This is a genomic window from Streptomyces sp. NPDC014995 (genome assembly GCF_043080745.1).
Classification (GTDB): Bacteria; Actinomycetota; Actinomycetes; order Streptomycetales; family Streptomycetaceae; genus Streptomyces.
In genome coordinates this window covers 223,085-280,031 of the sequence record NZ_JBIBVX010000004.1, presented here as the reverse complement: position 1 = coordinate 280,031, position 56,947 = coordinate 223,085, and the positions used below count along the sequence as shown (strand labels likewise).

Genomic DNA, 56,947 nt, shown 5'->3' with positions numbered 1-56,947 from the left:
CGGGGAGGTGGGCGAGGGCGGCGCAGGGGCCGAGGGCGACGCCGGGGCGCAGGCCGCCGGCCATCGCGGCGAGACGGGCCAGGCGGGCCGGTTCGGCGGCGTCGGTGTGCAGGTCGACGGGGCAGCCGTGCTCGGAGGCGACCTCCAGGACGGTCTCCACGTAGCCCGTCGGATCGGGGTCCATGTCCGGGCAGCCGCCCACCACCGAGGCGCCCATCTTCACCGCGTCCCGCAGCATCGCGAGCCCGTCCGCGCCGGCCACCCCGGTCAGCACCCGGGGCATCGCCACCGCCGTCAGTTCGGCGAGTCCGCGCAGCGAACGCCGGGCCCGCAGGACGGCGGCCAGCGCGCCGAGCCCCTGGACGTCGCCCACGCGGACGTGGGCGCGCAGGGCGGTCGCGCCGTGGCCGAGTTGCAGCAGCGCGGCCTCCGTGGCGCGGCGCTGGACGTCCTCGGGGGCGTTCGGGACGGGGCCTTCGGTGTCGGCGGACAGGGCCGTGTCGGAGTGGGCGTGGGGTTCGGCGGGGGCGGGGAGGAGGAGGTAGCCGCCGAGGTCCACCCGGGTGCCGGCGCCGTGGCCGGGACCGGGTGCCAGGCTGCCGGCCGTACCGACCGCCTCGATGCGCCCGCGGCCCAGCCGTACGTCCACGGTCCGGCCGTCCGTGAGACGCGCGCCGCACAGCAGGAGGGCGGCCGGGTCGGGCTGCCCGTCCGGCGACGACGAGGACGACGACGAGGACGACGACGAGTGGGGAGGCTGCGGCTGGCTGTCGGGCATCGTGTTCCAGTGGCTCGGCGGTGAGGGGGCTCGGGCCCGGGCTCGGGGCTCGGGCATGATCACGCAGAGTGAGTCGAGCCTAGGGCGGCCGTCCGGCGCTGTCGGGGAGGAGCGCAATAGTCGTACCGGGGTGTGGTCCGGTGGGCGTGACGGGCTCCCGGGTCCGGCGGGACGGGAGGAAACGGCCGGGGCAGGCAGGGACAAAGGGTCCCGGCCGGGGCGGGGGTGGGCCCCCGGAAACGGATTTGGGTGAACGGCGGCGGACCGTGTAATGTCTTCATCGCTCGCCCCAATAGCTCAGTCGGCAGAGCGTCTCCATGGTAAGGAGAAGGTCTACGGTTCGATTCCGTATTGGGGCTCTGGTGTGAGAGGTTCCCGCCGCGAGGCGGGGCCCGATCGCATCACAGCGGTGTAGCTCAGTCGGTAGAGCAAGCGGCTCATAATCGCTGTGTCACCGGTTCAAGTCCGGTCACCGCTACTGACAGTAGCCGATTGTGGGGTCGGTCCTTCGATCGGCTACTCTTTCTTGCGTTGAATTGTCCCATCCGTTCGTCAAGGAGCACTCACGTGGCTGCCACCGACGTCCGCCCGAAGATCACGCTGGCCTGCGTGGAGTGCAAGGAGCGGAACTACATCACCAAGAAGAACCGGCGTAACAACCCGGACCGACTGGAGATGAAGAAGCACTGCCCGCGTTGCAACGCGCACACCGCGCACCGCGAAACGCGATAAATCAGGCTCGTATGCGAGGCCGTCCCCGAGTGATCGGGGGCGGCCTCGCGTCGTTGAGCGACCAGTACCGGTCAGTAGAGCAATCCAGGAGGTGCCGAGCCCATGGCGCTCGACCAGTCCTTCGTGGGGCGGACCTACCCGCCCACCGACCCCTACGAGGTGGGCCGGGAGAAGATCCGCGAGTTCGCGGAGGCCGTGGGGGACACCAACCCGGCGTACACCGACCCGGAGGCCGCCAAGGCGCTCGGGCACCCCGATGTGATCGCCCCGCCGACCTTCGTGTTCTCCATCACCTTCAAGGCCGCGGGACAGGTCGTCCAGGACCCGCAGCTCGGCCTGGACTACAGCCGGGTGGTGCACGGCGACCAGAAGTTCGCCTACAAGCGTCCGGTGCGCGCCGGTGACCGGCTCACGGTGACCTCGACCATCGAGGGCATCAAGTCCATGGCCGGCAACGACATCCTGGACATCCGCGGCGAGGTCCACGACGAGGCCGGCGAGCACGTCGTGACCGCCTGGACGAAGCTGGTCGCCCGCGCGGCCGAGGAGGGCTGACATGACGGCGAAGATCGCTTACGACGACGTCGAGGTCGGCACCGAGCTGCCCGCGCAGTCGTTCCCCGTGACCCGCGCCACGCTCGTGCAGTACGCGGGCGCCTCCGGGGACTTCAACCCGATCCACTGGAACGAGAGGTTCGCCAAGGAGGTGGGCCTGCCGGACGTCATCGCGCACGGCATGTTCACCATGGCTGAGGCGATCCGCGTCGTCACCGACTGGACCGGCGACCCGGGCACGGTCGTCGACTACGGCGTCCGCTTCACCAAGCCCGTCGTCGTGCCGAACGACGACCAGGGTGCCGTGATCGAGGTCAGCGGCAAGGTCGCGGCCAAGCTCGACGACAACACCGTGCGGGTCGACCTGACGGTGACCAGCGGCGGGCAGAAGGTGCTCGGGATGTCGCGGGCGGTCGTACGGCTGGCCTGAGGCCAGGAGCGTCGGTAACCGGCCCGAGGCCACGAGTCCGTGTAAGGGGCGTTCTCCACTGGGGGGCGCCCCTTACGTGTGCGTGAGCGCGTGGGCGGGGCTGTCGGTGCCGTCTCGTAGGCTTAGGCGCGTGCTGGAACTCCACGACGCCCCGCTCGCCCCGCTGACCACCTTCCGGCTGGGCGGCCCCGCCACCCGGCTGGTGACCGCGACGACCGATGCCGAGGTGGTCGCCGCCGTGCGCGAGGCCGACGCCGACGGCACGCCGCTGCTCGTCGTCGGCGGCGGCTCCAACCTCGTCATCGGCGACAAGGGTTTCGCGGGCACCGCCCTGCGCATCGCCACCACCGGCTTCGAGCTCGGCGGTACGACGCTGGAGCTGGCGGCCGGCGAGGTGTGGACCGACGCCGTCGCCCGCACCGTGGAGGCCGGACTCGCCGGCATCGAGTGCCTGGCCGGCATCCCCGGCTCGGCCGGCGCCACCCCCATCCAGAACGTGGGCGCGTACGGCCAGGAGGTCTCCTCCACGATCACCGAGGTCATCGCGTACGACCGCCACGCGGGCGAGACGGTCACCCTCGGTAACGAAGAGTGCGTCTTCTCCTACCGGCACAGCCGCTTCAAGGCCCACCCCGACCGGTACGTCGTCCTGCGCGTCCGCTTCGGGCTGGAGGACGCGGGCGGGCTGTCGGCGCCCCTCAAGTACGCCGAGACAGCGCGGGCGCTGGGTGTGGAGCCCGGCGACCGTGTGCCGCTCGCAGAGGCCCGGGAGACCGTGCTGAAGCTGCGCGCCGGCAAGGGCATGGTCCTGGACCCCGAGGACCACGACACCTGGTCGGCCGGGTCGTTCTTCACCAACCCGATCCTCACCGACACCGACTTCGCCGTGTTCCACGCACGCGTGAAGGAACGGCTCGGCGACGGTGTGGAGCCGCCCGCCTATCCGGCCGGGGACGGCCACACCAAGACCTCCGCCGCCTGGCTCATCGACAAGGCGGGCTTCACCAAGGGCTACGGCAGCGGACCCGCCCGCATCTCCACCAAGCACACCCTCGCCCTCACCAACCGGGGCGGGGCGACGACCGAGGACCTGCTCACGCTGGCGCGCGAGGTGGTGGCCGGGGTGCGGGAGGCGTTCGGGATCACGCTGGTCAACGAGCCGGTGATGGTGGGCGTCGGCCTGTAGGGCCCCGACGCCCCGGCTGCCGGCCGATCGCGGCTGCCGGGTCGGCCAGTCGCGGCTCCCGGCCAGTCCCCGTCCCCGGCCAACCCCGGCTTGGCCCCGACGCCCCGGCCCCCGGCCAATCCCGGCCCTGGCTGAACCGGGCCCTCGGTCCATCCCTGTTTCCGGCCCGGGCCCGCACCCGGCCAACCCCGCCTTGGCCCGGCCTTGGCTTGGCCCGGCTCGGAACTGGCTCGGCACTGGGTGGGGGCGGCCGCGGGTTCAGGGCCTCCCCCGATCCGTAGCCCCGGCAGCCGCGGGCGCCCCCCTCACGAGGGTGGCCGCTCCCCGTCACTCCTGGCTCTACCACAGTCCGGTTGTTTCCCGGTCGGGGCGGCTGAAATACGGCCGAAGGCACCGCGCGGGCCGTCCCCCGGCGCCAGTATGTGGGCGAACGGGATCCGACGGAGGCGCGCGTGACGGTGAGCGGGACGCAGGGGACGGCCGGGGAGAGTCGCGGGGAGGCATGGCCGGACCTGCTCCGCCGGGCGGCCGCACTCAGCCGGGCGTGGGAAACCGCGGGTGGCACGGGCGCACGGCCGGACGGCGCCGCGACCGACCAGGTGCTGCGGGAGCTGGCGGACGCGGAAGGGGCCGCGGACGAGGCGCAGCGGCGGGCGTTACGGACGGCGCGCGGCGTGCTGCTGGCGGTGCGGCATCTGGCCGGCGGTGCGGAGGGGAGTCACGCCGGTACGGATGACGGGGCCGAGGAGAGCCACGCCGGTGCGAGGGCCGACGGGGGTGCGGGTGGTGCGGGCGGTGCGGGTGGTGACCGGGGCGGGAGGCCCGGCGGTGGGGCGGGCGACCGGGCCGAGGCGCTGGTTCTGCTGCGGGAGGCCCGTGAGGTCGTCGCCGTCACCGAGGAGCAGACGCGGGGCCGGACCGCCGTCACCAAGTTGCTCATCAGGCTGCTGGTGCCGCGGTCGCCGAACCTCGCGTTCCGGGGCCGGCAGGACGTGATCGACGTGCTGACCGTCGGAGCCACCTTCGCGGCGGCCGACAGTTCCGCGCTGCGTGAGGACCTCGCCGAGGTCGCCGTACTGCTGGAGGAACTGGCGGAGACGGCCGACCCCGCGGCCCACGCGGAGCTGGAACGCTGGACGTCGTTGCTCCGGCTGATGCAGACCGCCCGCGACCGCGACTCCCTGCTGGAGCTGGGTGCCCACGCCGCCGCGTTCGGGGGGATGCCGCCGCAGATCATGACGTTCATGACCGCGGCCATGGAAATGCTCAAGGGCCTGCCCGACTCCGCGCCGGTCACCATGGAGGTGCCCGCGCAGGACGTCCGGCAGCAGGTGGAGCTGGCCGCGGACGGACTGCTGCCGATGATGGAGCTGTTCGCGCCCGGCATCCTGCGGCCGGAGGAACTGGCGCAGGCGGTCGAGGAACTGCCGCAGGGCTCCTGGCAGGAGCGGACGACCGCCGGTGTGGCCCGCCTGGGCATGGCCATGCGCACGGGCGACCCGGAGGGCCTGGTCGCGGCGGCGCGGCCACTGCTGCGGGCGGAGGAGGACCAGGACGTCCCCGCCGGCCTGGCGGCCATCCTGCAGGCCGCGCTGCTGACGGGCGCCTCCATGAGCGGCGGCAACCTCGCGGACGCGGCGGCGGCGCGACGGCTGCTCACCGAGACCCTCGAGCCGGCGGACGTCACCGACGGCATGACGTCGAGTCCGGCCGGGCGCGATCTCGTCGGCGCGGGCCGCGCGCTTCTCGAGTACCAGCGCATCTGCGAGACGCCCGAGGACGACCTCGACGCGCTCGACGACATCGGCGAGCGCCTGCTGGACATGCGTCAGGAGTTGACCGAGGGCACCGCGACGAGCATCGTCCTCTTCGTCCTCGGGGTGTTGCAGCTGCGGCGGGCCCAGGCGATCGGCCGGGCGGGCCGGGCGGTGGGCCCGCCGGTGCGGCGGGCGCTGATGTACCTGCGCGAGTCCCAGGAGCATCCCGACCTGCCGGTGGCGCTGCGGGGGATGGTGGCGCCCGTCGGGGCCATGTGCAAGGCACTGGAGCAGATCATCGATCCCTCCGGCGGGAGCCTCCTGGAGGAGGTCGAACAGGTCCGCGCCTCGCTCGGCGGCCCGTCCGTCGTCGCCGACCAGGACATCCGCTCACGGCTCGGCATGGCCCTGGTCCTCGACATCGAGTACGACCGGCGGGGCGACCCGGCCGTCCTCGCCGCGGCGCTGCGTGAGCTGGAGACGGCCCGGGCGGAGATCGGCGAGAACACCGCCTGCGCCACCGCCCAGGACGTGTACCGCAGGCTCGCCGACCACTACCGGCGCCGCGCCGCCGACGGCGACACCGAGCGCGCGCTGGAGGCGACCGAGCGGCTGCTGGAGAAGGTCACCGAGGACGTGCTGCTCCAGATCGGCGCCGAGCACGGCCTGGAAGCCGCCCGCGCGGCCGCCGACCGCGGCGTCGCGGCCGCCGGGTGGGCAGCCGGGACCGGCGACGCCGCCACCGCGCTGCGCGTCCTGGAGGCGGGCCGCGCCCTCGTCCTGCGCGCGGTCGCCGCCTCGGCGAGCGTCCCCGAGCAACTGGAGGCGCACGGCGAGCACGAACTCGCCGCACAGTGGCGGAACGCGGCCCGCGCGGGCGCCGACGCGGACACCGACACCGGCGTGGCCCGCACGGGCGTCGGCCCGGGCGCCGGCGAGGGCGCCGCCGTGGTTCGCACGGACGCCGACGCCGAGGCCGAAGCCGACGCTGCCGTGGCCCGCATGGGCGCCGACACCGACGCCGACACCGACACCGGTGTGGTCCGAGCGGACGCCGACTCGCTCATCCCGAGCACCCTGCGGCGTCGGGCGCTCAGGGCCCTGGGGACGGCCGGGATCTCCATCGGGCCGGCCTGGCAGGAGGTGGCCGACGCGGCACAGGCCGCCGGGGTGGACGCCGTGGTGCACCTGCTCGTCGGCCAGGGCGACGGGCCGGGGTGGGCCCTGGTCGTACGGCCCGGCTCGGCGCCACTGCCGCTGGAGCTGCCCGGGCTCGCCCGGCAGGAACGCGCCCCCCTGGAGCGGTACCTGGACGCCGCCCGCGACCGTTCCGTCGTCACCGCGCCCGGCGTGCCGCGGTCGGCGCCGGCATACGCGGATGCGGTGGCGGCGTGGAAGACGGCCCTGCGGGAGCTGTGCGACTGGGCGGGGCCGGCCGTGATGGGCCCGGTCCTCGACGTGGTCCGGCCCGGCCGCCCGGCCCGGCCCGAGGACCCCGTACGGCTGGTGCTGCTGCCCGCGGGCAACCTCGGCTCCGTGCCCTGGCACGCGGCCCGGCTCGACGCGCGGGTGGGGGAACGGCCCGCCCACGTCGTCGACCACGCCGTGGTCAGTTACGCGGCGTCGGGGGCGGAGTTCGTACGGTCCGCCGCCCGGACCCGGCTGCCCGTGGCCGCCGCCCCGGTCCTCGTCGCCGACCCCCGCTCCACGCTGGCGTACGCCGAACACGAGGTCGAGGCACTGCGCAACGCCTTCTACCGGGACGCTCGCTGCTACGGCTATCTGAGCCGCAACGGCTTCCACCGGGACGGCACCCCCGACGAACTGCTGCCGCTGCTGCCGGGCGGGACGGCCGAACGGCCCGCCACCCTCGTGGAGTTCAGCGTGCACGGCCTCGCCGGGGGCCGGCCCACCGTCTCGGGGCTGCTGCTGCACCGGCCGCGCGAGGGCGGCGACGACGCGGGAGTGCTCACCGTACGGCGGCTGCTCGGGGCGCCCTCGGTGGGCGGCGGCGGGGCCGGGCCGCTGGTGGTGCTCAGCGCCTGCGAGACCGACCTCAGCACCCGTGACCACGACGAGACACTCACCCTCACCACCGCCTTCGTCGCCCGCGGAGCCGCGGACGTGATCGGCTCCAAGTGGTCCATCGACGACACGAGTTCGGCCGTACTGATGTACGTCCTGCACCACTTCCTCGCCGAGGGAGCCGACCCCGCGCTGGCGCTGCGCCGCGCCCAGCTGTGGGCGCTGGACGCCGACCGGCCGTCCGTTCCCGGCCTTCCCGGGCCGCTGGCCATGCGGATCGAGGGCAAGCCCGCCCTGTCCGTGGACGCCTGGGCCCCCTTCATCCACCAGGGCAACCCCGCACCCGTCCGACCCGGAGGGACCACCGTTGGACACGAATGAGCTACTGGCCCTGCTCGTCCGGCACCGGGAGGAGCTCGGGCAGTGGCTGGACGACCAGCAGTACCAGCACTTCCTCGGCGCGCTGAGGATGCTGCGCGAGGCCGGCTCCGATCCCGAGCGGGTCGCCATGGCCACCATGGCGGTCGTCCGCTCGCTGTGGCCCGTGCCCGACGAGGCGGGGGAGCTGGCCCGGCTGCTCCACTCCGATGTGCGCGCGGTCGCGCAGGCGGCCACCGTTCCTCCCGAGGAGGCGGTGCTGGCGGCGCTGGAGGCGTTGTACGCGGCGCCGGCGGCGGAGGTCGAGGAGCGGGGCGGACCACCACCGGAACCCGGACCAGGACCCGACGGCCCGGCCGACGAGGTCTCCCCGGCCGACGAGGTCTTCCCGGTCGCCGGGGCCTCCCCGGTGTCCGGGGTCCCGGCCCAGCCCGGTGCCCGGGCCGGGACCGCCGATCCCGTCGCCGCCGTCATCGCCGCCGCCCGGCGGCGGCTGCTCGCCGCGCCCTCGCGGGCCGCCGCTCCCGCCGGGAGCCCGGCGGCCGGCGAGGGGCCCGCCGACGTCATCGTGCTCGCCGACCCCGAGGACGGGCCGCGCAGCCCCGAGTTCCAGTTCGACCCCGAGACCGGGCGACCCCACGGGATCGTCGTACGGATCAACCGCATCCTGCTCGCCGACCGCGACCCCTGGGGTGCCGCCGACTGGTGGCTGGGCGGCAACTCCTGGCTGGGCGGGGCGCCGGCCGCGCTGCTCGGCAGGGTCCCGGACGACCGGCTGGCGGACGCCGCCCTGGCCCTCGTCGAGGAGGACCGATGACGCGGCAGATCCCCCCGGCGGTCACCATGGTCCCCCGGGTCACGATGCTCCCGGCCGGCACCGCGCTCTGGCGCTGCCACCGCACCCGTTACCCGGCGACCGGCTTCAAGGCGGTCGAGGCGCACCCCCTGTTCGACGGCAGCCGCTTCGACTGCACGGCCGAGGACCCGTACCCGTACCTCTACGCCACCCTCGAACCCACGACCGCGCTCGCCGAGGTGCTGCTGCGGTCGATGGACTTCGACCCGGAGCTGGGCACCCGGCTGGTGCCACGGGCAGTGGCCGGCAAGTACACGCTCGCCCGGATCGTCACGACCGTCGACCTGACCCTCATCTCGCTGCGCACCGAGGAGGACCTGGCGGCCGTCTGCCAGACCACCTGGCTGCTGGACTCCGAGCCCGACGACTATCCGCGCACCCGGTACTGGGCGCAGGAACTGCGCCGGCAGGCCAAGGAGGCGCAGGGCCTGCTGTGGCAGTCCCGGCGGCACCGGCCGCGGGAGGCGCTGGTGCTGTTCGGGGACCGGTGCGGTGCCGCGCCCTTCGTCAGCGAGCCGCAGGTCAGCCATGACCTCGCCACCACCGCCGGTACGGACGTGGCGAACCGGCTGCTGGCTCCGCTGCGGGCCGCGATCATGCCGGAGTCCGTGGACTGACCGGCGCACGGCCCGGGGCGCGAGCCCCGGGCTACGCGGGCGGCTCCACCAGCAGCACCCGGAACGCGCAGTGCCGTCCCAGGCCCACGGTGTCCCCGTCGGCCAGCGGGACGCGGGCACCGGGCGGAATCCGTTCGTCGTTGACGAAGGTGCCGTTCGTGGTGCCGCTCGGGTGCTCGGTCAGCCACACCGCGCCGTCCGGGGTGATCTCGACGCTCGCGTGGCGGCGCGACACCCCCGGCGCGCCGTCCAGGGCCGCGGCCGCGGCGGGCGCCGCCCAGGACGGGTGGCGGCCCAGGTTCAGCGGGCCGCCCACGCCGTGCCGCAGGTCGGCCGGCGGCCGGGTGCTGATCAGCCGCAGGTGCCGGGCCGACTCCTGGCACTCCGGGCACGCCGGTGAGCCGGCCGGCACGGTCGCGGGGCAGGACCAGCAGGGGTGAGCGGGGGGTGGCGCGGGTGGCGGCGACGGTGGGCGCGGTGGGGGTGGTGGGGGTGGTGCGGTGGGTGCCTCGGGGTCGTGCCCGGGGTCTCCGGGCGGGGGCCAAGGGTCTTCGGACGCAGGCCAGGGGTCTTCGGGCGGGGGCCAGGGGGGCAGGGCCGGTCCGGTCTCGTCCTCGTCCTCCCGTTCGTCGTCGATCTCGAAGCCCTCCGCGAGGGACTTGTCGATGTAACGGGGGGTGCGGTCGGCCCTGTCGTGCGGGGCGACCTGGTCGTTCCGGGTGTGCCGGTCGGCCTCGTCGGCCCGGTCGGCCCGGTCGGCCTCGTCGACCCGGTCGTCCCAGTCGGCCCGGTCGGCCTCGTCGACCCGGTCGGTCTGATCGGCCCGGTCGTCCCAGTCGGTCTGATCGTCCCGGTCGTCCCAGTCGGTCTGATCGGCCTGGCCGTCCCGGTCCGCATCATCGTCCCGGTCGTCTCCGAGCGTCTCGCCCTCGTTGTCGCCGTTGTCGTCCGTCACCACGCCGGCTGCCGGTCCGGCGTCCGCTCGCCCGGCGTGGCGTGGAGGGCCAGTTCGACGTTGCCGTCCGGGTGGACCGTGACCCGCGAAACCGTGACGACGGTCCCCGGCGTCAGGTCGACGTCGAGGGCGAAGACGCCGCGGGCCAGCGGGTTGATCAGGTGGGTCTCCAGCTTCATGCCGATGCCCCGGCCGCCGTTGTGCCGGTCGCGGGTGCACTCGTCGGCGAGGACCTTCTCGGCCTCGGGCAGCACCCGCAGGCGCAGACCGCCCTGCCGCTCCATGTGTCCGACGATGTTGTCCAGCTGCCCCTTGAAGATCTGGTGCGCGGTGGTCTCGTCGATGTACTGGAAGACGACGATGTTCCCGCCGAGCCGGTTCAGCAGCTCGGGCCGTTTCAGGGTGTGCGCGAAGTGGTGGCGGACGTTCTCCAGGATCTCCCGTTCGAACTCCGCCCGTTCCTCCGGCGTCTCCGGCAGCCGCTCGCGCCCGAGCGGGGAGGACAGGGGCCGCCCATCCGCGCCCGACGGGCCGTGGACACCCAGGTTGGAGGTGAAGATGAGGACGCACTCGCTGAAGTACGTCGTCACGCCCTGGCCGTCCGTCAGCCGGCCGTCCTCCAGGACCTGGAGGAACTTGTCCAGGACGCCCTTGTCCGCCTTGTCGATCTCGTCGAAGAGCACCACCCGGAACGGGTCCTCGCGCACCGCGCGGGTCAGCTCGCCGCCCGCCTCGTACCCGACGTAGCCGGGCGGGGCCCCGACCAGGCGGTCCGCCGAGTGCGGGGCGGAGAACTCGCTCATGTCGAAGCGCAGACAGGCGTCCTCCGAGCCGAAGAGCGTGGTCGCCACCGCCTTCGCCAGCTCGGTCTTGCCGGTGCCGGTCGGCCCGGCGAAGAACAGCACGCCCCGGGGCCGGTGCACGGACGTCGACGACGCCTGGGCGCCGGACAGGCCGAGCGCGGCCCGCTTCAGCACGTCCAGGGTCTGCGTGACCGCCTTCTCCTGACCGCGGACCCGCGCGCTGATGGACGCCTCGCCGTCCCGGATGCTGTCGGCCACCGCGCCGCCCGTCCACGGGTTGCGGCTGACGCCCAGCTCGTAGATGCGCACCGCCTGGTCCATGTCGGCGAACGGGAGCCGGCGCGCGCGGGCCAGCCGCATGCTCTCCCGCATCGCGCGCAGCGTCAGTCCGCTGGCCGCCCGGGCCAACCGCTCCGTGTCCTCGTGCGTCGGCTCCTCCCGCACGGCCCCCTTCAGCAGCGGACCCACGTCCAGAGCGGTCGCCGTGCCGGGCACTCCGGCCTGTGCGGCGAGCAGACCCGCCATACGACGACGCTGGCCGAGGTCGGGCAGCGGCACGCCGATGCTGCGCACGCGCACGCTGCTCGTCACCAGCCAGGCGGGCAGGTCCCGTTCGCCGTCCGCGAGCCAGACGACCGGGTTGAACAGGGCGCGGCCCGTCTTCTGGCGGGGGAAGGCGCGGGCCTCCTCGGCGATCTTCAGGCAGCGCAGGAAGAACGTCCGCTCGTCGTCGCTGAGTTGGTTGACCTGCGTGGGGATGCGGGAGGCGTAGTCGACGAGCAGGGCGGCGTGCACGGGTTTCTGGTAGTCGTCGTAGCGCGGGTTGTCCTGCGGCGGGCCGGGCCGTTCGCCGACCCAGCCGCGGGCGAACGACTCGAAGACCCGGGCGACCCGGCCGCCGTCGTTCTCCTCCGAACGGCCGGGGACGCGACGGGTGTTCCGCTCCAGGAGCGTGTTCATGTCCAGGCCCTCGTCACTGTGGACGACGGTGAAGCCGGCCACCTGGTCGTAGCGCAGCAGGCACTTGTAGCCGGCCCGCTGGAGCCCCTCCCACAGCAGGTCCTCCAGGCCGAGGGCGCGACTGCGCCGGCTGCCGTCGTCCAGGACGTCGGCGACGAGGTGGTCGTCGCGGACGTTGCCGTGCAGGACGTACTGGGAGTGGACGCTGAGGGTGGCGAACAGCTCGGCGGCGAACGGGGGGTGCACGGTCTGGGTGACGGTGGCCTTGGTCAGGCGCGGTACGTCGAGGGGGTGGCTGGTCACGGGTCCTCCGGGGAAGTGCTGCGGGTGGGCGCCCGGCCCGGTCGGTGGGCCTGCGGTGCGGTCGGCGGGCCGGGGCGCGGGTCGGTGTGGGCGGGCGGGTCGGGCGGCTCGGGCCGGGCGCCGGATGGTCAGGGGTCAGCGGTCGGTGGTCAGTGGCCGTCGCGGTCCCGGCGGCGGTGACGCGGCGGGGCCGGGCGCGGGCGGCGCGGGGGCGTCGTGCGACGCTGCTGGTCGGGGGCGGTCCGGTCGGTGGCGTCGGGCCGAGCGGCGGTGTCCATCCACTCCGTGCCGTCGGCCTGCCCGGTGGTGCCGGTCCACTCCGTGCCGTCGGCCTGCCCGGTGGTGCCGGTCCACTCCGTGCCGGTGTCGGCTGCGGCGGACTCGGTGAGCCCGGGGGCGGGGGCGCCCGTCAGGACCTGGCCGCGGGACCAGGTGAACTCCGCGCGGACCCCCTCCGCCTCGGTCAGCGGGCCCAGCTCGTCCACGTAGCCGGCGCTCTCGGCGCACCGCTGCGCGTCCAGGGCCTCCCAGCGCGCCACGGCCCCGGGGTCGGCGGCCTCCTCCGGGGTCAGCGGCCGGCGCATGGTGAAGACCTTGGCCTGGCCGCCCGCGGTGAGGCGGACCCGCAGCCAGTACCGGCCTCCCCAGGCCGCCGGCGCGAAGTCCCAGTGCTCGGCGTCGGCGCGGGCGTGCACCGAGCCCTCCCCCCACCGCTCGGTCGCCCGGCGCAGCGCGGCCACCAGGTACGCCCGCTGCAAGGCGGCGGAACGGGTGACGAGGGCCTGCCGTACGGTCCGTTCGTCCGCGGCCGAGGGCGGGGTGCCGTCCCGCAGGACGCGGCGCAGTACGTCGACGGCGGCGGTGGCGTCCGGCAGCGGGTCGATTCCCGCGGGCGCCGGTGCCTCGAGTGCCGCCAGCCGCAGTGCCGCGTCCCGGCGGGCCGCCTCCGCCCGACGCGCCCGTTCCGACTCCTTCCGGGCGATGAGCGCGGCCTCGTCGAGGTAGCGCCGTACCGCCGTGGGCCGTCGCCCCACCGCGCGCCGGGCCTCCAGCAGACAGTCGTCGATCAGCTCCCGGCTCTCGGAGGTGAACGCCAGCGGCAGTCCGGCCAGCAGCTCGGCGCCCTCGCGCAGGACGTCCTCCTCGGTGAGCGCACCCGCCTGTTCCGGTGCGCCCGCCCTCTCCGCCACGCCCGCCCTCTCCGCCACGGCCGTCGTCTCCGCCACGGCCTGCGCGGGCTCCGGCTCGCCCTCGGCGTACCGCAGCAGGGCCTGGCGGCGCCGCTCGCGCAGACGGTCGTACCAGGCGGCGTTCTCCGGGTCCTCCGTGTGCTGGAAGGGGAGGCGTGCGGTGGCCCGGGCGGCGCGCTGGGCCTCCACCCGGCGCAGGACGCGCTCGGTCTCGGCCAGCCGCTTCCACAGCAGGTCGAGGGGGACGCCGACCGGCTGCACCGGAGCGGGCAGCGGCGGCTCGCCCGGACCGGAGGGGTCCAGGCCGAGCACGGTGATCCGGGCGTTCAGGCCGGCTGCGGTCTCCGCGGCGCGCCGCCAGCACTCGCTGCCCATCTCCAGCGACATCTGCCGCCGCGCGAGGGCCGCCTGCTCGGTGGCGACCTTGTTGTTGAACGCCGCGAGCGCCACCGTGCCGCGCAGCGCCAGCCGGGTGACGAGCAGCGCGCCGCTCAGGTCGGCCAGTCCGATGAGCGCGGGCACGATCATGTCCTGGAGCTGGTCCGTGACGGCGTCCGCCGCATCCCCGACGACGTCGCTCACCTGAGTGACCGCGTCCGCCGTCTGCCCGGCCACGGCGTCGGCCGTCTGCCCGCCGGCCGTGTCCGCCAGGTCCGAGACGCTGCCGGTGTCCGGCAGGGCCAGTCCGGCGTCGGGCGGGTACCCGTACATCGACACGTCCGGCATCACGGTCAACAGGTCGGTGCCGGCGAACGCGCTGCTCACGCGACTCCTCCAGTGCGAGATCGAGTACGGGAAGCGGTAGGGGCATCGGAGAGCGGGACCCCGCGAGGTCCTGGCACCCCGCCCGCCGGCCCTCCGGAACCCTCGGAACCACTGGAACCACCGGAACCACTGGAACCACCGGAACCACCCGAACCCCCGGGGCCATCGAAACTTCCGGGACCTCCCGGAGCCGCCGGAGCGGTGAGTGTGCGCCCCCCGCTGCGGGTCTCGGCAACATGGCGGCTCCAGGCCCGCACCCGCAGGACCGACGAGACCAGCAGCGCCGACACGGTGGCCGCGGGCCAGATCCACACCGCGAGCAGGAAGGTGCCCACCACGGTCCCCGCCAGGGCCGCGAGCCCGAGCCCCGCCCACGCCCAGCGCCGCCACCCGCGTTGCGTGATCCGGCGGGTCAACGGCAGGGCCCGGCGCGTCAGTTGGCCCATCACCGAGTACTCCGGGTGGTAGCGCGGACCGACGTACCAGCCGGTCCAGCACTCGAGGGCGAGCAGGGCCGCCAGCGAGGGGACGCTCAGCAGCCAGGCGGTGAGCACGGTGGTCTGCGGCGCGTACCCGGCCACGTCGGCCAGGCCGACCACGAAGGCGTGCGGGAAGAACAGCAGCAGGGCACCGCCGGCGGCCCGGCCCAGCACCGCCGGCAGCTCCAGCCGGCGCTGCACCAGCCGGAAGTGCCGTGACCGCGCGTCCATGGCGGCCAGTTGCCGGTCCCGTTCCCGGGCCCGTCGGATCTCCCGCGCCTGCGCCAGCGCCGGCGGATGCAGGCGCAGCGCGAGCAGCAGCCGTACGGGCTCGTCGGTGTCCTCGGCCAGGCGGGCGAACCAGGGCACCGGGGCGGGCAGGGCGCGCCGGGCCGCCTCCAGGTCGGCGCGGAGCCGGCGGGTGGTCGGGGCGGGGGCGGCGGCCAGGAGCAGGAGGTCGGCGGTGAGGGCGGGGCCGGTGCCGGTCGCGGCGCGCAGCGCGTTCCGGTCGGCGGCGAGTTCGGGTATCTCGGTCAGGCGGGCGACGGCCGCCTCCCACTGCTCGTGGTGGTGGCGCCAGCGCCGCTCGACGTGCTCCAGCTCCTCACCGCCGCGCCGCCGGGCCAGCCGGGCGAGCAGGCGGTGCCGGTACACCTCGCTCATGACGTCGCCGCAGAACCCGTCGCCGTCGGCCGCGCGCCGGGCGAAGGCCGGCAGGTCGCCCACGCCGAGCGGGATGCCGCGGTAGCCGGGCTCCTGTTGCGGGGCCATCCAGCCGATCAGGTCGACCAGCGTGCCCGCGTCCGGACCTCTGCGCCGCCGCAGTTCCCCCAGGATCCGGTCGAGGGCCTCGGCCCGGGACGGGTCGTGCTCGGGGCGGAACCCGGCGAGCCAGCCGGCCAGCCGCTCCCGCTCCCTGCCGCGGGTCAGCCGTCGGGCCATGGCAGGCCAGTCGGCGTCGAACTCCTCGCCCAGGCGGGCCGTGTCGGTGAAGGACCGGCCGGCGTGCTCGAAACGGGGCGCCTCGGGACCGGGACCGGAGGCGGGGCCGGGGCCGGGCTCGGGGGCCGGGCGGTCCGCCGTACGCGATGCGGGTCCCAGGTGCGACACCACCTTGGGGGTGCGCCCCTTCAGCCACTCCGCGACCTGCTCGGAACCCCAGCGGTCCTCCGGATGGTGGGCCAGCAGCCCCCGGCACAGCAGACGGACGTGTGCGTCGTCGATTCCGTCGAGGTCGAGGGCGCCCGCCTGGACCGCGTCCATGACCGACGCCGTCTCGTGGTGCTTCTCGACCGGGTGCCGGCCGCGCGCGGCCTCGGCGACCAGGACCCCCAGCGACCACCAGTCGTCCGCCGCGCGCACGATCGGCTTCCGCAGCAGGGCCTGCGGCGACGCGTAGCGCGGGGTGGCGGCCCAGGCGCCGGGCGCCTCGCGCGGGGTCCGGGCGACGAGCGAGATACCGAAGTCGATCAGCACCAGGCCCTCGAGCCGTTCGAGGTCGGGAAGGACGAGGTTGGACGGTTTCACGTCCCGGTGCACCACTCCCGCCGCGTGCAGCGCGGTCAGCGCCCCGTGCAGTCGGCGCACCAGCGCCCGGATCTGCTCGGCCGACAGCCGCCCGCCCCGGTCCCGCAGGTAGGTCGCCAGGTCGGTACTGCCGTGCGAGGGCAGTACGTGGAACGGCGCCCCGCGGGCCGTCCCCCGCTCCAGCACGTACGACAGCCCCTCGTGCGGCGGCTCGTGCAGCAGCAGCCCGGTCACCTCGTCGTCGGGGGCGGCGTCGGGGTGGAACCACTTCACGACCCGCTCGGTGGGCGGGTCGGCCTCCTGGTCGATCACCCGGAACACGGCCGCCCGCAACTCCGCGGACCGCCCCTCCTCTCCCGCCCGGTGCAGGGTCTGCTGCCCACGCCGCGGCAGCCGCTCCCGCGCCAGGAAGCGGCCGGCGAGCGAGGGCGGCAGGCTGCTGGGATCACCCCGCGGATCGGGTGCGGGCATGCCGTCGGCGGCGGGCTCCGGTTCGTAGAGGGTCGGCGGGACGAGGTTGTCGTCGTCCGCGTCGGGACCACAAGGCTCTGCGGGGTCGGCGGGAAAGGTCATCGAATGTCACCTGCGGGCGGAAAGGACCGGGTGGCCCGTGAGCGGATGTGCGGAAGGCGAAGGGATGAGGATGCGAAGAGGAAGGGGAAGGACGAGAAGGCTTCCTCCGTTCTCCCTCGGGGAGCTCGTGGGAGAGGGCGCACGCGACGGCGTACGGGAGGCGTAAGGGGGCGCACGGAAAATGAATTCGGATGGATACGCGATTCCCGTGGAGGGGTCGCGGGGCGGAATTCCGGGATACGGCGACCCGGTGCCCCGCCGGGGACGGGGAAACCTGCAATGCCGGTGCCCTCCCGCTCCGACCCCGATCGCGCTCCCGGAACACCCGGCGGTCGCGGCATCGGCGCCGATATGTTGACCGGCATGAACCCTGATGGTCTGCCGGACCGCGCCGACCTCGTACGGGAACTGCGCAACCTGCGCCGCGGTGGCCTGCCCGCGCTGCAGTCGCTGGTGCCCGCGGGACTGCGCGCGGTCACCCTGCGCGCCGGGTACGCCGAGGGCGAGGCCGATCTGGCCGACGGCGCGGAACGGCTGATACGCGCCGCCGCCGAACGCCTCGGCACCGACGACCTCATAGGCCGCGCCGCCCAGCACACCTTCGGTCTGCTGCCCGGCCACCGGGGCTCCCCGGCCGCGGACCGGCGCCGGGCGGCCGCGCTGGTGTACGGGGTGAGCGACGAGCGGTTCCGGCACAGCCAGGAGAGACAGGTCGTCGAACAACTGGCGGGAGCCGTGCTCGCCGAGGCCCGCGAGCCGGGCGTACGGCCGCGCGGTACGGGGCTGCCCGGCCCTTCCGGGGTGGCAATCCGCCCGCCGGGGCCGCCGCGGACGTCCGGGGCGCAGCCCCTCCAGGTCCCGCACGTCCCGCACACCGGGCTGCCCGGCCGGGCCGGAAGCCGGCCGGTGACCGTCCATCTCTCGCCCATCGAACTGCTGCGGGACATCGACGTCCTCGTCTCCTCCGAGAACGTCCACCTGGAGATGTCCAAGTCGTTCCGGCCCACCGTCTCCGGCGCCCTGCGCCGCTCGGCCGCCGTCGGCAGCGCCTCCGAGGGCCCGGTCACCGACGTCCTCGCGGAGGAACTCGCCGCCTGGGTACGGGCCCGGCCCGGCGTCCTGCCCCTGCGGCCGGGGACGGTCGTCCCCACCGGTCCGGGGGCCCTCGCCGAACGCGGGGTGCGCCGCGTCTACCACGCGGCCCTCGCGGTCCCGGACGGCCTCGGCTACCGCGTCGACCCCCAGAGCATCGCCACCGCGGTCGCCGCCTGCTTCACCCGCGCCCGCCGGGAACGCGCCGCCGGCCTGCCCGCCCTGCGCTCCCTCTGCTTCCCCCTCATGGGCGCGGGCCGGGGCGGCCTGGACCGCCGCACCAGCGCCGAGTGGCTCCGCTGGTCCATCGAGGACGCCCTCAGCACCGACCCCGACTGGACCGTCCACATCGTGACCCGCTATCCGGAAGCGGCGAGGGTCTTCGAGGTGGAGGTACCGGGGCCGTAAGGCGCGCTCGCGGCCCGGCCGAAGCACGAGGGCCTCGGCCACGGCCTGCACGCCCGCCGGCTCGGCGCCCTCGAACGGGTGCTGCACGTTCACCGGCTCGGCGCCCTCGAACGGGTGCTGTACGTCCACCGGCTCGGCGCCCTCGAACGGGTGCTGCACGTCCACCGACCCGGCGCCCGCAGTCGGATGTCTCCCGTCGGCCACCTCGGCGCCTCCGGCGGGGGGCTTCACGTCGGCCGGTGCGGTGCCCTCGGCGGGGTGCTGCCCACCCGGTGGCTCGGTGCCCTCGGCCGGGTGCGCAACGGCCGAGTACTGCACGTCGGCCGGCTCGGCGCCCTCAGCCGGAAGCTGCACGCCCGCCGGCTCGCCGCCCTCACCCGGACGCGTCCAGTCGGCCACCTCGGCCGGGCCGTCCACGCCCATCCCCTCAGCCAGCCGAGTGCCGCCGGCCCCCTCAGCCAGACGAGGCCCGCCAGTCCCCCCAACCAGAAGACTCCCGCCAGCCCTCCCACCCAGACCGCCCACACCGGCCCCCTCGGCGCCCCCAGCCAACTCCCTCACACCCGCCTCCTCCGCGCCCCCCGCCAACCCCCTCACGCCCGCCAACTCGGCCCCCTCAGCCGGATGCCCCCCGCCGCCAGGTCCCGTTCCAGGCGCCGCAGCTCCCCCCGGGCCGGTACGCCGTACAGCCGTGCCCCCGTCTCCTCCGCCCGGACGCTCACGCGTGGTCCCGGTGGGTACGTGCGGGACAGGTGCGGTCCGTAGCGGCGGGTGCCCAGCAGGGTGCGCGGGACCAGCCGCTGGTTGGCCGAGCCGCGCCAGACCAGGTCCGTCGGCTCGGCGACCCGGAAGCGGCCGGTGACCACCGCGTCCGCGCCCGCCAGCGCCGACCACACCTCGGCCGGGACCTCGTCCGGCTCGTGACCGGTGTAGACGAGCAGGTCCGCGGGCCGGCCCCGGTGGCGTCGGCGGAGCCGGTCGGCCCCGCGCAGCAGCGCGGCCAGCGCCGCGGGCTGGGCCAGTGGCTCCCCGCCGCTGACCGTCAGGCCCTCGGCGCCACGGGCCAGCGCCGCCTCCCACAGCCGCAGCAACTCGCCCACGGTGGCCGTCCGCCCGCCGGCCGGGTCCCAGGTGTGCCGGGACATACAGCCGGGGCAGGCCAGCGCGCAGCCCTGGAACCACAGGGCCAGCCGGCGGCCGGGACCGAGGGTCTCGACGGGGAAGTAGCCGTCGGCGATCCGCACGGCCCGCGCCGCGTCGGCGGTGCTCCGCGCCCGCGCGGCATCCGTGCTGCCGCTGACGGTGTCGCCGGCTGTGGTGTCCGCGGTGTTCTCGGCCATGCGCCCCCCTCGCACCCTTACCCCCGGTATCCGAAGAGCCATTCGATCCATTCGGCCATTCGGTCTCTCGGATGTGGTCGATCTGTTCGATCAAACCGTTCGATCAATTGTTCAAGTCGAAGATCTTTTCGCTGGTTCCCGGCGTGCTCCGGCCTCAGCGGAAGGGAAGGGTATTCCGAGCCCCACACGTCCCACCGGGTTTTTCGGAAGTTTTCCAGCAACGCGGCCCCAGCTCCGGTCGGGCCCCGGTCGATCTCCGGCTGATTTCCGGGCGCCCGGAAATCAGGTGTCGGAAATCCCTCCCGTCGGCGTTCGTTTTTCACCTAGGCTCGCGCCAATCCCGGATTCCGGCGGAGCCGTTCGCTCCGCGAGGGCGCCTTCGCCGTGCCCGCAAGCGGCCCGTGGGGCGGTCCGGGGGAAATCGACGAGGGGGATGGAATGAGCGACGTGAAGTCCGTCCCGACGGACTACGGCCGCAGCCGCCTCACCGCGCGCACCCGCTGGCGGGCCACCCGCCGCGGCCGGCGCGACGGCAGGGCCGGCATCGGCACCGAGCACTACGCCCGCCAGCTCGAACGCGGGCTGCGGATGACACTGGAGGACCTGCGCTCCCGCTTCGTCACGGAGCACGCGGACCTCATCGACCGCGTCCACGCGGAGTCCGCGCGGATCGTGACGGAGTACGACCAGCGGCGCGAGGACGCGCCCGCGGCCCTCGCCCGCTTCGGCGGCTGGGTGTCGCAGTGGCGCACCGAGGTGACGGCCTGCCAGCAGCGCGGCCTGGCCCTCGCCGCCTGCGCCGACCAGGAACTCGCCCACTACGAGGCGGCCTACGCGCGCGCCGACCGGCAGGCCGTGCCGCCGCCGGTGGACGGCGCGGGCGTCGCCGTCCTCGACGAGACGTGGACCGGAGCACCGGACTGGATGCTCGACGACGCCCTGGTGCGCAGGGCGCTGCTGATTCTGGAGCAGAGGATCGGACCGGCGGCCGCCGCGGCCGGCCGGGGAGGACGGGGGACCCGATGACACACAGGACACGCAGACCGCACCGGCACCGGAGAAGGAGCGGGGGACGGCTGGCCGCCGCCCTCGGCGCCACGGCCCTGCTGCTGGCGGCGTGCGACGTACCGGGCGGCTCGGAACGCCTCTCCGCCGACTGCGCGGTCGTCGTCGACGGCTCCGGCTCCGGCGCCGACAGCGACGACGGCTTCCGCGCGAAGGAGAAGCTGACGGCGGCCCTGCCCCGCTTCCTCGCCGACAAGAAGTGCAAGTACCTGTCGTACGCGCCCATCACCTCGGCCTCCGTCGCCTCCTCCTGCCAGGTGCCCCGGATCGACATCGACCCGGACGCCGACACGCGTGCCGAGCGCGAGGGCCTGTGGACGCAGACCCGCTTCCTCGCCGGGGCGGGCGCCGAGAAGATGCTGGACTGCGCCCGCAAGCGCCGGCCCGGCTCGGACGTCCTCGGCGGACTCGACCGCGTGGCCAAGGTGCCCCGCGACGGCGGCGGCACCTTCCACGTCCTGGTGATCAGCGACTTCGACCAGGCCGACCCCGACTTCAAGCTGTCCAAGTACCAACTCGACACCGCGGCGCGGCGGAACCAGGCCGTCGACGCCCTGGTCACCGGACGCGGGCTGCCCGAGCTGCCCGACACCACCGTCTACCGGGTCGGCTTCGCCATGCGCGGCGGCAGGACGACGCCCGAACGCGTCGACCATATGGCCCAGTTCTGGCAGCAGGTCCTGGAGAAGGAGGTGAAGGTCGATGTCGACGACGGATACGGGGCCTGACGAGCCCCGCCGGCTCCGGGAACGCCTGGGGCTGCGGCGCGGCGAGGGACGTGCGCCCGGACTCGGCCGGGCCGGCGCCACCCCACCGCGCGGGCCCGTCCCGCCGGCCGAGACCAAGGAGGCCGGACGCCTGCTCACGCGGGCCGAGTCCGCCGGCCGCCGCGCCGCCGCCGACGGCACCCTCAACCCGTACGTCCTCGGCTCCGCCCACCGCCTGCCCTACTTCGGTCGGCTGACCGGGCTGCGCGGCCACGCCCGGGACCGGGTCGTGGCCCGCCACCACGAGCGGGAGGAACAGGAACTGCGGGCCTCGGCGCGGCTGTACGCCGCGGCGGCGGCCCGGGAGCAGGAGGCCCGCCAGGCCCGTGCCGCCCAGGAGGAGGAGACGCGCCGCCGGCACGCCGCGGCCGCGCGGCTGGACCGGGCGGCGAGCCGGATGGCGGCCCGGGAGGACCGCCGGGACCGGATGCTGCCCTGGCTGGTGGGGCACTTCGGCGCGGGCGGGGACGCGAGCGCGGGCGCGGGTACGACGGGACGGGACGCCGGGTGGGGCGGGGAACCGGACCCCGCCCGGCAGCCGTACGGCCCCGACTGGGACGACGACTCCGAGCCGGACCCCGGCACCCCCCGGCCCGCCCCCGCGGGCGGCGCGCACTGGGAGGGCCTCACGGAGACCACGGCCATGGCCCGCCGGCCCCGGCTGTTCCTCGCCGGACTGCTGATCCTGGTCGAACTCCCGGTGTACGTCACGCTGTTCCTCGCGATCCACGACGGGACGACCGAGGGCAGGCTCAGCGCGTACCTGCTGTCGGCGGCCGTCGGTGTCGTCATGACGGCCGGGCCCTTCCAGGCCGGGCGTCAGTGGCGTCGGCGGGGAGCCACCGCCTCGCTGTGGGTGGTGCTGCCGATCGCGGCCGCGCTCGCCTCCCTGTGGGCCGTGGCGGCCTGGTACCTGGGTGACCTGCGGGCCCGGATCGCCTTCCGGGACACCTCCGCCTCCGTCGTGGACGGTCTCGCCCGCGCGATGGGCGTCGACAAGCCGCCGCCCGCGCCACCGACGCTGTTGCAGCAGCTCGAGCTGGACGAGCACACCGTCAGCATCACCTTCATCTCGCTGCTGCTGCTCTCCGGCGGGATCGCCTTCCTGCTGGCCCTGTCCGAGGAGCATCCGTTCGTGGCCGCCTACCGGTACCACCGCAAGCGGCTGGAGAAGGCCGCGGCCACGCTGGCGCGGGCGGAGGCGGCGGCCGCGGCGGCCCAGCGGGACAAGGAGACGACGGAGGAGCGGCGCCACGCCCGCGGCGAGGCGCTGACCGCGGAACTGGCCGCGGTGGACGCCGTGTTCGAGGCCGCTGCGCACGCCTACCTGGACGGCGTCCAGGCGGCCTCGCACGATCCCGCGGTCACGGAGGGCGCCATGCGCCTGTCGTCGCGGTACCCGCTGCTGCCGGAGCCCGTGCCGTCGTCGCTGCGGCGGTAGGAGAGCCCGCGGCACGGAGTGGGCAGGGGCCGTGGCGGTACGGCGGGCCCGTCGCCGGCCGGGCGTACCGCTCGGGCTGGGCGGCGGGCCGCGGCGCACGGCCACGACCCGCTCCCGCCGCTCTTCGGGCGCGGCCATCGTGCGCGACAGGGGCGGCGCTCAGGGCGCCAGCCAGGCCTCCACGCCCTCCAGGAGCTTGCGCCTGATGTCCTCCGGCGCCGCCGAGCCCCGGATCGACTGACGGGCCAGTTCCGCCAGCTCCTCGTCGGTGAAGCCGTGATGGTGGCGGGCCAGCTCGTACTGGGCCGCCAGCCGGGAGCCGAAGAGGAGGGGGTCGTCCGCGCCCAGGGCCATGGGGACGCCCGCCTCGTAGAGGGTGCGCAGGGGGACGTCCTCCGGCTTCTCGTACACGCCCAGGGCCACGTTCGAGGCGGGACACACCTCGCAGGTCACACCCCGGTCGGCCAGGCGTTTCAGGAGCCGCGGGTCCTCGGCCGCACGCACCCCGTGGCCGATCCGTGAGGCGTGCAGGTCGTCCAGGCAGTCGCGGACCGAGGACGGGCCGGTGAGCTCGCCTCCGTGCGGGGCCGACAGCAGCCCGCCTTCCCGGGCGATGGCGAAGGCGCGGTCGAAGTCCCGCGCCATGCCCCGGCGCTCGTCGTTGGAGAGGCCGAAGCCGACGACGCCCCGGTCCGCGTACCGGACGGCCAGACGGGCCAGGGTGCGGGCGTCCAGCGGGTGCTTCATGCGGTTGGCGGCCACCAGGACGCGCATACCGAGCCCGGTCTCCCGCGAGGCCGTCTCCACCGCGTCCAGGATGATCTCCAGCGCCGGGATCAGACCGCCCAGGCGAGGGGCGTACGACGTGGGGTCGACCTGGATCTCCAGCCAGCCCGAGCCGTCCCGCACGTCCTCCTCGGCGGCCTCCCGCACCAGGCGCCGGATGTCCTCCGGCTCCCTCAGGCACGACCGCGCCGCGTCGTACAGGCGCTGGAAGCGGAACCAGCCCCGCTCGTCCGTCGCCCGCAGCTTCGGCGACTCCCCCCTGTTCAGCGCGTCGGTGAGCGCCTCCGGCAGGCGCACCCCGTACTTGTCGGCCAGCTCCAGCAGGGTGGCGGGCCGCATCGACCCGGTGAAGTGCAGGTGCAGATGGGCTTTCGGCAGCTCAGAGACATCACGTACACGCTCCATTCGAGGATCCTGCCGTACGTCCCAGCCGTCCCGGAAGCGGAATCCCCGAACGTGGTCTTGCTCGCACGAACGACGGAAGGGCCACCCCGTGACCTTCCGGGGTGGCCCTCCGCGCGCGCTGCGTCAGTCCCTGGCCTCGGCCAGCAGCTTCTGGATCCGGCTCACGCCCTCGACGAGGTCCTCGTCACCCAGCGCGTACGACAGCCGCAGGTAGCCCGGCGTGCCGAAGGCCTCGCCCGGGACGACCGCGACCTCGGCCTCCTCCAGGATGAGCGCGGCCAGCTCCACCGAGCTCTGCGGGCGCTTGCCGCGGATCTCCTTGCCGATCAGCGCCTTCACCGACGGGTACGCGTAGAACGCGCCCTCGGGCTCCGGGCAGACCACGCCGTCGATCTCGTTGAGCATCCGGACGATGGTCCTGCGGCGGCGGTCGAAGGCCTCCCGCATCTTCGCCACGGCGTCCAGGTCACCCGAGACGGCGGCCAGCGCGGCGACCTGCGCCACGTTGGAGACGTTCGAGGTGGCGTGCGACTGGAGGTTCGTGGCGGCCTTGACGACGTCCTTCGGGCCGATGATCCAGCCGACCCGCCAGCCCGTCATGGCGTACGTCTTCGCGACGCCGTTGACGACGATGCACTTGTCGCGCAGCTCCGGGAGGATCGCCGGGAGCGAGGTGAACGTCGCGTCGCCGTAGACGAGGTGCTCGTAGATCTCGTCCGTGAGCACCCACAGGCCGTGCTCCACGGCCCAGCGGCCGATCGCCTCGGCCTCCTCGGCGCCGTAGACCGCGCCGGTCGGGTTGGAGGGGGAGACGAAGAGCACGACCTTCGTCTTCTCCGTGCGCGCCGCCTCCAGCTGCTCCACCGAGACCCGGTAGCCGGTCGTCTCGTCCGCGACGACCTCCACCGGGACACCGCCGGCCAGCCGGATCGACTCCGGGTACGTCGTCCAGTAGGGCGCCGGGACGATGACCTCGTCGCCCGGGTCGAGGATCGCGGCGAAGGCCTCGTAGATGGCCTGCTTGCCGCCGTTGGTGACCAGGATCTGCGCCGGGTCGACCTCGTAGTCCGAGTCGCGCAGCGTCTTGGCGGCGATCGCGGCCTTCAGCTCGGGCAGGCCGCCGGCCGGCGTGTAGCGGTGGTACTTCGGGTTCTTGCAGGCCTCGATCGCGGCCTCGACGATGTAGTCGGGGGTCGGGAAGTCGGGCTCACCGGCGCCGAAGCCGATCACCGGACGTCCGGCGGCCTTCAGGGCCTTGGCCTTGGCGTCCACGGCGAGGGTGGCGGACTCGGAGATCGCACCGACGCGGGCGGAGACCCGGCGCTCGGTGGGAGGGGTTGCAGCGCTCATGCAGCCCATGTTTTCAGACAGGAAACCGGCCCGGCACGCGGGTTTCACGGACTGAACATGCACGGGCAAACCCCTGAACACGCGTCCGCATCCGCCCACCGACCCGGCGATGGCCTGGGTGATCTTCCGGTGATTTCCCGACGATCTTCCGCCAGAGGCGCCCCACTGGGCACTTTCCGTTCGACGGGGCGCCCTGGAACACGTACACTCCTACGTCGTTGGCCTTCAACAGCCGTGCCACAACCGGTGCACACCGAGCATCCGGCCGGATGCGGTACGTTGGGGGACACACAAAGGGTCGTAGCTCAATTGGTAGAGCACTGGTCTCCAAAACCAGCGGTTGGGGGTTCAAGTCCCTCCGGCCCTGCTACACACACCTTCGCCAGGATGTGTGCGCATGTACGTACAGCAATGCACCGCCGTGCGGCTCAGACCGGGCGCGGCACGGCCACGACCCGGGAACAGGTGAGGACGAATGGCGGATGCCGTGGGCTCCATCGACACGCCTGATGCCCAGGACGAGGTCCCTGAGAGCAAGAAGAAGACCCGTAAGGGCGGCAAGCGGGCCAAGAAGGGTCCGCTGAAGCGGCTCGCACTCTTCTACCGCCAGATCGTCGCGGAGCTTCGCAAGGTCGTCTGGCCGACGCGGAGCCAGCTGACGACGTACACGACCGTGGTGATCATCTTCGTCGTCATCATGATCGGCCTGGTGACCGTGATTGACTATGGACTCAGCCACGCCGCCAAGTACGTCTTCGGCTGAGCCGAGAGCGAAGGGCGCCGGGTGATCGGCGCCCCTTTCGCGTGTTCCACCCCTATGTATCCAGGAAGAAGCAGCCACCGTGTCTGACCAGAACCTGAACGACGCCATGGAGCCTCGCGGGGAGGCCGCCGAGTCGGCCGACGACGAGCTCGACATCGTCGAGGGCGCGGACGAGGACCTGGACGAGTTCGAGGCTGCCGACGCCGAGGCGGGGGAGCCGGCCGAGGAAGCCGCCCTCCACGTCGAGGACGAGGAGGAGGCCGACGAGGCCGTCGCCGAGGAAGAGGCCGAGGAAGAGCCGGCCGAGCCCGTCGACCCCGTTGCCGCCCTGCGCGAGGAGCTGCGCACCCTGCCCGGCGAGTGGTACGTGATCCACACCTACGCCGGCTACGAGAACCGCGTGAAGACCAACCTGGAGCAGCGCGCCGTCTCGCTGAACGTCGAGGACTACATCTTCCAGGCCGAGGTGCCGCAGGAAGAGGTCGTCCAGATCAAGAACGGCGACCGCAAGACGATCCGGCAGAACAAGCTTCCCGGTTACGTCCTCGTCCGCATGGACCTGACGAACGAGTCCTGGGGCGTCGTCCGCAACACCCCCGGCGTCACCGGCTTCGTGGGCAACGCCTACGACCCGTACCCGCTGACCCTGGACGAGATCGTCAAGATGCTCGCCCCGGAGGCCGAGGAGAAGGCCGCCCGCGAGGCCGCCGAGGCCGAGGGCAAGCCGGCTCCGCAGCGCAAGGTCGAGGTCCAGGTGCTGGACTTCGAGGTCGGCGACTCGGTCACCGTCACCGACGGCCCGTTCGCCACGCTCCAGGCCACCATCAACGAGATCAACCCGGACTCCAAGAAGGTCAAGGGTCTGGTGGAGATCTTCGGTCGTGAGACCCCGGTCGAGCTGAGCTTCGACCAGATTCAGAAGAACTAGTTCCGCACGGAACCCTTTTCTGGACTTACCGCTTCCGAGCAGGTCGGACGGGCTCTCCGCAGCCGGTCTGACCTGCTCGGTTTTCAGCCGCGCATCTATACCCGTTATCGTTGTGCGGTATGCCTGCGTCCGGGTGGTCCCCGAGCGCGGGCAGGACCCGAACCGAAAGGACCCGGAGAGCTATGCCTCCCAAGAAGAAGAAGGTCACGGGGCTCATCAAGCTCCAGATCCAGGCCGGCGCCGCCAACCCGGCTCCGCCCGTCGGCCCGGCGCTGGGTCAGCACGGCGTCAACATCATGGAGTTCTGCAAGGCCTACAACGCCGCGACCGAGTCGCAGCGTGGCTGGGTGATCCCGGTGGAGATCACGGTCTACGAGGACCGCTCCTTCACCTTCATCACCAAGACGCCGCCGGCCGCGAAGATGATCCTCAAGGCCGCGGGCATCGAGAAGGGCTCCGGCGAGCCGCACAAGACCAAGGTCGCCAAGATCACCGAGGCGCAGGTCCGCGAGATCGCCCAGACCAAGCTCCCCGACCTCAACGCCAACGACCTGGACGCCGCCGCGAAGATCATCGCCGGTACCGCGCGTTCCATGGGCGTCACGGTCGAGGGCTGAACCCCAGCCCCGTAGCACCTTCGTAGAAACGCGGCCTCGGCCGCACGTGGAAGGGCCTGCTCGGCCCGGACCACGACTCCTCAGAACACACAGGAGCAGTAGTGAGCAAGCGCAGCAAGTCTCTCCGCGCTGCGGACGCCAAGATCGACCGGGAGAAGCTCTACGCCCCGCTCGAGGCCGTCCGTCTCGCCAAGGAGACCTCCACGACCAAGTTCGACGGCACCGTCGAGGTCGCCTTCCGCCTGGGTGTCGACCCGCGCAAGGCCGACCAGATGGTCCGTGGCACCGTGAACCTGCCGCACGGCACCGGCAAGACCGCCCGGGTCCTGGTCTTCGCGACCGGTGACCGTGCTGCGGCCGCGGAGGCCGCGGGCGCCGACATCGTCGGCTCCGACGAACTGATCGACGAGGTCGCGAAGGGCCGCCTGGACTTCGACGCCGTCGTCGCCACCCCGGACCTCATGGGCAAGGTCGGCCGCCTCGGCCGCGTGCTCGGTCCGCGTGGTCTGATGCCGAACCCGAAGACCGGCACCGTCACCCCGGACACCGCCAAGGCGGTGACCGAGATCAAGGGCGGCAAGATCGAGTTCCGCGTCGACAAGCACTCGAACCTGCACTTCATCATCGGCAAGACGTCCTTCGACGACACCAAGCTGGTGGAGAACTACGGCGCGGCGCTGGAGGAGATCCTCCGTCTGAAGCCGTCCGCCGCCAAGGGTCGCTACATCAAGAAGGCCGCCATCACCACCACGATGGGCCCCGGCATTCCGGTCGACCCGAACCGCACCCGCAACCTCCTCGTCGAGGAGGACCCGGCCGCGGTCTGAGCCTGACGCTCACCGAAGTCGGTCACGGGCCCCGCACCTTCCCAGGTGCGGGGCCCGTTCCCGTGTGGGCGTGCCGTGACCTGGGTTAGCGTGCGGACAGGGCAACGGCACAGGGGGACGTATGAAGTGCACGAACGGGCGCCGCGTCGCCCTCGCGGTCGCGATGACGGCCGCGTTGACGGGGGCGGCCGCCTGTACGTCCTCCGAGCCCTCCGACAAGCCCGAGGGGGACCGCGGGGCGAGTTCCGCCTCCCTCACGGCCCTCCGTGCCGCCGAGCGGTCCACCGAGCGGGCCGCGTCGGCCAAGGTGCGCTCCACGACGGTCATGGGCACCCAGCTGTCCCTCGAGGCCGACGGCGCCCTCGGCTGGAGCGGCGGCCTCACCGGCACCCTGACCATCACGTACACCGGCGGCACGTCGGCCGAGATGATGCGCGCGCTCGGCATCACGTCGATGGAGGCCCGCTATCTGCCCGACGCCTACTACGCGCGCCTGAGCGACGCGCTCGCCGAGAAGGCCGGCGGCAAGCACTGGATCAGGTACGCGTACGACGACCTCGGCGGCGGCGCGGGCGCGAGCTTCGCCGACCAGCTGCGCAACACCACCCCGAACCAGTCGGTGAAGCTGCTGCTGGACTGCGGGGACGTGCGGAAGGTCGGCGAGGAGAAGGTCGGCGGACAGACCACCACGCACTACTCCGGCACGGTGGAGGTCAGCGAGGTCGCCGACGCGCGGCTGAGGAAGCAGCTCCAGCAGGCCGGGGTCACCACCGAGACCGTCGACATCTGGGTCGACGCCCGCAACCTGCTGGTCAAGAAGGTCGAGAAGGGCCGGACGGCGGCCGGTGAGCTGACCCAGACCGCCTACTACAGCGACTACGGCGTCAGGGTCTCCGCCGAGAGGCCCCCGGCCGGTGACACCGAGGACTTCGGGAAGCTGCTGGAGCAGCACGGCGGCTCCGCCTCCTGAGCCGCGGAAAACCCGCCGCGGAAACCCGCCGCCCCGTTCGCGCACCCCGGGTTACGCTCACTGCCTCGCTGTGAATCGACTGTGTGTTCCTTGGGGGGAATCGATGATGACGTCCGTACGTGCTTCCGTGCGCCGTAGAGCCACGACCGCCGGCCTCGCGGCGCTGCTTCTCGCCGGCGGTGCGGTGGGCTGCGCCAAGGGGGAGGAGTCGCCGAGCATGACGCCGGCGGCGGCCGTCGCCGAGGCGGCGAAGAACACGGAGGACATCACGTCCCTCCGGTACCGCATGACCGGCAGGGTGCCGGAGGAGGGCCGGGTCGAGGCCGAGGCCTCGATGCGCATGAAGCCCACCGTCGCCATGAGCATGAAGATGACGGCGCTCGACCGGGGCGCGGACGGCAACATCGAGATCCGGCTCGTCGACAAGGCCATGTACATCGGCGGGGGCGCCGAGATGGCCAAGGAGACGGACGGAAAGAGCTGGATCAAGTTCGACCTGTCCGCGATGGGCGAGGAGGGCCTCGGCCAGGCGTCCGGCGCCGCCCAGGCCGACCGGAATCCGGCCACCGACTCCACCTTCCTCACCGGCGCCGAGGACGTGAAGAAGGTCGGCACCGAGACCGTCGAGGGAGTGGAGACCACCCGCTACTCCGGCGTCGTCACGCTCGACGACGTCAGGGCCTCCCTGAAGGACGAGGACAAGGAAACCCGCGCGGCCCGCGAGAAGAGCCTCCGGCAGTACGAGGAGCTGGGCGTCGACGAGCTCACCATGGACATGTGGGTCGACGGCGACGACCACACCAAGCAGTTCCGGATGCGGGGCGACGCCACCAAGGGCCCGCTCGACATGACCATCACCTTCCTCGACCACAACAAGCCGGTGACCGTGACGGCCCCGCCCGCCGAGGACACGATGGACCTCGCCGAGATGATGAAGGAAGCCCAGAGCGGCTGAGCCGCCGCCCGGAGCCCCGTGCGACCGGATTTGCCTGACAGCGACCCGTTCACGTACGCTCCTACAGAAGCCAAAGACCGCTGGTCGTTGCCGTGCGCTCGGGAGAGGGTGCGGTGGCCGAAGGATTCGCTGAAATGCGGACGACCCGCGCAGGTGACAGTGGAAGTGCTCCCGGACGGACTCCGCCCCACGGAATTCGATCGGTCGAGCTACGCCCCGTGCGCCTGCGCCGGGGCGTTTCGTTTGTCCCAGCCCCTTCCGAGCGGTCGTCATCACCCGGAAGGAGGCCGACGCTCATGGCAAGGCCCGACAAGGCTGCCGCGGTGGCCGAGCTCGCGGAGCAGTTCCGCAGCTCGAATGCCGCCGTGCTGACCGAGTACCGGGGTCTCACCGTGGCGCAGCTGAAGACGCTGCGCCGTTCGCTCGGTGAGAACGCCCAGTACGCCGTGGTGAAGAACACGCTGACCAAGATTGCGGCCAACGAGGCCGGGATCTCGACGCTCGACGACCTGTTCAACGGTCCGACGGCGGTTGCCTTCGTCACCGGTGACCCGGTGGAGTCGGCGAAGGGTCTTCGTGACTTCGCCAAGGACAACCCCAACCTCGTCATCAAGGGCGGTGTCCTTGACGGCAAGGCGCTGTCCGCGGACGACATCAAGAAGCTTGCGGACCTCGAGTCCCGCGAGGTTCTGCTCTCCAAGCTGGCCGGTGCTCTGAAGGGCAAGCAGTCCCAGGCTGCCGCTGTCTTCCAGGCGCTGCCGTCGAAGCTCGTCCGCACCGTGGACGCGCTCCGTGCCAAGCAGGACGAGCAGGGCGGTGCCGAGTAATTCGGCTCGCGCATTGACCGCCGCCTGAGGCAGCCCGTCTCGAGCAGCGGTCACAGCGGGCCGAACGTACGCCCGCCAGACATGTACATCCGGCACCAGCCGAATTAGTGGAAGGATCGCCCGTCATGGCGAAGCTCAGCCAGGAAGACCTGCTCGCGCAGTTCGAGGAGATGACCCTCATCGAGCTCTCCGAGTTCGTGAAGGCGTTCGAGGAGAAGTTCGACGTCACCGCCGCCGCCCCGGTCGCCGTTGCCGCCGCCGGTGCCCCGGGCGCCCCGGCCGCCGCCGCCGAGGAGGAGAAGGACGAGTTCGACGTCGTCCTCACCGGCGCCGGCGACAAGAAGATCCAGGTCATCAAGGTCGTGCGCGAGCTCACCTCCCTGGGTCTGAAGGAGGCCAAGGACCTCGTGGACGGCGCCCCGAAGCCCGTCCTCGAGAAGGTCGCCAAGGACGCCGCGGAGAAGGCCGCCGAGGCCCTCAAGGGCGCCGGCGCCTCCGTCGAGGTCAAGTAACCTCTCACGGTCGCACCGCGACCGTAGCGAAGGCTGAAACGGCTCCTGTGGGGCTGTAACGCTCACGCACCGAAGAGCGATCATCCATCCGGGTGGTCGCTCTTCGGCGTTCCCGGGGGCGCGGCCACGGTTGCCTTGCACCCGTGTACACGGGGGGTATGGTGATCTTCGTCGTGTCTCCGGGAACCCCGCTTCGGGCATGGGGGCCTTGACGAACCGCACGCAGCGCGCAATTCTCAGGACGCGTCGTCACAAGGATCCGAATCCGAGGCATGGATCGACGACGAAGAGGGCAGTATCAACGTGCGTTGAGGGCAAGCAGACCGAGGGCGTGTGAGAGCAACGAGGGTCTCGAAAAACCCGCACTGGACATCAGTGTGCCAAATGGCTACACTGACCCTTTGCGCTGCCTGTTAGCTGTCCCCTGCCCGTCACCAGGGGCATGCCCTCACCCCAACACCGACGTACAGATCATCTCTGACCTGGGATCTCTGTCTCTGTGTGGGGAGAGGGGCCGGTACGCGCGTAGTGAGTCCGAGCCCTCGGAAGGACCCCCTCTTGGCCGCCTCGCGCAACGCCTCGACCGCGAATACGAACAACGCTGCCAGCACCGCCCCGCTGCGCATCTCCTTTGCAAAGATCAAGGAGCCCCTCGAGGTTCCGAACCTTCTCGCGCTGCAAACCGAGAGCTTCGACTGGCTGCTCGGCAACGACGCGTGGAAGGCTCGCGTCGAGGAGGCTCTGGAGAACGGTCAGGACGTCCCCACCAAGTCCGGCCTCGAGGAGATCTTCGAGGAGATCTCCCCGATCGAGGACTTCTCCGGGTCGATGTCGCTGACCTTCCGCGACCACCGTTTCGAGCCGCCGAAGAACAGCATCGACGAGTGCAAGGAGCGCGACTTCACGTACGCGGCTCCGCTCTTCGTGACGGCCGAGTTCACCAACAACGAGACCGGCGAGATCAAGTCCCAGACGGTCTTCATGGGCGACTTCCCGCTCATGACCAACAAGGGCACCTTCGTCATCAACGGCACCGAGCGTGTCGTCGTGTCGCAGCTGGTCCGTTCGCCGGGCGTCTACTTCGACTCCACCATCGACAAGACGTCCGACAAGGACATCTTCTCCGCCAAGATCATCCCGTCCCGGGGTGCCTGGCTGGAGATGGAGATCGACAAGCGCGACATGGTCGGCGTCCGTATCGACCGCAAGCGCAAGCAGTCGGTGACCGTCCTCCTGAAGGCGCTCGGCTGGACGACCGAGCAGATCCTCGAGGAGTTCGGCGAGTACGAGTCCATGCGCGCCACCCTGGAGAAGGACCACACCCAGGGCCAGGACGACGCGCTGCTCGACATCTACCGCAAGCTGCGTCCGGGCGAGCCCCCCACGCGTGAGGCCGCGCAGACGCTCCTTGAGAACCTGTACTTCAACCCCAAGCGTTACGACCTCGCGAAGGTCGGCCGTTACAAGGTCAACAAGAAGCTGGGTGCGGACGCTCCGCTGGACGCGGGCATCCTGACCGTCGAGGACATCATCTCGACGATCAAGTACCTGGTGAAGCTGCACGCCGGCGAGACCGAGACCGCCGGGGACAACGGCGGCACGATCGTCGTCGAGACCGACGACATCGACCACTTCGGCAACCGTCGTCTGCGCAGCGTCGGCGAGCTCATCCAGAACCAGGTCCGTACGGGCCTGGCGCGTATGGAGCGCGTCGTCCGTGAGCGCATGACGACTCAGGACGTCGAGGCGATCACGCCGCAGACCCTGATCAACATCCGGCCGGTCGTCGCCTCCATCAAGGAGTTCTTCGGCACCAGCCAGCTGTCGCAGTTCATGGACCAGAACAACCCGCTGTCCGGGCTGACGCACAAGCGTCGTCTGTCCGCGCTCGGCCCGGGTGGTCTGTCCCGTGAGCGGGCCGGCTTCGAGGTCCGTGACGTGCACCCGTCGCACTACGGCCGTATGTGCCCGATCGAGACCCCCGAAGGCCCGAACATCGGTCTGATCGGCTCGCTCGCCTCCTACGGTCGCGTCAACGCGTTCGGTTTCGTCGAGACCCCGTACCGCAAGGTCGTCGACGGCCAGGTCACCGACGAGGTGGACTACCTGACCGCCGACGAGGAGGACCGCTTCGTCATCGCGCAGGCCAACGCCACGCTCAATGACGAGCTGCGCTTCTCCGAGGCTCGCGTCCTGGTCCGCCGTCGTGGCGGTGAGGTCGACTACGTCAGCCCCGAGGACGTCGACTACATGGACGTCTCGCCGCGCCAGATGGTGTCGGTCGCGACCGCCATGATCCCGTTCCTCGAGCACGACGACGCCAACCGTGCCCTCATGGGCGCGAACATGATGCGTCAGGCCGTGCCGCTGATTAAGTCCGAGTCCCCGCTCGTCGGCACCGGCATGGAGTACCGCTCCGCCGTCGACGCCGGCGACGTGGTCAAGGCCGAGAAGGCGGGTGTGGTCCAGGAGGTCTCCGCGGACTACATCACCACCGCCAACGACGACGGCACCTACATCACCTACCGGCTGGCCAAGTTCGCCCGCTCCAACCAGGGCACCTCGGTCAACCAGAAGGTCATCGTCAACGAGGGCGACCGGATCATCGAGGGCCAGGTCCTCGCCGACGGTCCGGCCACCCAGAACGGCGAGATGGCGCTGGGCAAGAACCTGCTCGTGGCGTTCATGCCGTGGGAGGGTCACAACTACGAGGACGCGATCATCCTGTCGCAGCGCCTCGTGCAGGACGACGTCCTCTCCTCGATCCACATCGAGGAGCACGAGGTCGACGCCCGTGACACCAAGCTCGGCCCCGAGGAGATCACCCGGGACATCCCGAACGTCTCCGAGGAGGTCCTCGCCGACCTCGACGAGCGCGGCATCATCCGCATCGGCGCCGAGGTCATCGCCGGTGACATCCTCGTCGGCAAGGTCACGCCCAAGGGCGAGACCGAGCTGACGCCGGAGGAGCGCCTGCTGCGCGCGATCTTCGGTGAGAAGGCCCGTGAGGTCCGTGACACCTCGCTGAAGGTGCCGCACGGCGAGACCGGCAAGGTCATCGGCGTGCGTGTCTTCGACCGCGAGGAGGGCGACGAGCTTCCCCCCGGTGTGAACCAGCTGGTGCGCGTCTACGTCGCGCAGAAGCGCAAGATCACCGACGGTGACAAGCTCGCCGGCCGGCACGGCAACAAGGGTGTCATCTCCAAGATCCTGCCCATCGAGGACATGCCGTTCCTCGAGGACGGGACCCCGGTCGACATCATCCTCAACCCGCTCGGTGTGCCGTCCCGAATGAACCCGGGACAGGTGCTGGAGATCCACCTCGGCTGGCTCGCCAGCCGCGGCTGGGACGTCTCCGGTCTCGCCGACGAGTGGGCGCAGCGCCTCCAGGCGATCGGCGCCGACTCCGTCGCCCCGGGCACCAACGTCGCCACCCCGGTGTTCGACGGTGCGCGTGAGGACGAGCTGGCGGGTCTGCTGCAGCACACCATCCCGAACCGCGACGGCGAGCGCATGGTGCTCCCGTCCGGCAAGGCGCGGCTGTTCGACGGCCGTAGCGGTGAGCCGTTCCCGGACCCGATCTCGGTCGGCTACATGTACATCCTGAAGCTGCACCACCTGGTCGACGACAAGCTGCACGCCCGTTCGACCGGCCCGTACTCGATGATCACCCAGCAGCCGCTGGGTGGTAAGGCCCAGTTCGGTGGCCAGCGGTTCGGTGAGATGGAGGTGTGGGCCCTCGAGGCCTACGGCGCCGCGTACGCCCTCCAGGAGCTGCTGACCATCAAGTCCGACGACGTCACCGGCCGCGTGAAGGTCTACGAGGCCATCGTCAAGGGCGAGAACATCCCCGAACCCGGCATCCCCGAGTCCTTCAAGGTGCTCATCAAGGAGATGCAGTCCCTTTGCCTGAACGTGGAGGTGCTGTCCAGCGACGGTATGTCCATCGAGATGCGTGACACCGACGAGGACGTCTTCCGCGCTGCGGAGGAGCTCGGCATCGACCTGTCCCGGCGCGAGCCGAGCAGCGTCGAAGAGGTCTGACGGGAGTCCGGCGGACCTTGAACCACCAAGGTCCGCCGGCCCCGGGACCCCCGTTTCAGACCCCAAGACTTACAACCCTGAGAGGGATTGACGCATAGTGCTCGACGTCAACTTCTTCGACGAGCTCCGGATCGGTCTGGCCACCGCTGACGACATCCGTCAGTGGAGCCACGGCGAGGTCAAGAAGCCCGAGACCATCAACTACCGCACGCTCAAGCCCGAAAAGGACGGACTCTTCTGCGAGAAGATCTTCGGTCCGACCCGGGACTGGGAGTGCTACTGCGGCAAGTACAAGCGTGTCCGCTTCAAGGGCATCATCTGTGAGCGCTGCGGCGTCGAGGTGACCCGCGCCAAGGTGCGCCGTGAGCGGATGGGCCACATTGAGCTGGCCGCTCCCGTCACGCACATCTGGTACTTCAAGGGCGTCCCGAGCCGGCTGGGCTATCTGCTCGACCTGGCTCCCAAGGACCTCGAGAAAGTCATCTACTTCGCGGCGTACATGATCACGTACGTCGACGAGGAGCGCCGTACGCGTGACCTGCCCTCCCTGGAGGCGCACGTCTCCGTCGAGCGGCAGCAGATCGAGAACCGCCGGGACGCCGACCTGGAGGCCCGCGCCAAGAAGCTCGAGACCGACCTGGCCGAGCTGGAGGCCGAGGGCGCCAAGGCCGACGTGCGCCGCAAGGTGCGCGAAGGTGCCGAGCGCGAGATGAAGCAGCTGCGCGACCGTGCGCAGCGCGAGATCGACCGTCTCGACGAGGTGTGGACCCGGTTCAAGAACCTCAAGGTCCAGGACCTCGAGGGCGACGAGCTCCTCTACCGCGAGCTGCGTGACCGCTTCGGCACGTACTTCGACGGTTCGATGGGTGCCGCGGCGCTGCAGAAGCGCCTGGAGTCCTTCGACCTCGACGAGGAGGCCGAGAAGCTCCGCGAGATCATCCGTACCGGCAAGGGCCAGAAGAAGACCCGTGCGCTCAAGCGCCTGAAGGTCGTCTCCGCGTTCCTGCAGACCAGCAACAGCCCCAAGGGCATGGTGCTCGACTGCGTGCCGGTCATCCCGCCGGACCTGCGTCCGATGGTGCAGCTGGACGGTGGCCGCTTCGCGACCTCCGACCTGAACGACCTGTACCGCCGTGTCATCAACCGGAACAACCGCCTGAAGCGCCTTCTCGACCTCGGTGCGCCCGAGATCATCGTGAACAACGAGAAGCGCATGCTCCAGGAGGCCGTCGACGCGCTGTTCGACAACGGTCGTCGTGGCCGTCCGGTCACCGGTCCGGGCAACCGCCCGCTGAAGTCCCTCAGCGACATGCTGAAGGGCAAGCAGGGTCGTTTCCGTCAGAACCTGCTCGGCAAGCGTGTGGACTACTCCGCGCGTTCCGTGATCGTCGTCGGTCCGCAGCTGAAGCTGCACCAGTGCGGTCTGCCGAAGGCGATGGCGCTGGAGCTGTTCAAGCCGTTCGTGATGAAGCGCCTGGTCGACCTGAACCACGCGCAGAACATCAAGAGCGCCAAGCGCATGGTCGAGCGCGGCCGCACCGTGGTGTACGACGTCCTCGAAGAGGTCATCGCCGAGCACCCGGTGTTGCTGAACCGTGCGCCCACCCTGCACCGCCTCGGCATCCAGGCCTTCGAGCCGCAGCTGGTCGAGGGCAAGGCCATCCAGATCCACCCGCTCGTCTGCACCGCGTTCAACGCGGACTTCGACGGTGACCAGATGGCCGTGCACCTGCCGCTGTCCGCGGAGGCGCAGGCCGAGGCCCGCATCCTGATGCTGTCCTCGAACAACATCCTCAAGCCCGCCGACGGCCGTCCGGTGACGATGCCGACCCAGGACATGGTCCTCGGTCTGTTCTTCCTCACCACCGACGGTGAGATGCGGGACGTCAAGGGTGAGGAGCGCTCCTTCTCCTCCGTCGCCGAGGCGATCATGGCCTTCGACGCGGGCGAGCTCTCGCTCCAGTCGAGGATCGACATCCGCTTCCCGGTCGGCACCATCCCGCCGCGCGGCTGGACCCCGCCGGCGCAGGAGGAGGGCGAGCCGGAGTGGCAGCAGGGTGACAGCTTCCGTCTGAGGACCACGCTGGGCCGTGCGCTCTTCAACGAGCTGCTGCCCGAGGACTACCCGTTCGTCGACTACGAGGTCGGCAAGAAGCAGCTCTCCGAGATCGTCAACGACCTCGCCGAGCGCTACCCGAAGGTCATCGTGGCGGCGACGCTCGACAACCTGAAGGCGTCCGGCTTCTACTGGGCCACCCGTTCCGGCGTCACCGTCGCCATCTCCGACGTCGTCGTTCCCGAGGCGAAGAAGGAGATCGTCCGCGGGTACGAGGCGCAGGACGAGAAGGTCCAGAAGCAGTACGAGCGCGGTCTGATCACCAAGGACGAGCGCACGCAGGAGCTCATCGCGATCTGGACCAAGGCGACCAACGAGGTCGCCGAGGCGATGAACGACAACTTCCCGAAGACCAACCCGATCTTCATGATGGTGAACTCGGGTGCACGAGGCAACATGATGCAGATGCGTCAGATCGCCGGTATGCGTGGTCTGGTGTCGAACGCGAAGAACGAGACGATCCCGCGTCCGATCAAGGCGTCGTTCCGTGAGGGCCTGTCCGTGCTGGAGTACTTCATCTCCACGCACGGTGCCCGTAAGGGTCTGGCGGACACCGCTCTGCGGACCGCCGACTCGGGTTACCTCACCCGTCGTCTGGTCGACGTCTCCCAGGACGTCATCATCCGCGAGGAGGACTGCGGCACCGAGCGCGGTCTCAAGCTGGCCATCGCCGAGCGCGGCGACGACGGTGTCCTGCGCAAGACGGGCAACGTCGAGACGTCCGTGTACGCGCGCTGCCTCGCCGAGGACATCGTGGTCGACGGCAAGGTGCTGGCCCCGGCCGGTACCGACCTCGGCGACGTGCTCATCGACGAGCTGGTCAAGCACGGCGTCGAGACGGTCAAGACCCGTTCGGTCCTGACCTGCGAGTCCGCCGTCGGCACCTGCGCCATGTGCTACGGCCGCTCGCTGGCCACCGGCAAGCTGGTCGACATCGGTGAGGCGGTCGGCATCATCGCCGCCCAGTCCATCGGTGAGCCCGGTACCCAGCTGACGATGCGTACCTTCCACACCGGTGGTGTGGCCGGTGACGACATCACCCAGGGTCTGCCGCGTGTCGTCGAGCTCTTCGAGGCCCGTACCCCGAAGGGTGTCGCCCCGATCTCCGAGGCCTCCGGCCGCGTGCGGATCGAGGAGACCGAGAAGACCAAGAAGATCGTCATCACGCCGGACGACGGCAGCGACGAGACGGCCTACCCGATCTCGAAGCGTGCCCGGCTCCTGGTCAGCGAGGGCGAGCACGTCGAGGTGGGCCAGAAGCTCACCGTGGGTGCCACCAACCCGCACGACGTGCTGCGCATCCTGGGCCAGCGTGCCGTCCAGGTCCACCTGGTCGGCGAGGTCCAGAAGGTCTACAACTCGCAGGGTGTGTCGATCCACGACAAGCACATCGAGATCATCATCCGGCAGATGCTGCGCCGTGTGACGATCATCGAGTCCGGCGACGCCGAGCTGCTGCCCGGCGAGCTGGTCGAGCGCTCGAAGTTCGAGCAGGAGAACCGTCGTGTGGTCCAGGAGGGCGGTCACCCGGCCTCCGGTCGTCCGCAGCTCATGGGCATCACCAAGGCCTCGCTGGCCACGGAGTCCTGGCTGTCGGCGGCGTCCTTCCAGGAGACGACCAGGGTCCTCACGGACGCGGCGATCAACGCCAAGTCCGACTCCCTGATCGGCCTCAAGGAGAACGTCATCATCGGTAAGCTCATCCCGGCCGGTACGGGTCTGTCCCGTTACCGCAACATCCGGGTCGAGCCGACCGAGGAGGCGAAGGCCGCGATGTACTCGGCCGTCGGCTACGACGACATCGACTACTCGCCGTTCGGCACGGGCTCCGGCCAGGCCGTTCCGCTGGAGGACTACGACTACGGTCCGTACAACCAGTAAGCGGGCATGAGTCGAAGGGCGGTCACCCCATACGCAGGTACGGGGTGACCGCCCTTCGGCGTGTTCAGCGGCCGGTCAGCTCCCAGAGGGCGACGGCCCCCGTCGCCATCGCGGCCAGGGCGCCGATGCTGGCGATCGGCCAGCGGGAGCGTTCCAGGGCGTCGAGGCGCTGCTCGTGGTCGGCGAGCTGCTTGTCGGTCTGGTCGCTGCGCTGCACCAGCAGCGCGAGCTGGCCGTCGGCGCGGGCGAAGCCGGCCTCGACGGTGCCGCGCAGCCGCTCCAGTTCGACGGCGACGACGGCCGGGTCGGAGAGGGAGGGGGATTCGTTCACGCGCTGCTCTCTTCGGTCGGTGGGGCGTCCGTGCGCAGCCACGCGGGCAGCAGGGCCTGGACGGTGGGGACGGCCATGACCCGGGTGACCCCGGCCGCCACGGTCAGGGCGCCTGCCACCCAGGGCAGCGTCGCGGGGATGCCGGCGGCGTCGACGACCGCCGGCAGCAGGACGCACAGGCCGACAGCGGACTGCACGACGGTACGGAGGGTTCGCTTGGCGGCCTCTGACACGGCGACCTCGTTTCTCGGAAAAAGCTCTCAGGAGCTGTACGGGACCTTGAGCGCCGCCCAGGACTTGGCGCCCGGCCAGCCGTCGGCGGCGGCGCCGGTGTAGCCGAGCTTGCGCTGCCACTTGGCGTACGACCTGCGATCGGCCTCGGTCCACTGCGGGCCGGGGCCGTCCTCGTACGCGGAGCAGCCGACCGCCACCAGACGCCTGCCCATCGCGGTGACGATCGCCGACCGGGGCTGCGTCCTGAACCACGCGGCGCCCGGGAAGGGCTGGTGGACGGGCTTGGCGGAACCGGTGCTGGGGGTGGCCGGTGCCTTGGTCAGCCGGGCGGCGACGCGGGCGCGCAGGTCGGTCATGGCGACGCCGCGCGGGTCGATCTTGGCGCTGGTCCACTCCTTGTGCCCGATGACGGAGCGGGCGCTCCAGCCGTGCGCCCGGCACAGCGCGGCGGAGGCGCGCACGATGGCCTCCAGCTGGGCCTCGGGCCACGGGTCCTTGCCGTCGCCGAGGTTGACGCACTCGAAGCCGTAGAAGTGGGTGTTGCCGTCCTTGGTGCGCTGGTCGGGGGCGGGCAGGGTGGCGCGCTCGGCGGCGACCGCGGCGAGGACGTCGGGGTCGCCGACGCCGGCGTGGTTGGCGCGGCCGTTGCCGACGAGGTGGACCGTGCCGTCCTTGGCGATCACGCCGTGGCAGAGCGGGCCGGGCAGGCCGGAGTGGCCGTTGAAGCACAGGCGCACGGTGGAGTCGGTGCCTGTGGTGACGGTGTGGTGGATGATGACGCCGTTGACCGGGCCCCAACTTCCCTTGTGGTTACGGTTGTTGGTGCGCCAGCCGGCGTGTTCGACGACGGTGACGCCCTCGGCCCGCAGGGCGGACACGAGGGCGGTGGCGGAGAGGGGGTTGGCCATGGGCGGTGCCTCCCTGGGGCGTCGCGGGCATGAGAAAACCCCGGCCGGCGAGGGCGGCTCGGGGTGCGCGGGTACGGGGGTGCGTCGGAGGGGTGGAGCGGGGCGGTGCGTCAGATACCGGTGCCGGTGCCGCTCTCGGCGTCGGTACCGGTGTCGGTGCCGGTCTCAGTGCCGGTGCCGGTCTCACCAGTGCCGGTGCCGGTGCCGGTTCCCGGGTCCGAGCCGCCGCCGGTGTCCGGGGCGCCGTCGCCCTCGTCCGTCGCCCACGCGGCGCACAGTGCGACGTACGCCGCCCGGTTGGTCTCGAAGTCGGCGAGGGCCCCGGCGACCGCCCGCTGGACGGCCGTCCGGTCGGGGACCACCGGGGCCGTTCCGACGGGCATGACCGTGACGCGGCCGGTGCCGCGCAGCACGGCCCCGTCGGCGCCGTTCTCGGTGAACTGGGCGGTGATGTTGACGGGGGAGTAGGCGCCGGTGATCGAGTCGGGCGCGATGATGCTGCTGAGGCTGGTGTCGGAGACGTTGACGTGGATCGTGTGGCCCGCCTCGGTGAGGGTGGCGCGGCCTGCGTAGTCGATCGCGATGCCCCAGGGCTGGCTGGTGTCGATGTCCATGGTGGTGCTGCCTTCCTCGGGGTCAGGTCTGGCGGCCGTGCATGAGCACGGGGCTGGCGTAGACGGTGCCGGACGTGGCCTTGGCCTGGATCTCGACCTTGATCGTCGTGCCGTAGACGGAGGCGAAGTCGCTGCTGATCAGGCCGGTGTGGTCGAAGTCCGTGCCGGCGGTGACGGCCGTGCCCCACACGGCGCCGTTGACGAGCACCTGGACGGAGCCGGCGCCGCCGGAGCTGACCCGGGTGCTGACGATGAGCCGCATCTTCGGCTGCCAGACGACGTTGTACGACATCGCGACGGTCGTCCAGGCGGTCGCCGTGGTCTGCGGCCAGCGGGCGGTCGAGCTGTCCTGCGGGGGCAGCATGGTCAGCCAGGGCCGGGCCAGGCCCCCGGTGTTGACGTCGTCCGCGAAGATCTCCCGGCCGCCGTTGTCGAAGATCCGCAGCGGCTGGAGCGACGTGCTGGAGCCGTCGCCGTTGTGCAGGCTCAGCGCGAGGGAACCGGTCTGGCGGCGGATCGCCATGCCGTACTCCGCGCCGCTCCAGGACCCGACCGCGAACACGGCCGGACCGCCGTCCGGCGGCCGTACGGCCAGGTAGCCGCCGTCGGTGATCTCGACACCGCCGCCGGAGACCTGGTTGAGCGCCGGCCGGGTGTTGACGGCGGTGGACAGTTGCTGGATCCGGCGTTCCATCTGGGTCAGCCGGTCGATGATGTCTTCGGGGAGCTGGGGCATCAGGCCTCCTCCAGGTAGAGCTCGGCGGTGTCGGGCCGGCCGCGCTGGGCCGGGCTCACCTTGACACCGATGATCCGGTAGCGGGCGTCGAGGCCCTCGGTCCACCACTCGTCGGTGATCCGGATGCGCGCGGTGCGGCCGAGCAGCGCGGGCGGCACCAGGTCGTCGAGGCGGACGCTGATCTCGGGGATCACCACCGCGCCGGTGCCCGCGGCCAGTTCGGCGCCGGCCAGGGCGTTCAGGGTGGCGCCGTCGGTGATCTCGTTGTGGTCGGAGGACAGGTCGATGCGCGGGTACTTCGCGTCGTCGATCAGGGCCGTGGCGACCGCCACCTGCGAGGCCAGCGGACGGGACTCCTCGGCCTGGTTGGTGTTGGTGGAGGCGCCGCGGGCGCGGGCGGTGGTGCCGCCACGGGTGGCGTCGCGCGGGAAGGAGTACGACAGGATCGTGCCCGGCCGGTCCAGCACCAGGTCGCTCGTGCCGATCTCGATCCTCGGGCTGCCCAGCCGCAGCCGGCGCACGCGCGCGCCGGTGGCCGGGTCGCGGTAGACGGCGATGTGGTGCTCGAAGCCGTTCTCCAGTCCGGCGAGCGCGTCGATCGCCTCCAGGTAGACGGTCTCGTCGCCGTCCCGGTAGGTGACCGTCCGCTTCACCCCGGAGTGCTCGTCGCCGTACGTGACGCCGATGTCGCCGCCGGGCAGCGCGGTCTGCAGGTCGGTCCACAGACTCCGGACGATGTCCAGCTGGTACCTGTCCTTGTACTCCAGCTTGTACTGCGGGTCGTAGACGGGGGTGGTGGCCCGGATGCGGCGGCGGCCCGCGTAGGACTCGAAGGTGGCCGCCTGGATGCCGAGGGTGAGGACGCCCCGGTCGTCGCTCTGCAGGGTGGACGTCCAGATGATGCCGCCCCACCACAGGTCGTTGCCGCGCTGGAGGTAGACCGAGGTGCGGCCCTCCTCGATGCGGCGGACGCGGGCGGCCATCTCCTCGTTGGGCACGGGAATCGTGCCCGAGAGGGAGCCGGCCTTGCCGATGTAGTCGTCGACGGTGACGTCGCGCAGGGGCAGGATGTCGATGGTGCGGTCGGAGAGCAGGTCGCAGAAGATCGCCCGGTAGGGGCTGGTGGTCGTCATGACGCGGCCTCGTAGGTGGCGGTGCCTCGGATGGTGTGGCCGCTCGCCCAGGTCCAGGGCGACAGGGCGTCCACGGAGCCGTAGTTGGCGTGGATGGCGGCGTTCGGCCGGCCCGTGGAGATCTGCATCTCGAAGGTGGTCGTGGTGGCGCAGTACATTCGTGCCACCGCACGCGTCTCGTTGGCGGCGCCGAGCTCGGCGAAGCCGAGCTGCGGGTGGACCGCCGACGCGGCCACCGGCAGGGAGAACCGCCAGTTGTCCGACGACGTGGGGCTGGTGCCGTAGGTGGTGGTGCTGCCGAACGTGATCGAGAAGTTGAGGTGCACGGTGGTGCCGAACCTGACGTACCGGCAGTTGAGCGTGGCGTTGCCGAACGCGGGGGTGGCGGCGCCGGAGCCGGTGGTCCACGCCGGGGTCCAGCTCTGCCAGGTCGGCAGGACCGGGTAGTCGGACCAGGCGGTGCCGCTCCAACGCTGCAACTGGCCGCCGATGTCGCGGTACTGGCCCGGATAGGCGCCGTTGGTGGTGTCGGACGTGACCGGCAGGATGCCGCCGACCGCGACCGTGGCCGTACGGCGCCCGGTGAGCGCCGTGCTCCAGGGGATGCCGTTGGTGCCGGCGCTCGCGTTGGCCGGCACGCGGACCTCGTGCAGCGGAAGGGACAGGCCGGGCGCGGCGGGCACCGCCGGGATGGCGGCGGCCGTGCCCTCGACGATCTCGACGCCGGCCTCGAAGCGGCCGGAGCCGTCGTAGGCGTCGTCGTGGACGCGCAGCACGACCAGGTCGATGCGGTCGTACTGGGCGTTTCCGTCGGCGAAGGTGAGCGGCAGGTACTCCGTGAGCGCGACCGGGTACGCGCCCCGTGCGTCGGTGCTCTGCACGACGGCCCGGCCCGGGCTGATCGTGGCGCTCATGGTGCCGGTCGTGCCGGTCAGCGTGAAGCCGGAGATGCGGGACTGGCCGTCGGAGGAGCCCGGCAGGATGCCGGAGCGGGTGGCGACGGGCGAGGTCGGGGTGAGGGCGCCGAGCGAGACGAGGCGGGTGTCCTCGCGGGACTGGCCGTCGGGGGACAGCCATCCGGAGCGTACGGGCATGGTCGGCTCCTTTCGGGAGGGGTGGGTCAGGCGGCCGGGTCCACCCGCAGGAAGATGGTGTCGAACCAGCAGGTCACCGTGGAGCTGCTGGAGCGGTACATGGCGGTGACCGTGTAGCTCGCGCCGGCGGTCAGCCCGAACATCCGGAACTGGGTGGAGACCGACCCGTTGACGGCGCCTCCGAAGATGGCGGAGTACTCGTCGTTGGCGGCCAGGACCACGGTGGAGCCCTGGGTGACCTGCGGGGCGATGAACGCGTTCGTGGTGGTGCTGTTGACGACCTGGATGCGTGCGCCGAGGCTGAGCAGCACCGCGCCGGTGGCCGGGGCGGTGAAGACGAGGGTCAGCGCGCTGACGGCGGTGCCGGCCAGGGCGGAGGTGTACGTCGTCGACGTGGTGGAGCCGGCGTCCAGGGACGAGGCGAACGACGGCGGTGTCACGGCCGGCAGCCACGTCGAGCCGTTCCAGCGCTGGAGGATGCCGTTGGCGGACTCGCGGTACTGGCCGGTGTAGCCGCCGGTGGCGACCGCGCCGGCGGGCGCGATGCCGCCGACGCCCTTCGGATACGGCACCCAGGCCGAACCGTCCCAGCGTTCCAGCGTGTTGTTGACGTCCCGGTAGTGGCCGGGGTAGCCGCCGGGTGCGGTGTCGTCGGAGCGGGTCGGCAGGATGCCGCCGACGGCGACGGTGGTGGGGCGCAGGTCGACGCGGGCGTTGTCCCAGTCGATGCCGCCGTTGCCGGCGCTGCGGCCGGCCGGGACGGCGACGGTGAACAGCACCAGCGAGGTGTCCGGGGCCGTGGGCGCGACGGGCTGGGCCGCCGCCTTGCCCTGGACGATCTCGACGGCGGCCTCGTACCGTCCGCCGCCGTCGTGGTCGTGGTCGTGGACCCGCAGGACGACCAGGTCGATCCGGCCGTACTGCGGGTCGCCGTCGGCGAAGGTGAGCGGGACCGGTTCGGTGACGGTGACCGGGTAGGCGCCGCGGGCGATCGTCGACTGGATCACCGCCCGGCCCACGCCCACGGTGGCGGACATGGTGCCGGCGGCGCCGGCCAGCCACAGGCCGGTGACCCGGTACTGGCCGCCGTCGGAGCCGGGCAGGACACCGGAGCGTCCCTTGACGTCGGTGACCGGGGTGACGGCGCCGGTCTGGGTGACCCGGGTGTCCTCCCGGGTCTGGCCGTCGGGGGACAGCCAGGCGGAGCGTGCGTTCATGGCGAGTCCTTCGGGTGTGGCCGGATCAGGAGGCGGATTCGTAGGTGCCGTAGATCGACAGCACGTCGCCGGCCGCCCAGGCGAAGGGGAAGCCCTTGTCCCAGAAGGCGTTGCCCTGCTTCAGGGATTCACGCAGGTTGCGCACGGTGCCGCCGCCCGTGGTCGAGAGCAGTCCGCTGCCCGGGTACTGCAGGCCCGCGGAGGCGTCGAAGCCGAGCACGTTCAGCACCCGCCCGTCCAGCTTCCAGGTGACCGACGGCGGCGGGACCGGCAGGGAGAAGGTCCAGTTGCCGTTGGAGGCCTGGGCCGCCAGGTTGGTCGTCGAACCGACCTTGAGGTAGATGCGGACGTGCACGAGCGTGCCCGTCTTCACGTACGAGCCGGCGAGGGTGCCGTTGCCGATGCTGGGCTGGGTCCCGCTCTCGGCGCCCCACTTGGGCGTGTAGTCCGTCCACTTCGGCTCCGGCTGGTACGACACCCAGCTCGAGCCGTTCCAGCGCTGGAGCACCCCGCCGGAGTCCCGGTACTGCCCGGTGTAGCTGGCCGTGCTGAGCGTGCCGGACGGCGCGATGCCGCCCAGCGCGCTCGGGTACGACACCCAGGCGGAACCGTCCCAGCGCTGGAGCGCGCCGCCGGAGTCCCGGAACTGGCCCGGGTAGGCGCCGTTGCCGGTGTCGCCGACGACCGGCAGGATGCCGCCGACCGCGACGGTGGGGGTGCGCAGGTCCAGGGCGTCGTTGTTCCAGTTGATGCCGCCGTTGCCGGCGCTGACCCCGGCCCGGACCCGGACCCGGTAGATCGGCAGCGCGATGTCCGGCAGGGCGGGCTGCACCGGGTTGGCGTCCGGCGTGCCCTGGATGATCTCGATGGCGGCCTTGGTGAGGCCGGACTCGTCGTACAGGTCGTCGTAGATCCGCAGGACGACCATGTCGTAGCGGTCCTGTGCCTGGCCGGCGGCGAAGGCGAGGGGGAACGGCTCGGCGAGCGTGACCGGGTAGGCGCCCTGGCCGCCGTCGGCCTGGATGACGGCCCGGCCCTCGTGCACGGTCGTGGACATGGTGCCCGCGTGGCCCTCCATCCAGAAGCCCGACAGACGGTACTGGCCGTCGTAGGAACCGGGGAGGATGCCGGAGCGGACCTCCAGGGGATTGGCCGGGGTGGTGGCGCCGATCTGGGTCAGACGGGTGTCCTCGCGGGTCTGGCCGGTCTCGGCCACCCATGAGCTGCGCAGGTTCATCTGAGGGTCTCCTGTGATCTCCGGAAGGGGCAGGGAAGGCGAGGGGCGGTCAGGACCTGAGCCATTCGGCCGTGAGGTTGGTGGCGTAGCCGGAGCCGCCGAGGGTGGTGATGGTGGAGCCCGACTGCTGCAACCCGTAGAGGGCGAGCCTGTCGCCGGCCGTCATCCTGAGCAGGCAGCTGCCGCCGACGCTGGTCGCGCCCGGGCCCGCGCCGGTCAGCCAGGTGCCCCGCGGGACACCGGTGCCGTTCTGGTAGATGCGCGCGCCGCGGTTGCCGGAGGTGGCCTCCGTGTACCAGGTGATGGAGCAGGACACCCGCCACCAGCCGGTCCTGGGCACCGTGTAGGTCTGGGAGCCCGACCAGCCCGCCGCGTCGTCCACGTCGGTGCTCTGCATGCTGATCTGCGTCCACACGCCGGTGGGCACGGACTGCGCCGTGGTCTGCGAGACGCTGAGCAGCACGGTCGTACGGCCCTCCGCGTACTGCCAGGCCGAGCCGTCCCAGCGCTGGAGCAGTCCGGCGGCGTCCTCGCGGTACTGGCCGACGTAGCTTCCGGTGGTGACCGCGCCGGTCGGGGCGATGCCGCCGACGGCCCTGGGGTGGGCGATCCAGGCGGTGCCGTTCCAGCGCTCCAGGACGCCCGAGTTGTCCCGGTACTGGCCGGCGTACGCGCCGTTGAAGCCGCTCGCCGGGACGATCCCGCCGAGGGCCACCGTCGGGTAGCGCAGGCTGGTGACCGCGCTGTCCCAGGCCAGGCCGCCGGACCCGGCCGAGGCTCCGGCGGGCACCCTGATCTGGTAGAGCGGCAGGGCGCTGCCGTCGGGGGTGTTCGGCGCCGCGGGGATGGCCGCGGGGGTGCCCTTGACCAGGCGGACGACGGCCTCCGTGGCGCCGGTGCCGTCGTGGACGTCGTCCCGGACGGCCAGTTCGACGAGGTCGACGCGGCCGTACTGGGCGTCTCCGTCGGTGACCGTCAGGGTCTCCGGCTCGGTCACGGCCACCGGGTAGGTGCCCTGGCCGGTCCGGCCGCCCTGTACGAAGGCGCGGCCGGTGCCGATGGTGAACGTCATCGCGCCGGTGGCGCCGGTGAGGGCGAAGCCACCGGGGACGATGCCGCCCCGGGACTTGAGAGGGACGTTCTCCGCCACCAGGGCGTTCGGGGTGAGCAGACCGGACAGCGTGACCCGGGTGTCCTCCCGGGTCTGGCCGCTGTCGGTGAGCCAGGCGGTTCGTACGGTCACGGGGTCACCACTCCGCCCCACGCCAGCGGACCGTCATCCGGGCGCCCGTGTCGTAGGTGTCCGGCCGGAACGCCAGCTGGGCGCGGCCCGGTTCGAAGGCGAACAGTTCCTCCGGGCTGCTGTCGGCGGCGGCGGTGTTGCGGCGGGAGGCGGTGCCGTTGAGCGTGACCGTGCCGGCTGCGGTGTCGACGACGAGCTCGTCGCCGGCGGTGAGGCTGATCAGGTAGCGCAGTCGGCGGCCGGAGGTGCGGTCGGTCACCGTGGGGTTGGCGCACGGGCCGGTGAAGGCGATCACCGGATGGGTGGGCGCGGAGCCGGTGTTGTCGGCGTTCACATCACCGGTGGAGGCCGTCTGACCCCAGTACAGCGGCCAGGTCAGCGGCCAGGTCAGGCCGCTCTCCGGCTGTGGGGCGCCGGTGACCGCGGTCTGCTCGGTGACCGAGTAGCGGCGCGGGTCGGTGGCGTACCACTGCACGGACGCCCGGGAGACACCCTGCGTGGTGTACGTCCGGTCGGCGGCCAGCACACGCTGGCTGACCCGGGCCCGCACGGCCAGGGTCTCGCCGTGCAGCCGTACCGCCAGCCAGCGCTCGGAGTCGCCGAGCAGCAGGGCCTGGCGCAGGGCGCGCATCGCGGCGAGCGAGGAGGCGGTGTCGTCCTGCGGGGGAACGGTCCACACCGTGCCGCCGATCTTGCGCGGCTTGGCGTAGCGGGCGCCGGGCCAGGCGCCGTGCGCGGTGGGGTGGTCGGCGTCGGAGGCGTCGTACTCCGGCAGGTCCTCCCAGCCGCTCAGCCCCGCGCGGTCGATCTCGTAGGGGGTGCCGGGGCCCATCAGCAGTCCGGCCCACTGCATCTGCCCGTCGCGGGTGATGAGTGAGCCGGGGGCCACGTCCTCGGTGTATGCGGTTGTCGTCGTCTCGGCCATGGGGCCGTCACCTCACTGTCATGGGCAGGCGTGAGCGGATGCGAGGAAGATCAGGTCTTCCGCGGTGCCTCGGGCGCCGGCGCCCCGGCTCTCGTGGAACTCCTTGATGTGGTGGCGGTCGTGGCCCGCGGCCGCCCGCCGCTTCCGGGCGAGGGCGCGCCGGCGTTCCAGGTCGGTCAGCGGCAGCACCCGGCCCGCCTGGCGGGAGGCGCCCGGGACGGCGATGCCGCCCTCGGCGAGCATCGGGATCTTGTCCAGGTCCACGCCGAACTTCTTGCCGAGGATGTTGACGCTGAGGCCGTTGAGCTTGTCGATGACCCAGTTGGCGAAGGCGATGAGCCCCTGGATCGGGCCCTTGACCACACCGGCGAAGGTCTGTGCGCCGGTGGTGACGAACCTGCCCATGGCCCCGAGGGTGCGGGAGGTGGCCTCCTTGATCCGGGTGAACATCCGGGGGATGTCCTGGGTGATCCACCGCAGCGCGGGCTTGACGGCGTCCTTGAACCCCCGCCAGATCGACGACACCCTGCCGCTGAGCGCCCGGGTGTCCCCGGTGGTCAGCGCCTTGAGCACGGCGAACCCCGTGCCGACGAGCGCCCCGATCGCGGTGAGCGCGGTGGTGATCACGCCGAGGTAGGCGGTGACGTACGTGTTCACCGCGCTCGCGATGCCCTTGAGCAGCGGGGTCATGACGGTCAGGTAGCCCTCGACGTACTTCAGTACGAGGGTGGCGAGCTGTTCCATCAGCCGCTGACCGGTCTCGGAGTTCAGCGCGAGGTCGATCAGCCAGCCGGCGACCGGGAGGAGCAGGCCGGTGACGAAGCCGATGGGGTTGGCGCGGGTGAGGGCGTTGATGACCAGCATGACGCCGGCGCCGATCGTCATGGCGGTGCCGAAGGCGCCCATGAGGCCGCCGAGGAGGCCGGCGATGTCGATGAGGCCGGCGGCCAGGGAGAGGATGCCTGCGGCGGCGGACTTGAGCTTGGTCACGGCGCCCCTGGAGCCCTTGGCGCGGGCGCCGAAGGACTTCACGCCCGCGGCCGCGGTACCGGCGGTCCGCCCCACCTTGGTGACGGAACGAGCGGCCGCATCGGTGCCCGCCTTCACCTGGCTCAGGACACCGGCGCCCTGTGCGGCGGTCGTGGCCACGCGGTCGGCGGCCGCGGCACCGTTCTTGATCCGTCCGGTGACGGAGCTCAGCGCGCCCGTGCTCTGTTCGACCCGGACCCGGAAGGAACGCAGCGCGGACGCGACACCCGACAACGGGTCAGCGGGCCCGCGTGCGGAGATCGCCGCGGCACTCATCCGCGTGCCTTCGCCAGGAACATCAGGGCGTCGGCGGTCCGCTGCGGGCTGCTGTTCTCGGCCGCGTAGTAGTGCTCGATGTGCAGCGCGCCGCCACCCGCCCCGGCGGCCCCGGCGTACGCCCGGCCCTCGGCGGCGGCCCGCCGCAGCAGCCGGTCGAGCTTGCTCAGGGGCAGGACGGCCTCCGCCTCACCGGCCTCGGCGAGGATCGCCGGGACACCGCCGGAGCGGGGCATGACGACACCGCCGGTGGCCAGCATGGGGATCTTCGGCAGGCTGACGCCGAAGGTCTTGCCGCCGACGCCCGGGACCCAGCCCGGGATGGAGACCTTGATGCCGTTGAGGGCGCCGATGGCGCGGTTGATGATGCCGATGACCGCGTTGATCGGCCCCTTCACCGCGCTCTTGATGCCGTCGAAGGCCCGGCTCGCGATGCCCTTGAGGCCGCCCCAGATGCTGGACAGCTTGTCCTTGACGGCCCGGAAGGCGTTCGGGATCGCGGACTTGACCCAGTTGACGACGGGCGAGATGACGGCCTTGATGCCCTTCCAGACGCTGGAGACGACCGTCTTGATCGCCTTCAGCGCGGTGCTGATGACCTTCTTCCAGAGGTTGACGTAGGTCTTGATGACGGTGGCGACGGCCTTGACGACCTTCGAGATCGCCGTCTTGATGCCGTTCCAGACCGACTTGATCAGCTTGGCGGCGTTCTTCATGATCGGCCCGATGGCCTTCATGACGCTGCTGATCACGGACTTGATGACGCCGAAGGCGGTCTTCAGGACCTTCTGCATGGTCTTCGACCTGGTCGCCATCTCGACGACCTTCTGGATCAGCGGCATGAGCAGTTCCATGAGCATGCCGAAGAAGTTGCCCTTCATCGACTTGTTCATCTTGTCCTGGCCCTTGGCCGCCTTGCTCGCCCCGGACTCGTACTTGCCGAGGTTCTTGCCGGCGGTGGAACCGGTCCTGCCGGCCTTGGCGATGGACTTCTCGGCCTGGTCGGAGGCTGTCTTGAGGCTCTTGAGCTCGCTCGTGGAGCCCTGGGCGGCCGACTTGAGGCGCTTGAGCTGGTCCTCGCCGCCCTTGGCACTCCGTTTCAGTCCGTCGGCGGCCCGGCCGGCCGACTGAGCCTTGTCGCTGAATTGTTTGAAGGAGGACGCTGCTCTGCCGAGAGAACGCGACAGTGACATGTTTCACCAACCCTTGTTTTCGAGATGCAGGCGGTTTTGCGGGTCTTATGTCAGGGCGCGAGAGCGGCGATCAGTGAATTGACATGGAATTCCATACGCCTGACCTCCTGGGCCACCTGTCTGGCGTCCTGGACCTGAGTGGCATCCACCGGCCTACGGCTTCCGACCCGCTGGACCGCCGCTGCCTGGCGGCTCAGATACCGGCTGTTCTCCCGGGACCGCGTGTCGGCCGCCGACGCGAGCCTGGCGGCGGCGTCGAGGTCCCTGCGCAGCTGGACGATCTTCGTGCCGTGCAGGTCGACGGAGACCTCGATTGCGGTGAGGCGCCGCTCCAGGGCCCTTTCGGCTTTCAGGACGTCGGAGGTCCAGCCGAATTTCCGGTCCACATAGGCGTGGATCTGGGGCGTGAAATCCTTGATCGTGGGCAGTTCCGCCTTGAAGATGGCGAATGCCGGCGCCAGGAGGGTGATGCCACCGGCGACGAGGGTGGCGGCCATGGCCGCTCCGACCGCTTCGGGCTTGAGCCAGACCTGGGCGTGTTCCAGGACCTTGGCCGTCTGGTCCGCATCGGCCTTGAGTGCTTTGATGTCGGATTCGACGGTGTCCAGTCGCTCGGACGGGGTTTTGGGTTTGTTCTCTGGAGGGGTCGACATGCTGCCTTCCCTTGGATCTAATGTGGGACGATCTGGCGATCGACAGGAAAAGGTAAAAGTGCGGTATGCCTCAAAAAGTCACTTATGAGCGGCCGACCGGTGGCACTTATGTTCTGATGGCACTGTGCACCGGAATTCCCGCGGCATTGTTCGGGATGCTTTACCTGGTCTATCGGGACATGGCGGTCACGGGCGGCTGCGGATCCCGTTATTCCGGAGTCGCCTGTTCCATGGGGCAAGCGGGGCAGGTCGTGCTGGTCCTCGTCGCCATGCCCGCGGCCGTGCTCTGTGTGCTCTTCCTGGAAGGCGTCGTGTTCCGGCCGTACCGCCGGGGGCATGAGGCGTACCGGCTGATCTCGCCGTTCCTGTTGGCCTGGGGAGGCGTGGAACTCTTTCGCGCGTCGATTCCGCTGGGTGGCTTGGCCCTGATGTTCGCCGCGGTGGGGCTGCTCTTCGCCTCGAGCAGACCGGTAGGGGTGCGGGGCATGGTGTGGGAGATGAGCGAGGCGAGGTTCGCGCGCCTGACGCAGGAGGCGGAAGGCGAGCGGCTCACCTGGGCGCAGAACGCCGGCCTGCTGTTCGCCAACACCGTGGGCGCCGTGCTGGGAGTGACCGCGGCCTGGAAGATCGTCTCGGCGCTCGCCTGAGGGGGCCTGGAGGGCGTTGCGGTCAGTCCGTCCCGGCTTCCCGGGCGGCACGGGCCATCTCCCGGGACAGGGTGCGCAGCGTCGTGGTCAGGCGGCTGCCACCCGGGTCGCCTGCTGCATCGTGCGGACGTGCTGAGGAGTGACAGGGACGGCCGGTCCGCCCGTGGCCGGCCGGCTTCCCGGGGAGCCGGACCGGCCGCCGGAGGCGGACTCCGAGTTGTTCACGGTCACCCCACCGCTCACGGTGCCCGCCTGGATGACGGCGCCGTGCACCGTGCCACCGCTCATGGTGTTGTTCACGGTGCCCCTGTTGCCCCGGAGCATCCGCTTCAGCGTGACGATCTCGTCGTACACGTCGTCGTTCGATCGGTCGGGCATCGTCGACCTCTCCTCCGTGGGTGTTCCCTGGGTGCTCGGGCGGACGACAGAGGGACCGGGTCTCCGCTCGCCGTCTACGGCCGGCCGCCCCGCCGCGCCCGCCGCGCCTCCGTCAGCGCGTCCGACCACCCCGCCGCATAGGCACGCGACTCCCGGGCGAGCAGTTCTTCGTACACCCGGTCGAGCAGGGCCTCGCCGTCGGGGGCCGTGGTGTGCAGGAGATGGGCGAGGCGGGTGTAGGTGTCGATCGGCTGCTTCGGGGAGTTGCTGGTGCCAGTCGCCATGTCGGGCCTGCTTTCCGGTCTGTCCGCTGGGCTGTGGTGCAGATGACGCTCCTGGGGTGTTCGAAGCGCCTGTTCGAACTAGTGTACGAGTAGTCTCGTGGTGTCGTTCCGTGTTTGCCGAAGACTCTCCGTGATTCTGCGGTCCGGACCTGCGGCGATGCAGGGTGCACTGAAACTTGTGTCAGGTTCGTGGAGTAGGATCCGGCCGTTCTCCCGTCGGTTGAAGAGAACGCATGAACTACAGGGCCCCGCAATCGACCTGAGGGCCCGTCGGACGACGGTGGACGGCGACGGGCGGCCGTCCTCGCGCGGGGGGCGCGGAGAGACAGGGCACGAGGGCAAGGCCAACGGGGTGGACTCCGACGCGAGCAATGCGCGACATGATCAACCGATCGACTGGTTGGAACAGTCTCCCGATCTCCCACATCTCATCGCCCGTGTCTCCGAGCTCGTCCTCCGTCTCGGCTACGACCCGGAGGGCCTCGTGACCCTGCCACGAGCCGAGCTCGACCGCCGCGAGATGGCCGCCTACAGCGCCGGCTGGGCCGACGTCGTCGCCGAGCAACTGCCCGCGATCCGCCGTGCCTACGAGGAACGGATCACCGCCGCCTACCTCCAGGGCCAGGACGACGCCCGCACCGGCCGCCGCCCCCGCAGGGCCCGGCGGGCGGAGGGCGAGCCCGGCGGAGAGGTCATCCAGCTTCCGTACGTCCAACTGCTGCGCCCCCCTTCCGAGGTGACGCGGGTGGAGCGACGCGGGGAGCGGGAGCGGTCCGTGGCGGACGGGACACCGGCACCGGCCATGGCCGGGTCGGATCCTCCCGCGCCCACCCCCGCCGGCGACGTTGGCGAGCCGATGCCGGACCGGGCGGCGAGCGGCGACGGTCCGAGCGGGGACGAACCCGAGGGTTCCACCCCGGCCGGTTCCACCCCGGCCGGTTCCACCGGCGACTTCCTGCTGTCCGCCCGCGAGGTGCGCGAGAAGCGGTCGGCGCCGTCGGAGCGGCGACCGGTGGTTCGGCGCAACGGGCGGCCCAGTGTGCCCCCGCTGGCCCGGCCGGGTGACGCTTCGGGAACCGGGCGGGACAAAGGGAGCAGACCCGGCGGGGCTCAACAGGGCCGGCTCCATCAGCCCGACCAGCCCGACCAGCCCGACCAGCCCGACGAGCCCGACCAGCCGGATGAGCCGGATGAGCCCGACCAGCCCGGCGCCCGTGGCGAGGAGCGGCCCCGGCTTTCGGACCGGGCCCGGGCACTCGCCGACGACCTGGAGGGCAGGGCCTCCGGACGACGGCGCGACGAGCGGCCCGGGGCGCCGGGGCCGCGCTGAGCCGGGTCGGTCCACAGGGGTGTGGGCCGACCCGGCTCAGAGGAAGAAACGCGCCAGCTGGGCCGGAGACGGCGAACCGTCGGACGCGGGTGCGTGTCCGCCGGACTCCGCCGTTCCGTCCGTCGTCCGGCCGGCCTCCTCCCCTTCCGGTCGTGTTTCCGCGGCCCCGTCCCCCGGACGCGGCACCGGCGCCGGAGGTTCCGGCTGGTCGCCGTCCTCGGCGGTGTTGACGCACGCGAACATCCAGTTCGCCGCCGCCAGATGGTCCACCGCGGCGGCCAGCAGATGGTCCGTCACCGACCAGTCGGCGGCCTCGCCGTGCAGGTCGCGGTTGAGGGCGCTGTCCCGCGGCAGATGCTGGATGAGCACCGAGAGCCGCCGCGCGGAGAGGCGGTCCCGGTGCCAGTCGAGCAGGTCGATGCCGTAGTAGCGGAGCAGGTCGGCTTCGAGGGCCTCGGCGTGTTCGTCGACGAACCCGACGAGGCTCAGCCTTCCCCCAGGCCGAGCCCGGTCTCCTTGCCGTAGGCCTCCAGGATGGCGGCGATGTCCTGCATGGTGACCTCGTGCCGCTCGAAGCGGGCGAACTGCTGCTCACCCATGAGCAGCCCGAGCAGCCCGTCCACGTCGTTGTCGTCGAGCTTGCGCAGCGCCTTCGCGGTGGCGCGGGTCAGCTCCGTGGGCAGGGTGAAGCTCTCGCCGTCGAGCTCGAACGACCAGGTGCGGCCGAGGGCTTCCAGGCGCTGGGCGCGGGCGGCGTTGACGTCGAAACGGGCCATGGTGATGGGTGCTCCTTGGGTCCGTGAAGCCAGGTGGGAAGAGGGAGGGGTCCGGGGTGGGGCGGGCGGGGAGCCCGCCCCACCCCGGTGGGTCAGGACGCGGCGTACGAGGCGTCCTTCATCACGAAGCTGGCCAGCGCCGAGCCGTCGCCCGCGGCCATCGCCGTGAAGGTGATGCCGAGCTGGGCCGGCGACTTGCGGGCCAGCTTGATGTCGTCGGCCGCCGTGACCTGGCCGCGCGGGATGCCGAAGCGGTACGTCACCGGGGTGGTGCCGTCGCTCGCCCGGACGTCGGTGAACTCCAGGCCGAGGGCGCGCACGTCGGCGTACGGGCGGTCGGCGATGTCGTACTGGTAGACGCCCGTGCCGGTGCCCACGGCGTTGACGCCGCCGCCGCCCATGAAGAACGGCAGCGTGTCCTCGTTGAACTGCAGCAGCGAGAACTTCAGGGTCAGGTCGCGGTCCGAGTACACGAAGTGCACCGGGCTGACGGCCTGCCACACGTCGACCGGCTCCAGCTTGTCCTTCTTGCTGAAGGTGACGCCCTCACCGGAGGTGAAGCCGAGGTTCTTCCAGCCGGCCCAGTCGGTGGCGGTGTCGGAGGAGAAGGTCGTCGGGAGGTCGGTGTCGGCCGGGGCGACGTAGAGCCGGCCGACTCCGGCGATGCGGATCTCGGAGGAGTTGGTGCCTGCCATGGGTGGGTCTCCTTATGGACGGATGGTGATGCGGGGGTGCCGTTCCCGGCC

50 protein-coding genes and 3 tRNA genes (1 of these 53 only partly in view) are annotated in these 56,947 nt (G+C 71.8%); 26 read left to right on the top strand and 27 right to left on the bottom strand.

Annotated elements, in window-relative coordinates:
- Positions 1-778, bottom strand: the 5' portion of a protein-coding gene (locus ACF1A1_RS10925; RefSeq protein ID WP_391999056.1) for an amidohydrolase family protein. The gene continues 503 nt to the left of window position 1, outside the view; 778 of the gene's 1,281 nt are visible here — the first part of the coding sequence; the start codon lies at positions 776-778; its stop codon lies off the left edge, out of view.
- A 286-nt stretch (positions 779-1,064) separates the two neighbouring features.
- Here ACF1A1_RS10925 and ACF1A1_RS10920 point away from each other — a divergent pair.
- The 9 genes from ACF1A1_RS10920 (at position 1,065) to ACF1A1_RS10880 (ending at position 9,314) form a co-directional block, all read left to right on the top strand.
- Positions 1,065-1,137, top strand: a tRNA-Thr gene (locus ACF1A1_RS10920).
- A gap of 46 nt (positions 1,138-1,183) precedes the next feature.
- Positions 1,184-1,256, top strand: a tRNA-Met gene (locus ACF1A1_RS10915).
- 89 nt (positions 1,257-1,345) lie between these two features.
- On the top strand, positions 1,346-1,510 hold the full coding sequence (rpmG, locus tag ACF1A1_RS10910) for a 50S ribosomal protein L33 (protein WP_003948671.1): 165 nt from the start codon (positions 1,346-1,348) through the stop codon (positions 1,508-1,510).
- Between the two features lie 102 nt (positions 1,511-1,612).
- Positions 1,613-2,065 (top strand): MaoC family dehydratase N-terminal domain-containing protein, encoded by a 453-nt coding sequence (locus ACF1A1_RS10905; protein ID WP_391998850.1) that lies wholly within the window; start codon positions 1,613-1,615, stop codon positions 2,063-2,065.
- 1 nt (position 2,066) lies between these two features.
- The gene (locus ACF1A1_RS10900; protein ID WP_391998849.1) at positions 2,067-2,495 is read left to right on the top strand and encodes a MaoC family dehydratase; all 429 of its coding nucleotides are present in this window, start codon (positions 2,067-2,069) and stop codon (positions 2,493-2,495) included.
- Between the two features lie 130 nt (positions 2,496-2,625).
- On the top strand, positions 2,626-3,681 hold the full coding sequence (locus ACF1A1_RS10895; protein WP_391998848.1) for a UDP-N-acetylmuramate dehydrogenase: 1,056 nt from the start codon (positions 2,626-2,628) through the stop codon (positions 3,679-3,681).
- Positions 3,682-4,133: 452 nt separating this feature from the next.
- Positions 4,134-7,844 carry a CHAT domain-containing protein gene (locus ACF1A1_RS10890; protein ID WP_391998847.1) on the top strand — a complete coding sequence of 1,237 codons (3,711 nt, stop codon included), beginning with the start codon at positions 4,134-4,136 and terminating at the stop codon, positions 7,842-7,844.
- Positions 7,831-8,658, top strand: coding sequence for a hypothetical protein (locus ACF1A1_RS10885; RefSeq protein ID WP_391998846.1), 828 nt, complete (start codon positions 7,831-7,833; stop codon positions 8,656-8,658). The genes ACF1A1_RS10890 and ACF1A1_RS10885 overlap by 14 nt, the downstream gene beginning before the upstream one ends.
- A complete protein-coding gene (locus tag ACF1A1_RS10880) occupies positions 8,655-9,314 on the top strand; it encodes an RES family NAD+ phosphorylase (protein WP_391998845.1) in 660 nt (219 codons plus the stop codon). The genes ACF1A1_RS10885 and ACF1A1_RS10880 overlap by 4 nt, the downstream gene beginning before the upstream one ends.
- 31 nt (positions 9,315-9,345) lie before the next feature.
- On the opposite strand, the gene ACF1A1_RS10875 is transcribed toward ACF1A1_RS10880, so the two are convergent.
- The 4 genes from ACF1A1_RS10875 to ACF1A1_RS10860 form a co-directional block, all read right to left on the bottom strand.
- Positions 9,346-10,269 (bottom strand): FHA domain-containing protein, encoded by a 924-nt coding sequence (locus ACF1A1_RS10875; RefSeq protein ID WP_391998844.1) that lies wholly within the window; start codon positions 10,267-10,269, stop codon positions 9,346-9,348.
- Positions 10,266-12,335 carry an AAA family ATPase gene (locus ACF1A1_RS10870; RefSeq protein WP_391998843.1) on the bottom strand — a complete coding sequence of 690 codons (2,070 nt, stop codon included), beginning with the start codon at positions 12,333-12,335 and terminating at the stop codon, positions 10,266-10,268. The genes ACF1A1_RS10875 and ACF1A1_RS10870 overlap by 4 nt, the downstream gene beginning before the upstream one ends.
- Positions 12,336-12,484: 149 nt before the next feature.
- Positions 12,485-14,290: a hypothetical protein gene (locus tag ACF1A1_RS10865; protein WP_391998842.1), complete on the bottom strand. Its 1,806-nt coding sequence runs from the start codon at positions 14,288-14,290 to the stop codon at positions 12,485-12,487.
- Positions 14,287-16,869 carry a protein kinase gene (locus ACF1A1_RS10860; RefSeq protein WP_391998841.1) on the bottom strand — a complete coding sequence of 861 codons (2,583 nt, stop codon included), beginning with the start codon at positions 16,867-16,869 and terminating at the stop codon, positions 14,287-14,289. The genes ACF1A1_RS10865 and ACF1A1_RS10860 overlap by 4 nt, the downstream gene beginning before the upstream one ends.
- Positions 16,870-17,232: 363 nt before the next feature.
- Between ACF1A1_RS10860 and ACF1A1_RS10855 the strand changes: the two genes are divergently transcribed.
- Entirely contained in the window at positions 17,233-18,369 is a 1,137-nt protein-coding gene (locus tag ACF1A1_RS10855) for a macro domain-containing protein (RefSeq protein WP_391998840.1), read from the top strand.
- Between the two features lie 593 nt (positions 18,370-18,962).
- On the opposite strand, the gene ACF1A1_RS10850 is transcribed toward ACF1A1_RS10855, so the two are convergent.
- Positions 18,963-19,709 carry a 4Fe-4S cluster-binding domain-containing protein gene (locus tag ACF1A1_RS10850; protein WP_391998839.1) on the bottom strand — a complete coding sequence of 249 codons (747 nt, stop codon included), beginning with the start codon at positions 19,707-19,709 and terminating at the stop codon, positions 18,963-18,965.
- Between the two features lie 438 nt (positions 19,710-20,147).
- Between ACF1A1_RS10850 and ACF1A1_RS10845 the strand changes: the two genes are divergently transcribed.
- The 3 genes from ACF1A1_RS10845 to ACF1A1_RS10835 are packed head-to-tail and all read left to right on the top strand — an operon-like array spanning position 20,148 to position 22,982.
- Positions 20,148-20,735 carry a hypothetical protein gene (locus ACF1A1_RS10845; RefSeq protein WP_391998838.1) on the top strand — a complete coding sequence of 196 codons (588 nt, stop codon included), beginning with the start codon at positions 20,148-20,150 and terminating at the stop codon, positions 20,733-20,735.
- Complete coding sequence (locus tag ACF1A1_RS10840) at positions 20,732-21,502, top strand: hypothetical protein (protein WP_391998837.1); 771 nt, start codon at positions 20,732-20,734, stop codon at positions 21,500-21,502. The genes ACF1A1_RS10845 and ACF1A1_RS10840 overlap by 4 nt, the downstream gene beginning before the upstream one ends.
- Entirely contained in the window at positions 21,477-22,982 is a 1,506-nt protein-coding gene (locus ACF1A1_RS10835) for a hypothetical protein (protein ID WP_391998836.1), read from the top strand. The genes ACF1A1_RS10840 and ACF1A1_RS10835 overlap by 26 nt, the downstream gene beginning before the upstream one ends.
- Before the next feature lie 159 nt (positions 22,983-23,141).
- Here the strand turns inward: ACF1A1_RS10835 and ACF1A1_RS10830 are convergent, their stop codons facing one another.
- Together ACF1A1_RS10830 and ACF1A1_RS10825 are read right to left on the bottom strand one after the other, a co-directional pair.
- The gene (locus ACF1A1_RS10830; RefSeq protein WP_391998835.1) at positions 23,142-24,173 is read right to left on the bottom strand and encodes an adenosine deaminase; all 1,032 of its coding nucleotides are present in this window, start codon (positions 24,171-24,173) and stop codon (positions 23,142-23,144) included.
- Positions 24,174-24,296: 123 nt separating this feature from the next.
- Entirely contained in the window at positions 24,297-25,523 is a 1,227-nt protein-coding gene (locus ACF1A1_RS10825) for a pyridoxal phosphate-dependent aminotransferase (RefSeq protein ID WP_391998834.1), read from the bottom strand.
- A gap of 294 nt (positions 25,524-25,817) precedes the next feature.
- Here ACF1A1_RS10825 and ACF1A1_RS10820 point away from each other — a divergent pair.
- The 11 genes from ACF1A1_RS10820 to ACF1A1_RS10770 all read left to right on the top strand — a co-directional run bounded on the left by ACF1A1_RS10820 (position 25,818) and on the right by ACF1A1_RS10770 (position 39,963).
- Positions 25,818-25,890 (top strand) — tRNA-Trp (locus tag ACF1A1_RS10820).
- Positions 25,891-25,998: 108 nt separating this feature from the next.
- A complete protein-coding gene (secE, locus tag ACF1A1_RS10815; RefSeq protein ID WP_391998833.1) occupies positions 25,999-26,286 on the top strand; it encodes a preprotein translocase subunit SecE in 288 nt (95 codons plus the stop codon).
- A gap of 79 nt (positions 26,287-26,365) precedes the next feature.
- The gene (gene nusG, locus ACF1A1_RS10810; RefSeq protein ID WP_391998832.1) at positions 26,366-27,214 is read left to right on the top strand and encodes a transcription termination/antitermination protein NusG; all 849 of its coding nucleotides are present in this window, start codon (positions 26,366-26,368) and stop codon (positions 27,212-27,214) included.
- A 182-nt stretch (positions 27,215-27,396) separates the two neighbouring features.
- Entirely contained in the window at positions 27,397-27,831 is a 435-nt protein-coding gene (gene rplK, locus ACF1A1_RS10805) for a 50S ribosomal protein L11 (protein WP_003998857.1), read from the top strand.
- 101 nt (positions 27,832-27,932) lie between these two features.
- On the top strand, positions 27,933-28,658 hold the full coding sequence (gene rplA, locus ACF1A1_RS10800; protein WP_391998831.1) for a 50S ribosomal protein L1: 726 nt from the start codon (positions 27,933-27,935) through the stop codon (positions 28,656-28,658).
- 121 nt (positions 28,659-28,779) lie between these two features.
- Entirely contained in the window at positions 28,780-29,628 is an 849-nt protein-coding gene (locus ACF1A1_RS10795; protein ID WP_391998830.1) for a hypothetical protein, read from the top strand.
- 103 nt (positions 29,629-29,731) lie between these two features.
- Positions 29,732-30,583: a DUF1396 domain-containing protein gene (locus ACF1A1_RS10790; protein WP_391998829.1), complete on the top strand. Its 852-nt coding sequence runs from the start codon at positions 29,732-29,734 to the stop codon at positions 30,581-30,583.
- A gap of 296 nt (positions 30,584-30,879) precedes the next feature.
- Complete coding sequence (gene rplJ / locus ACF1A1_RS10785) at positions 30,880-31,410, top strand: 50S ribosomal protein L10 (RefSeq protein ID WP_365467666.1); 531 nt, start codon at positions 30,880-30,882, stop codon at positions 31,408-31,410.
- 125 nt (positions 31,411-31,535) lie between these two features.
- Positions 31,536-31,922, top strand: coding sequence for a 50S ribosomal protein L7/L12 (gene rplL / locus ACF1A1_RS10780; protein ID WP_391998828.1), 387 nt, complete (start codon positions 31,536-31,538; stop codon positions 31,920-31,922).
- 558 nt (positions 31,923-32,480) lie between these two features.
- Positions 32,481-35,966 carry a DNA-directed RNA polymerase subunit beta gene (gene rpoB, locus ACF1A1_RS10775; protein WP_391998827.1) on the top strand — a complete coding sequence of 1,162 codons (3,486 nt, stop codon included), beginning with the start codon at positions 32,481-32,483 and terminating at the stop codon, positions 35,964-35,966.
- A gap of 97 nt (positions 35,967-36,063) precedes the next feature.
- Positions 36,064-39,963: a DNA-directed RNA polymerase subunit beta' gene (locus ACF1A1_RS10770; protein WP_391998826.1), complete on the top strand. Its 3,900-nt coding sequence runs from the start codon at positions 36,064-36,066 to the stop codon at positions 39,961-39,963.
- A gap of 64 nt (positions 39,964-40,027) precedes the next feature.
- Here ACF1A1_RS10770 and ACF1A1_RS10765 read toward each other — a convergent pair whose 3' ends face one another.
- The 14 genes from ACF1A1_RS10765 to ACF1A1_RS10700 all read right to left on the bottom strand — a co-directional run bounded on the left by ACF1A1_RS10765 (position 40,028) and on the right by ACF1A1_RS10700 (position 52,786).
- On the bottom strand, positions 40,028-40,294 hold the full coding sequence (locus ACF1A1_RS10765; protein ID WP_391998825.1) for a hypothetical protein: 267 nt from the start codon (positions 40,292-40,294) through the stop codon (positions 40,028-40,030).
- Positions 40,291-40,527 (bottom strand): hypothetical protein, encoded by a 237-nt coding sequence (locus tag ACF1A1_RS10760; protein ID WP_391998824.1) that lies wholly within the window; start codon positions 40,525-40,527, stop codon positions 40,291-40,293. The genes ACF1A1_RS10765 and ACF1A1_RS10760 overlap by 4 nt, the downstream gene beginning before the upstream one ends.
- Before the next feature lie 27 nt (positions 40,528-40,554).
- Complete coding sequence (locus ACF1A1_RS10755; RefSeq protein WP_391998823.1) at positions 40,555-41,436, bottom strand: peptidoglycan-binding protein; 882 nt, start codon at positions 41,434-41,436, stop codon at positions 40,555-40,557.
- A gap of 110 nt (positions 41,437-41,546) precedes the next feature.
- The gene (locus tag ACF1A1_RS10750; protein WP_391998822.1) at positions 41,547-42,050 is read right to left on the bottom strand and encodes an ATP-binding protein; all 504 of its coding nucleotides are present in this window, start codon (positions 42,048-42,050) and stop codon (positions 41,547-41,549) included.
- A gap of 22 nt (positions 42,051-42,072) precedes the next feature.
- Positions 42,073-42,786, bottom strand: coding sequence for a hypothetical protein (locus tag ACF1A1_RS10745; protein WP_391998821.1), 714 nt, complete (start codon positions 42,784-42,786; stop codon positions 42,073-42,075).
- Positions 42,786-43,919: a hypothetical protein gene (locus tag ACF1A1_RS10740; protein ID WP_391998820.1), complete on the bottom strand. Its 1,134-nt coding sequence runs from the start codon at positions 43,917-43,919 to the stop codon at positions 42,786-42,788. Before ACF1A1_RS10740 ends, ACF1A1_RS10745 begins: the two co-directional genes overlap by 1 nt.
- The gene (locus tag ACF1A1_RS10735) at positions 43,916-45,013 is read right to left on the bottom strand and encodes a hypothetical protein (RefSeq protein ID WP_391998819.1); all 1,098 of its coding nucleotides are present in this window, start codon (positions 45,011-45,013) and stop codon (positions 43,916-43,918) included. The genes ACF1A1_RS10740 and ACF1A1_RS10735 overlap by 4 nt, the downstream gene beginning before the upstream one ends.
- A gap of 26 nt (positions 45,014-45,039) precedes the next feature.
- On the bottom strand, positions 45,040-46,230 hold the full coding sequence (locus ACF1A1_RS10730; RefSeq protein ID WP_391998818.1) for a hypothetical protein: 1,191 nt from the start codon (positions 46,228-46,230) through the stop codon (positions 45,040-45,042).
- A gap of 25 nt (positions 46,231-46,255) precedes the next feature.
- Complete coding sequence (locus tag ACF1A1_RS10725) at positions 46,256-47,467, bottom strand: hypothetical protein (RefSeq protein WP_391998817.1); 1,212 nt, start codon at positions 47,465-47,467, stop codon at positions 46,256-46,258.
- 49 nt (positions 47,468-47,516) lie between these two features.
- Positions 47,517-48,710, bottom strand: a complete 1,194-nt coding sequence (locus ACF1A1_RS10720) for a hypothetical protein (RefSeq protein WP_391998816.1) — start codon at positions 48,708-48,710, stop codon at positions 47,517-47,519.
- Between the two features lie 4 nt (positions 48,711-48,714).
- Complete coding sequence (locus ACF1A1_RS10715; protein WP_391998815.1) at positions 48,715-49,635, bottom strand: phage distal tail protein; 921 nt, start codon at positions 49,633-49,635, stop codon at positions 48,715-48,717.
- An 18-nt stretch (positions 49,636-49,653) separates the two neighbouring features.
- On the bottom strand, positions 49,654-50,940 hold the full coding sequence (locus ACF1A1_RS10710; RefSeq protein ID WP_391998814.1) for a tape-measure protein: 1,287 nt from the start codon (positions 50,938-50,940) through the stop codon (positions 49,654-49,656).
- The gene (locus ACF1A1_RS10705; RefSeq protein WP_391998813.1) at positions 50,937-52,133 is read right to left on the bottom strand and encodes a phage tail protein; all 1,197 of its coding nucleotides are present in this window, start codon (positions 52,131-52,133) and stop codon (positions 50,937-50,939) included. The genes ACF1A1_RS10710 and ACF1A1_RS10705 overlap by 4 nt, the downstream gene beginning before the upstream one ends.
- A 50-nt stretch (positions 52,134-52,183) precedes the next feature.
- Entirely contained in the window at positions 52,184-52,786 is a 603-nt protein-coding gene (locus ACF1A1_RS10700; RefSeq protein WP_391998812.1) for a hypothetical protein, read from the bottom strand.
- A 116-nt stretch (positions 52,787-52,902) separates the two neighbouring features.
- Between ACF1A1_RS10700 and ACF1A1_RS10695 the strand changes: the two genes are divergently transcribed.
- The gene (locus ACF1A1_RS10695; protein ID WP_391998811.1) at positions 52,903-53,433 is read left to right on the top strand and encodes a hypothetical protein; all 531 of its coding nucleotides are present in this window, start codon (positions 52,903-52,905) and stop codon (positions 53,431-53,433) included.
- Positions 53,434-53,520: 87 nt separating this feature from the next.
- On the opposite strand, the gene ACF1A1_RS10690 is transcribed toward ACF1A1_RS10695, so the two are convergent.
- Together ACF1A1_RS10690 and ACF1A1_RS10685 are read right to left on the bottom strand one after the other, a co-directional pair.
- Positions 53,521-53,811 carry a hypothetical protein gene (locus ACF1A1_RS10690; RefSeq protein ID WP_391998810.1) on the bottom strand — a complete coding sequence of 97 codons (291 nt, stop codon included), beginning with the start codon at positions 53,809-53,811 and terminating at the stop codon, positions 53,521-53,523.
- A gap of 74 nt (positions 53,812-53,885) precedes the next feature.
- A complete protein-coding gene (locus tag ACF1A1_RS10685; RefSeq protein WP_391998809.1) occupies positions 53,886-54,095 on the bottom strand; it encodes a hypothetical protein in 210 nt (69 codons plus the stop codon).
- A 484-nt stretch (positions 54,096-54,579) separates the two neighbouring features.
- Here ACF1A1_RS10685 and ACF1A1_RS10680 point away from each other — a divergent pair, with 484 nt between their 5' ends.
- Positions 54,580-55,425, top strand: coding sequence for a hypothetical protein (locus ACF1A1_RS10680; RefSeq protein ID WP_391998808.1), 846 nt, complete (start codon positions 54,580-54,582; stop codon positions 55,423-55,425).
- A gap of 36 nt (positions 55,426-55,461) precedes the next feature.
- On the opposite strand, the gene ACF1A1_RS10675 is transcribed toward ACF1A1_RS10680, so the two are convergent.
- The 3 genes from ACF1A1_RS10675 to ACF1A1_RS10665 form a co-directional block, all read right to left on the bottom strand.
- A complete protein-coding gene (locus ACF1A1_RS10675) occupies positions 55,462-55,845 on the bottom strand; it encodes a hypothetical protein (protein ID WP_391999054.1) in 384 nt (127 codons plus the stop codon).
- A gap of 65 nt (positions 55,846-55,910) precedes the next feature.
- Entirely contained in the window at positions 55,911-56,201 is a 291-nt protein-coding gene (locus ACF1A1_RS10670; protein WP_360332101.1) for a hypothetical protein, read from the bottom strand.
- A 92-nt stretch (positions 56,202-56,293) separates the two neighbouring features.
- Positions 56,294-56,896: a phage tail protein gene (locus ACF1A1_RS10665; protein ID WP_391998807.1), complete on the bottom strand. Its 603-nt coding sequence runs from the start codon at positions 56,894-56,896 to the stop codon at positions 56,294-56,296.
- Between the last annotated feature and the right edge of the window lie 51 nt (positions 56,897-56,947).

Coding starts and splice junctions, on each gene's coding strand:
- ACF1A1_RS10755 (WP_391998823.1), bottom strand. CDS start 41,436: ATGGCCAACCCCCTCTCCGCCACCGCCCTCGTGTCCGCCCTGCGGGCC.
- ACF1A1_RS10830 (WP_391998835.1), bottom strand. CDS start 24,173: ATGGAGCGTGTACGTGATGTCTCTGAGCTGCCGAAAGCCCATCTGCAC.
- secE (WP_391998833.1), top strand. CDS start 25,999: ATGGCGGATGCCGTGGGCTCCATCGACACGCCTGATGCCCAGGACGAG.
- ACF1A1_RS10685 (WP_391998809.1), bottom strand. CDS start 54,095: ATGGCGACTGGCACCAGCAACTCCCCGAAGCAGCCGATCGACACCTAC.
- ACF1A1_RS10850 (WP_391998839.1), bottom strand. CDS start 19,709: ATGGCCGAGAACACCGCGGACACCACAGCCGGCGACACCGTCAGCGGC.
- ACF1A1_RS10665 (WP_391998807.1), bottom strand. CDS start 56,896: ATGGCAGGCACCAACTCCTCCGAGATCCGCATCGCCGGAGTCGGCCGG.
- ACF1A1_RS10705 (WP_391998813.1), bottom strand. CDS start 52,133: ATGTCACTGTCGCGTTCTCTCGGCAGAGCAGCGTCCTCCTTCAAACAA.
- ACF1A1_RS10905 (WP_391998850.1), top strand. CDS start 1,613: ATGGCGCTCGACCAGTCCTTCGTGGGGCGGACCTACCCGCCCACCGAC.
- rplL (WP_391998828.1), top strand. CDS start 31,536: ATGGCGAAGCTCAGCCAGGAAGACCTGCTCGCGCAGTTCGAGGAGATG.
- rplK (WP_003998857.1), top strand. CDS start 27,397: ATGCCTCCCAAGAAGAAGAAGGTCACGGGGCTCATCAAGCTCCAGATC.
- ACF1A1_RS10710 (WP_391998814.1), bottom strand. CDS start 50,940: ATGAGTGCCGCGGCGATCTCCGCACGCGGGCCCGCTGACCCGTTGTCG.
- ACF1A1_RS10835 (WP_391998836.1), top strand. CDS start 21,477: ATGTCGACGACGGATACGGGGCCTGACGAGCCCCGCCGGCTCCGGGAA.
- ACF1A1_RS10745 (WP_391998821.1), bottom strand. CDS start 42,786: ATGCCCCAGCTCCCCGAAGACATCATCGACCGGCTGACCCAGATGGAA.
- ACF1A1_RS10900 (WP_391998849.1), top strand. CDS start 2,067: ATGACGGCGAAGATCGCTTACGACGACGTCGAGGTCGGCACCGAGCTG.
- ACF1A1_RS10715 (WP_391998815.1), bottom strand. CDS start 49,635: ATGGCCGAGACGACGACAACCGCATACACCGAGGACGTGGCCCCCGGC.
- rplJ (WP_365467666.1), top strand. CDS start 30,880: ATGGCAAGGCCCGACAAGGCTGCCGCGGTGGCCGAGCTCGCGGAGCAG.
- ACF1A1_RS10860 (WP_391998841.1), bottom strand. CDS start 16,869: ATGACCTTTCCCGCCGACCCCGCAGAGCCTTGTGGTCCCGACGCGGAC.
- ACF1A1_RS10795 (WP_391998830.1), top strand. CDS start 28,780: ATGAAGTGCACGAACGGGCGCCGCGTCGCCCTCGCGGTCGCGATGACG.
- ACF1A1_RS10730 (WP_391998818.1), bottom strand. CDS start 46,230: ATGAACGCACGCTCCGCCTGGCTGTCCCCCGACGGCCAGACCCGGGAG.
- ACF1A1_RS10740 (WP_391998820.1), bottom strand. CDS start 43,919: ATGACGACCACCAGCCCCTACCGGGCGATCTTCTGCGACCTGCTCTCC.
- ACF1A1_RS10750 (WP_391998822.1), bottom strand. CDS start 42,050: ATGGACATCGACACCAGCCAGCCCTGGGGCATCGCGATCGACTACGCA.
- ACF1A1_RS10825 (WP_391998834.1), bottom strand. CDS start 25,523: ATGAGCGCTGCAACCCCTCCCACCGAGCGCCGGGTCTCCGCCCGCGTC.
- ACF1A1_RS10840 (WP_391998837.1), top strand. CDS start 20,732: ATGACACACAGGACACGCAGACCGCACCGGCACCGGAGAAGGAGCGGG.
- ACF1A1_RS10880 (WP_391998845.1), top strand. CDS start 8,655: ATGACGCGGCAGATCCCCCCGGCGGTCACCATGGTCCCCCGGGTCACG.
- ACF1A1_RS10700 (WP_391998812.1), bottom strand. CDS start 52,786: ATGTCGACCCCTCCAGAGAACAAACCCAAAACCCCGTCCGAGCGACTG.
- ACF1A1_RS10695 (WP_391998811.1), top strand. CDS start 52,903: ATGGCACTGTGCACCGGAATTCCCGCGGCATTGTTCGGGATGCTTTAC.
- ACF1A1_RS10725 (WP_391998817.1), bottom strand. CDS start 47,467: ATGAACCTGCGCAGCTCATGGGTGGCCGAGACCGGCCAGACCCGCGAG.
- ACF1A1_RS10845 (WP_391998838.1), top strand. CDS start 20,148: ATGAGCGACGTGAAGTCCGTCCCGACGGACTACGGCCGCAGCCGCCTC.
- ACF1A1_RS10855 (WP_391998840.1), top strand. CDS start 17,233: ATGAACCCTGATGGTCTGCCGGACCGCGCCGACCTCGTACGGGAACTG.
- ACF1A1_RS10690 (WP_391998810.1), bottom strand. CDS start 53,811: ATGCCCGACCGATCGAACGACGACGTGTACGACGAGATCGTCACGCTG.
- ACF1A1_RS10670 (WP_360332101.1), bottom strand. CDS start 56,201: ATGGCCCGTTTCGACGTCAACGCCGCCCGCGCCCAGCGCCTGGAAGCC.
- ACF1A1_RS10735 (WP_391998819.1), bottom strand. CDS start 45,013: ATGCCCGTACGCTCCGGATGGCTGTCCCCCGACGGCCAGTCCCGCGAG.
- ACF1A1_RS10790 (WP_391998829.1), top strand. CDS start 29,732: ATGATGACGTCCGTACGTGCTTCCGTGCGCCGTAGAGCCACGACCGCC.